The organism is Streptosporangium carneum (genome assembly GCF_027922005.1).
Lineage (GTDB): Bacteria > Actinomycetota > Actinomycetes > Streptosporangiales > Streptosporangiaceae > Streptosporangium > Streptosporangium carneum.
In genome coordinates this window covers 55,519-108,320 of the sequence record NZ_BSEV01000031.1, presented here as the reverse complement: position 1 = coordinate 108,320, position 52,802 = coordinate 55,519, and the positions used below count along the sequence as shown (strand labels likewise).

The window sequence follows — 52,802 nt, the reverse complement described above, 5'->3', positions numbered from 1 at the left end:
GGCGTTCGGGCGGCGGGCCGTGCGGCGGCGCGCCGCGCTGCCGCGCTTGATACTCATAAGAACAATTCGGCAGTGTCCGTGCTACGTGATCGTGATCGCGTCACGCTCGGTGCTCAGAGCTTGGTGAGCAGGGCTGTCACGTCGGCGAAGCTGCTGGTCAGGGAGTCGAGGACGGCCTTGCCCTTTTTCGGCAGTGGCCAGGGACGGACGACCGATGACCCCGGTCTCGGTGTAGGCCCGCATGCCCTCGGTCAGCAGGTGACGACGGTCGTCGGCGACGTGGTCGGCGGTCTCGTAGCCGGGGCGGATCACCTCGGGGCAGGCGTGCAGCAGGATCGAGGTCTCGATCTCTCCGGCGTGCATGTCCTCGTGCATGGAGCCGGCCAGCTCGGCGGCGGCCCGGGCCTGCTGCCAGTCTTCACGGGTGGGGAACAGGGCCATCGCGCGGCCTTCGGTGTTGGCCTCCTGGACGACGTTGCTGAGCACGTAGTTGCCGCCGTGGGCGTTGACCACCACCAGGGCGCGGGGGCCCGGCGCGGGTGACCGAGTCGTAGACGTCGGTGATGACGGCGTGCAGGGTGCGGGCGGAGATGCTGACGGTGCCGGGCCAGGCGCTGTGCTCGTGGGAGCAGGAGATCGTGATCGGGGGCAGCAGCAGCACGGGGTAGGCGTCGGCGATCTTTCGGCAGATGAGGGTGGCGATGATCGTGTCGGTGCTGAGCGGCAGGTGGTCGCCGTGCTGTTCGAAGCTGCCGACGGGCAGGATCGCGATGGGGGCGTTGCGGTGGCGTTCCTCGGTGGTGGTCGCGGTGGGCAGCGCGTTGATCACCGTTCTCCTTCTGGTGGCCGGGGTGCTGGCAGAAAGAAGGACTCGGCGAGGAGGTCGAGTCTGGTGAGCAAGTCTGCCACGGGCCGGTCCGTCGACCACCGGGACAACTGGATGCAGAGTGTGGCGAGCTGGCCGGCCACCCGGCTGGAGCGCAACGCCTGGATCTGCGGGATGGCTTCCTCGGTCACGGTGCATGCCTGGTCGCGCTCGCCTGCCATGGCGTAGGCGGTGGCCATGCGGGTCAGGAACAGGGCGTGGTCGCGGGCCTGCCTGGAGGGCGTCCACTGGGAGCGGCTGGCTTCGAAGATCGGGATCGCGGTGGCGGCCTGGCCAAGCAGGAGACGGGTGGCTCCGGTTTCCATGGCGACGTAGGCGGGCGTGCAGTACGGCGCGCGGTCGGGCTCGGTCTGGATCATTCCGGCGGTGGCCTCGATGAGGGCGGTTTCTGAGTCCCGGGCGGAGTCCGCGGCTTCCCCGAGGTAGGCGTTGGCGATGGCTCGGGTGCGCAGGATGACGGCCCGCAGGCGGGAGGTGAGAGCCGCGGGGTTGGACAGGGCGGCGTTGGCCAGGCCGAGGCCGTGGCCGTGGTCGCCGGACTCGATGGCGATGGCGCTTTTGCGCATGAGGACGTAGGAGGTGACGCGCTGGTCGCCCAGCTCCATCCGTAGTCCAGGGCTTTGTTGGTCCACATTGTGGCCTGGGTGAAGTCACCGAGGTCCTGGTGGAGCCAGCCGCAGAACTCCAGCAGTTCGCTGGCGAAGCTGAGCGCCTCGGCGCGGTCGGCGCCTCGTGTCACCCGGCAGACCTGACCGATCAGCGGCACCTGGCTTGTGACCGCGTTGATCAGCAGGGGCGGCCCCATGATGGCCTCGGCCTGAATGTGGCCGGTGAGGACGTGACGCAGACCGGAGATGACGGAACGGCTGGACGCGCCGCCGGTCAGGCCGATGAGGTGCTTGTTCGGCAGTTCTGTTTCCGGCAGTGCGGCCTGGCCGGCTGGTGTGTGTTCCGGCTCGACTCGGGGTTTGGGGAGGGGGTGTCGGGGGGCCAGGCCGAGGGTCATGCGGGCAGGGTCGGGCATGTTCAGGCCGTCGGCGATGCGTTCGATGACTTCGAACGAGGTGACCTGAACGGTCCCTTTCATGATCTCGCTGATCTTTCCCTGGCTGAGGTTCACCGCGACGCCGATGCGGGTCTGGCTGGCTCCGGTGTGCTGGCGGATGAGCCGGAAGAGTTGCCCGATGTTCCGACTTCGGAGGCTTTCCAGGATTTCAGGGCGTTGCCATAGTTCCGGCAGGATAACGACTGGTTCAGTCGCATCTGCGGGCATATGGAATATCTCCTCGAAAGCTCGACATTCGGGTATTCAACGGTTGCCGTTGGGCGGTTATCCCGTCAAGGGATACCGGTCATTCTGCCCAAGGATTCTGTGCCGAGATGGGAGACATCGGCGCAGGTGAAGACCCTTGACTCATGATTACCGAAGGGGAACCGACGAGCCAGGAGTGTCCGACCTGCCACGGGCGCGGCTGGCGATGGATTCGCCGTAATCGTGCCGAGGCGGCGCTCCATCTCGATGGGCAGGCCGTGAAGCTGGTCCGGATCGAGTGCCTGGACTGCTCGGTAGCGGATGAGGCGGCCTGATGAACATGGAAGAGCTTCCGCCCGTCCAGCCGAACCATGTCGGGCCGGACGTGGTGATCAACGCGGTGGAGGCGGCCGAGCGGTTGCAGCGGGAGCTGGCCGGGCTGGGGATCGCCTCCGATGTGCATCACGGGCACTGCTTGGCGTTGGTGTCGGTCTGGTCGGGGCTGGTGGTGTGGACCGACGAGCGGGTGTTCCGGTGGAAGTCCGGCCGGGACGCCTTGAGGCGGGAGGCACGGGACAGGCTGGGGTGGGACGCCTACGGCCCGGTGGATGATCCGGCGGGTACGGCGCAGCGAGTGGCGGCCCGGTATGCGGAGTTGCGCCGGATGGCTCCGCCGCTCGTGACGCCGACCGGCTGGGCGCCGCAGTGATCGCGACGCAGAGGTGCCTGCGCCCGCATGTGGCCAACCCGGTGCCGGATCACATGAAGCTGGTGTGGCGGGTGCCGTGCCCGGCCGAGCGGGTGCGGGTGATCGAGTGGAGCTGTGAGTGCCGTTCCACGGTGTATGAGCTGTGCCTTGCCGGAGAACAGGCGTTCCTTCGCCGCCCGCACCACTTCAACGGTGCCCGGCAGGTGCATGAGACCTATCGCTGGCCGATCCGTCAGGGTGATGACGTCTGGAGGGCGTTGCTCTGCGGGCAGGCCCGGTAGGGCGGTGCGGCGGGATGGGGTCCCTCGGGTCTGGAGGGAACCGGGGAGCGTCACCTCCGTCCCGCCGCGCTGCGTCATCTCATTGAGCCATGTGTCCCTAGGTTTTCAGGGAAGTTGTTCTTCGTCTATGGCTGCCCTATGGCACCTTGGCCCGCCGAAGCATCTGCCGTGACGGGACAGGGGGACCGTGCCGGGTCCTCAGCAGCAGCTTGCACTTGTCGTCGCGGTGGCCGGCGGGCCTCCACTCGGAGGCCGTGGTAGACCTGCCGCCCATGGTCATCGCCCGGCCTGGTCCGGTCAGGATGGCGGGGCGGCTAGGACGGCCTTGGCAGCCAGCCGGAGATTCTTGATCATTGGATTCGGGTCGCCCTTGCGGCTGACCAGGACGACCTGGCTGGGGGGAGCGCCCTCGATCGGGACGGTGACGAGGTCGGGACGCAGTGAGCTGCGCCGATCGCCGACCGGTAGGACGGCGATCGCCCTGCCACTCGCGACGAGTTCGAGCTTGTCCTCGTAGCTCTCGATCGGCGGCACGCTGGCCCCGAGGATCCGGTAGGACGTCCAGTCCGCGGTCTCGAACGCGCACGGCGCCGCCTCTTCGTCGGCCAGTTCTTCCGCGGTCACCGACGCGCGGTCGGCCAAAGGATGGCCGCGGGGGACCACGAGCATCCGGGGCTCCTCGTACAACGGGGTGGTGAATACGTCGTCGGCGGCGAGCGGCAACGGGGTCCGCGCGATCAGGGCGTCGACGCGCCTGTCGGACAGTGCGCCGACGTCGCGGCAGCTCAGATGCCGGGTGGCGATCTCGGCGTCCGGGTGACGGTGGCGCAGTTCCCGTACGGCGGTAGTGATCACCAGGTCTTCGACGTAACCGATGGTGATTCGTTCGGTCTGGGCTTGTTCACGCACGGCCAGTTCGGCCTGGCGGGCGGCCTGCAGCAGGGCTTGGGCCCGGGGGAGGAATGTCTGTCCGGCCGGAGTGAGCCGGGTGCCTTGGGAGGTGCGGTCCAGCAGTCGTGTGCCGAGATATTTCTCGAGCCGCTGGATCTGGCGGCTCAGCGCCGGCTGGGCTACGTGCAGGTCGGCGGCGGCCCGGCCGAAGTGCTGGTGCGCCGCCACCACGGTGAAGTAGCGCACCAGCCGCAGTTCCAGGTCCTGTCCGAGATCGTTCACCGTTGCAGGGTACGCGTCATGCTGTTTCGGAATGACCGGTTGCCGAAGGGGTCTTGGACGGCCATGCCGTCCAGGGCCTTGACTGAAGGAGCAACGTTTCCCTGAGAAAGCGATAGGCGCGATGAAGGCGATCCAGTTCCACGAGGCGGGCGGGCCGGAAGTTCTGCGGTACGACGAGGTGCCGGTTCCCGAGATCGGCCCGGGCGAGGTGCTCGTCCGGGTGCACGCGGCGGGCATCAACCCGCCGGACTGGTACCTGCGCGAGGGGATGAAGGTCATGCCGGCCGAAATGAGGCCGGTGCTGGAGTTCCCCCTCATCCCCGGAACGGACATGTCGGGCGTGGTTCAGGCGGTCGCTCCGGACGTGTCCAGGTTCGCCGTCGGTGACGAGGTCTTCGGCATGCTGCGGTTCCCGGGATTCGACGGCCGGACGTACGCCGAGTACGTGGCCGCTCCGGCTTCCGACCTGGCTCACAAACCGGCCGGTATCGACTACGTTGAGGCGGCCGGTGCGCCGATGGCCCTGCTGACGGCCTGGCAGTACCTGGTCGATCTCGGCCACGACGTGCCGTCTCCCTTCACCGGCCAGGTGCACCAGCCGGTGCCGATCACGCCAGGGATGACCGTGCTGGTCAACGGGGCCGCTGGTGGAGTGGGTCATTTCGCGGTGCAGCTGGCGAAGTGGAAGGGGGCACACGTCATCGCGGTGGCCTCGGGGCGGCACGAGCAGTTCCTGCGCAAGCTCGGCGCCGATGAGTTCATCGACTACACCACGACGCAGGTCGCGCACGTGGTCAGTGGCGTCGACTTGGTGATCGACACCGTCGGTGGCCCGGACAGTTCACGTTTCCTGACCGTGCTCAAGCGCGGCGGCACCATGCTTCCGGTGTTCTTCGCCCAGTACGATCCGGAAGAGACGGCGCGTCTTGGCATCACCGTCTCGAACATTCAGGTGCGTTCCAACGGCCCCCAGCTCGCCGAGATCGGGCGCCTGTTCGACGAGGGCAAGCTCCAGGTCGGGGTGGACAGCACCTACCCGCTTTCCGAAGCGGGCAGCGCACACACACGAGCCGCGCAGGGCCACATCCAGGGCAAGATCGTGCTGACGGTGTTCTCGTGATCGCCGACCTCCAGCAGGCGGTGGCGCACTACGCCCATGCCCTGGACGAGCTGAATGTGGCCGAGCTGGAAGCGGTCCTGACCGAGGACACCACCTGGACCTTCACGATGCCCGGACAGGGGGTGCTCGGCCCGGTCGCCGGACGCGCGGCGGTGCTCGACTTCATCCGTGACGGGCACACGGCCCAGACCGGAAGGGTGCGGCACCACCTGGGTAACGTCGTGGTCACGACGACGGACGCCGCCACCGCCGAGGTGCGGGCCTATCTGCTGCAGACGAGGAACACCGGCGAGAGCATCCAGATGATCTCGACCGGGGTCTACACGTTCAGCCTGCGACGGTCCGACGGTAGGTGGCGGATCGCCGAGCTCACCCTGACGCTGGACAACGCCTTATAGGGCGAGGCCAGGCAGTGCGCCCGGCGATCCGCCACCTGTGCCGCGGCCTGCGAGTGGAACCGCAGAAGAGGTTTGCTCCCCACCTGCACATGGCGATCCGCAGGACCCTGCCTCGCGCGGAGATCAAGGCCATCGCGGCGGCCACCTATCACCAGGTGTGGTGGCCCGCCCTCGATCAGGTGCGCTTCAAGGGCGACCACCTGCCGGTCTGGGTGGAACGAGAGGAGCAGGCCGAGCCGTACCCGGACGGACAGGCTGGCGACTACCTCGACCCCGCCACGGGCGAACTACTGCCCACCTGGGAGGAAGCGCTCGACCGGCTCGACACCGACGACGAGGCTGAGCCTCTGCACGTGGTGCGCTTCGGCGCTCAGGTCGACGTTCAGGGCCTCCTGGCCGGATCGCCGGACGCGCACAAGCGCATCGGCTACCTGACCAAGTACCTCACCAAGAGCCTGGGAGAGACCCTCGACCTCGACCCCGACGAAGACGAGCAGGGCGACGAGACTCCGGCCGCGTCGACTGCCCGCGCCGCGATCAACCAAGCCCGCTGGGACCACGCCGCCCGCCTGGTCGAGGCGCTGCGCTACGAACCCTGCTCGCCTACCTGCGCCAACTGGCTGCGCTACGGCATTCAGCCCAAGGGAGCCAAGGCGGGCATGACCCCGGGCCGGTGCAAGGGCAAGGCGCACAAGGCCGAACACCTCGGCTACGCGGGCCGTCGCGTCCTGGTCTCCCGCAAGTGGTCGAACAAGACCTTGCACGACCACAAGGCCGACCGCCGCGCCTGGGTCCTCGACATGCTCGGCCTGCCCGCCGACGCCGAGACCGACCCGCACCGCTACGTCTGGCGGCCGGTCTCCACCAAGGACCCCACCCGCACCCCGTTGCCGGTGCGGCTGCTGCGCGGCGTGGCCAACCGGCACCGAACACGCGCCCGGCTCGACGAACTACGGGCCAGAGCCGATGGCAGACCCACTCCAGATCTTCCGGCAAACACGCCATTGAGGGAGGCGGCGTGAAGAAGAACCGTGACGAGCTCATGACCGTGCCGGAGATCCTCGACGAACTCGGCGGGGTGTCCCGGCGTACTTTCTACCGCTGGCGGGAGATCGGCCACGCTCCCCAGGGCCTCAAGCTCCCCAACGGGGAGATCCGCGTCTGGCGCAGCGAGTTCACGACCTGGCTGGAATCCCTCCGGGAGGCCGCGTGATCACCTCCTATGACGTGAAGTTCTGGGAGATCCGCCGGAACGAGACGAGCAAGACACCCTCGTACGTGGTCCGGTGGAAGGTCGGCGGTCGCCAGAAGTCGAAGACCCTGCGGACCAAGGCACTGGCCGAGAGTTTCCTGTCGGACCTGCGCCAGGCGGCCAAGCGGGGCGAGGCCTTCGACGTGGAGACCGGGCTCCCGCTCTCCATGCTTCATGCCAAGAGCGCCCGGACGGTCTTCGAGTTCGCTCGGGCCTACATCGACATGAAGTGGCCCCACGCTGCGGCCAAGAGCCGGGACAGCATGTCCGACGCGCTCTCGACGATCCTCCCCGCGCTGACCAAGGACCGGTCGGGGCGTCCTGACGCCGAGACCCTCCGGGCAGCGCTCCGTAAGTACGCGCTCCTTCCCACCGGGAGGAGGCCGGAGACACCGAGCGAGATGGCTCGGGCGATCCGGTGGCTTGAGGGGGCGTCGTTGGACCTGGCCGACCTCGGAGAGACCAAGGGCGTACGGCTGGCGCTGGACGCGCTCGCCCTCCGACTCGACGGCAAGGCCGCGGCCCCGAACACGATCACCTGCAAGCGAGCCGTTCTCCATGCCGTTCTCGAATACGCGGTTGAGTTGGAGGAACTGGCCGCCAATCCGCTGCACAAGGTGAGGTGGAAGCCGCCCAAGACCACCGAGACTGTCGATCCGCGCGTGGTCGTCAATCCCCGGCAGGCTCAGGAGCTTCTGACCATGGTCACCTATGTGGGTGGTCGCGGGCGGGGCCGACGGCTCATGGCGCTGTTCGCCTGTATGTACTACGCGGCCCTGCGTCCGGCCGAGGCGGTGGGCCTGCGGCTTCAGGACTGCCATCTGCCCGCCGAGGGCTGGGGACGGCTGACGATCGACGTTTCCCGGCCTGAGGTGAACACGCAGTGGACCGACAGCGGGGACGCGCACGAGGAACGGGGCCTCAAGCATCGGGGCCGGGCCGACGTGCGGCCGGTACCGATCCCTCCCGAGCTCGTGACGATCCTCCGGCGGCACATCGAGGAGTACGGCACCGGTGAGGACGGCCGTGTCTTCCGAAGCGAGCGCGGCGGAGTGATCGCCTCGACGGCCTACACCGAGGTCTGGCAGGACGCACGGATTCTCGCTCTCACTCCCACCCAGGTCGCCTCTCCCCTGGCACGCAGGCCGTACGACCTGCGGCACGCGGCGGTGTCCCTGTGGCTCAATGTGGGTGTTCCGGCTCCCGACGTGGCCGAGCGGGCGGGGCATGGTGTGGATGTCCTGCTGCGGGTCTACGCCAAGTGCCTCGACGGGCACAAGGAGATCGCCAACAGGCGGATCAGCGAAGCGCTGACCATGTGAAAGGCATGCTGTACGACCAGGGGCCCGGGCACTTGCGGGACCCTTTGATGTTCTTGTCGTTTATCGGCGCTCGTGGCAGTTGATACACGAGCTGGCACTACTGATCTTTAATTCGTGGAGTTACGAGGACTTGAGAACCAGACCGGTCCCGGCCAGGCAGCCGTCGATCAGAGGCGGCGTCCCGAACAGGGGTGAGGGAACTGACTAAATGAAGCGCGTGGTCGACTAACATGACCTGGCTTACCGTGTCTGCGGTCCGCGATCCACTTCATATCGTCACGTATTGAAGTGGCAATTCGATGACTAAGTACGCCAGTGCCGCGAGGGCCAGGGCCGTCAGCAGGGTCGGCGTCCGCTCTCCTTGCCGACGTGCCATCAGCAGCGGCGCAAGGACGAAGACGGCCAGGCAGGCCCATGCCTGCGGGGTGTAATGCAGGACGAAGGCATACATGATGCCCTCCATCCCGAAGACGCCTCCCAGTGCGGCGAGGCCAATGACACGGTGACGTACGGTACGTCCGTTCCGCCACCACAGCCCGGCCACGCCGAACAATGGGCCGCTGATGACCGCCATCGCGAGCCAGACCAGCGGATAGGTGAGGCTGCCCATGCCGTCACGGCCGAACTCCGCGTACCCGTAATACCCAATGACCAGACCGATCGAGGCACATAGGCCGGCGGTGGCAGCCGACCGCGCTGACGCCCATCCGGCAAGCAGGGCGCCGACGACGAACGCCGGGACACACCAGACAGCACCGGAGTTGGCGACCTGGTTCCAGGTGCCCGGAAGCCAGCCCTGGGCCAGATTGGTGACAACACCGAGTCCCAGACCCGCCAGTAGCGCGGATGTCCACGAACCGCTGAGCTTTGCTACCGGGCCGAAGCGGCTGCCCATCAGGAAGATCCCCCTGTCTTCCCTCACGGGATACCGACGAATCGCAACTGTACAGGCCAGTTCAGTGCCGCTCGGCCGCGATCTCGCCGATGACCTCCTCGCCGACTTGTGGCATTCGTTTGAGCCGGTTCTCGATGGCCGCCTGAAGGTGGTCGATGCCGTGGACAGCGAGGTTGCCCAGGGCGGCAACATCGCCTGCCCTCACGTCCCTACAGCACTCAGCTCTACGTCAACCCCCGAAGGATTTCCGGAGCCAACCACTAAGGCTGGTGATCAGAGCTTGCTCACCGCCCAACCGATCGTTCCCGGACGAGGTACGAAGCGGCACGCGCCGATCCGCCGATGTGAACGGGCGAAGAGATCTCAACGCTTCGGTGGGACCGCAGCCAGCAGTGGTTGCACGCTCTCGCTCAGCATGGCCCGCTCCTCTGCTGACAGCTCCGGCCTCGCACACGTGGACGGTTCCGCTTCTCGACAGACAATGCTCATAGCTGTGCCAGCGGCCGCCACACCACGCTCGAACCGGGCGCCGATCACTGGGTCGGCCTGCTGACAGGCTCGCAAGATCTCTTTTTGCGGGGAGTCGACGAGCTGTTCGTAGCTGAACTTGATCGTCGCAGTGTGATAGGCGGAATTTCCCGTCCGCTCTATTAGGTTCCTGATCGCATTCCAGTTGGCGAGCAGGCCCACGGCCAACCTCAAATAGGCAGCCTTGCAGGGGGCCTTCCAGTGCTCGGGGGGCCTGTACGCGGCAGGATCAAAGCCAGAGGGATACAGGCTTTCACTGGTGAGGGGAGTCGTCGACACACCATTGGAAGTGGGCGTCGCGGCGGATTCGACCTCACTTCTCCTCGGCTCGGGGGTTGCGGGCGCCGTGCCACAAGCAGTCAGACCGAGCCCCGCCGCGACGATGACGATCAAAGACTTGGGCGTTCCCATCCCATAAGCATGATCTGGCAGTGAATGACGAGACGCACAGATGCGTCATACGATCATGATTCGTTACGTAGCGGATTCATCGGTTATCCAGCCTCCCGAGCCCCTCGCCGTAGCCGTTGGCATGGGGTGGTTCCAGAGGTGGCTCTCGCTTGCAGGCTCCCTGAAAGTTCGGCGCGACCTGAGGAAACGTCGTCAAGATCATTGCGCGTATATTGCGCGACCACCGACGCGCGACCGCTCAGGGCGGCATACGGCTGCATGACCCCGAAACGCAAAAGAGGCCCCGGAGGGCCTCTAAGCTGCCAGTTTGGCTGGTGGCAGGTGCAGGACTTGAACCTGCGTAGGCTGAGCCGACGGTTTTACAGACCGCTCCCTTTGACCACTCGGGCAACCTGCCGCGTCTTCCGCTCGAAGCGGCGACAGGAAGAAGAATAGCGGACTTCCGGGTGTGACGTGACATCGGCGGAGACCGTCCGCCGATGGCCTGCCGTACTGGGATCTTTCATGGTCTTCAGGCCGGCGGCGGGCGGACAGGGGGAGCGGGAGGGTGGTGGGGTGCGGGTTCTTGTGGGGGTGTGGCTCGATGCGCGTCCTCAACGCGTCGGGGGTGTGGCTCGACGAGCGTCCTCAACGGTTTTCTCGTCCGTCTTCGACACCATCGTCTGGGTGTTGACGGTGACGTTCATCCTTAGCCGACAGGTGAAGCGCTAGGGTCGACAAGAGAGTTAGAGAGGATAGTCGACGCATGGCCGACAGCAGTTTTGACATCGTCAGCAAGATCGACCACCAGGAGGCCGACAACGCGCTGAACCAGACGGTCAAGGAGGTCGGGCACCGATTCGACTTCAAGGGCACCGGCGCGAGCATCGCCTGGTCGGGTGGGCAGAAGGCAGTCGAGATCAGGGCCAACAGCGAGGAGCGCGCCAACGCCGTCCTTGACGTGTTCAAGGACAAGCTGATCAAGCGCGGGCTCTCGCTCAAGGTCCTGGACGCCGATGAGCCGAAGCTGTCAGGCAAGGAGTACCGGCTCATGGTCACCCTCAAGGAGGGCATCGACCAGGAGAACGCCAAGAAGATCTCGAAGATCATTCGGGATGAGGGGCCCAAGGGAGTCAAGGCCCAGATCCAGGGTGAGGAGCTGCGGGTGAGCTCCAAGAAGAGGGACGAGCTCCAGGAGGTCATCGCCCTGCTCAAGGGCAAAGACCTGGAGATCGCGCTCCAGTTCACGAACTACCGCTAGCGGACGCGCGACCAGGCCCCGATCCGCGATTTCAGGGGCCGAGTCTGCCGCAGAGGGCACATCCAGGGCACATGGCCGAAGGCGCCCGTCTTCGCCTGTGCCCTGGCCGCTCCCGTGCGGCTCACCGGCGACGGACGCCGAGGGACACGAAGAACAGGGCTCATGCTCGCGCGGGTTCCCGACTGCTCCGCGTCGCCGGCCAGCCCCTGAACCGGCGACCGCCCGGCAACCCGTACGGCTTCGCGCCCCGCGCACCCGACGAGCATCGACGACGTGGCCGTACATGCGTCCATGGCGGTGGACGGCCCGTGAGTGTGGCCGATTCGTGACACAACCTTTCGCCTCGGGCCCGCATCTATCCGGGTGACGAAAGGAACAGCGATGACACCCAAACGCGGGCTCGCCGTACTCACTCTCGCCGCCGCCGCAGCGGCCACCATGACGATGACCGTCACCCCTGCGGAGGCGAAGACGGGAGCCGCCTCCGCCGACTCGGTCCGGTACGCATGGCTCGACAGCTGCCCCAAGAAGGACTACACGATCCCCTGCGGCAAGTGGACGCTGACGCTGCGCAGCGGCAAGACGGTCAAGCTGGCCGACGCGCGGGTCAACCCCCGCCAGGCCAACGGCAAGATTGACAAGGAGGCCGGCACCCCGTTCGCCGTCAGCGGTGACGGCCGGTTCGTGAACTACTTCAAGGGCGACAAGCTCGTCGTCCGCGACGTGAACAGCGGAAAGGTCCGCCCGCTGCCCGGCGGGGCCGCCGTGCTGCCCAGGGGGATCGGTCAGACGGACGTGGACACCACGCTCTCCTTCGACGGCTCGCTCGTCGTGGTCGACTACTTCGACAGCGCGGAGAAGCTGCCGACCCTGATCGTCAATCTCAAGAACGGGAAAACGATCAAGCTGCCGCCGGCGAACAACGTGCTGAGCTTCAGCCCTGACGGGCAGCACCTGCTCACGGGGCGGACCACCGACGACAACGTCACCGAGTTCGCGGTCTTCGACGCCGACGGCAGGGAGACCGCGAGTCAGGTCGTGCCGCAGATCGTGTCCAACAACTCGCCGGTCGCGCTGGCGAACGACGGATCCACGGTCGCGCTGGTCATCACCGGCGCGTCGAACACGTCCCGGTTGCGCACCTACGACCTGGCGTCCGACACCGTCTCGGACGCGCTCCCGCTCGGCATCCCCAAGGACGAGAGCGCGCAGCGCATCTACTGGGATCCGGCGGGGACGCTGACGCTCTGGACGGGGCGCAACAGCAAGGACGGCGAGATCAGCTCGGCTGTGAAGCGGACGGTGAACGCCGAGACCGGTTCCACCAGAAAACTGGACTCCTTCACGACCAAGAACTCCCCGTGGACCTGGTGGCTGCCCGGCGAGTGACCACCATCTATCGTCCCCTTCATGGGGAAAATTCATGAAAGGCTCGACGACCGGCTGCGCGAGTTCATCGGAGCGCAGCCGGTCTACTTCGTCGCAACCGCTCCCGAACAGGGCGGTCACGTCAACGTCTCCCCCAAGGGATACCCCGACACCTTCACCGTCCTCGACGACACCACGGTGGCCTACCTCGACCTGGACGGCAGCGGCGTCGAGACCATCTCCCACCTCCGCCAGAACGGACGCATCACGGTCATGTTCTGCGCCTTCTCCGGTTCCCCCAACATTCTTCGCCTGTACGGCACCGGCCGGGTCGTCGTCCCCGAGGACCCCGACTTCCCCCAGTTGATCACGAAGTTCGGCCCGCATCCGGGTGTGCGGTCGATCATCGTCGTCGACTGCGACCGCATCTCCGACTCCTGCGGCTTCGCTGTCCCGTTCATGTCCTTCGACAAGGACCGGCCACTTCTGGACGAGTGGGCGGAGCGCAAGGACGTCCAGCAGCGGCGCGTCTACCGCGCCAAGAACAACAGGGAGAGCATCGACGGCATCCCCGGTCTGTCGCCGGAGGAGACGGCCCCGGCCACCCAGCGCTCCTGAGCTTCCTGTCCCGAGGTCCCCGAACCCCAGGCGTTCCCGAACCGGGTGTCCCGCCACCGTCCAGCACACCCTGCCCGTTCTCACCCCTGCGTTTCTCGGCTCCGCCTGCTCGGCGGGGATCTGTACGCCACGGCCCGCCCGCCCGTTTCCCGTACGGATCGGGCGGGCGGTGTCCGTGCCGGGACGGCGGAGGGCGCTCCGGAGCGGTGTGCCCCGGCGTAAGCCGTACCGCCGTAATTCATATAGATGACTAATCACGTTCAGTGGCGTGGACAACCCTTGGCGTCATGGCAAAGCGTTACACCCTCATCCATCTCACCGATGTCCACGCCGTCGCCGAGGGACTGCTCCACGGCTCCGTCGACTCAACGGCGGCTTTCAGGACCGCGCTGGACACCGTGGTCGCCTCCGGTCAGCCCGTGGACGCGCTGATCGTGTCCGGCGACATCGCCGACCAGGGGGACGAGCCCTCCTACCGTCTGGTGGCGCAGGCGCTTCAGTCCGCCGCCGACAAACTCGCCGCGACCGTGGTGGTCGCGATGGGCAACCACGACGAACGCCGCGCCTTCCGCTCCACGCTCGTCGGCGCCGTTCCGGGCGACGGGGCGGGCACCGGGCCAGGCAGCGGGTCAGGCGGCGGAGCGGACGACGATCCTGGTCGCCAGGCGGGTGACGAGCCGTACGACGTCGTGGTCCGGATCGGCGGCCTGCGCGTCGTGGTCCTCGACAGCACCGTGCCCGGCGCGCACCACGGCGAGCTGTCCGACGACCAGTTGGAGTGGCTGGCCTCGGCTCTGGCCACGCCCGCGCCCGACGGAAGCGTGCTGGTGCTCCACCATCCGCCCGTTCCCAGCGTGCTGCCGCTGATGGACGGGATCGGCCTGCGCGCCCCGGAGAAGCTGGCCGGGGTGCTGGCCGGCTCCGATGTACGGCTGGTGCTCACCGGGCACACCCACAGCGCCTCGGCGGGCATGTTCGCCGGGATCCCCGTCTGGGTCGGTCCGGGTTCCGCCTACGGCGCCGACACGATGGCCCCGGCGGGCAGGACCAGGGGGATGCCGTTCCAGGCCTTCAGCAGGGTGGACGTCACCGAGGACGGCGTGATCACCACGGTGGTCCCCCTGTCGTCCGCGCCTCCGGTGTACGAACTGGACACTCAACTGCTTCTCGACCACCTGGCTAGTCATAGCGGGTGACGAAGGAGATGAGGTCTCCTCGGCAGCGCCGCTCGACGTGACACAGTGGCTCGTCACCGTGCACGACGAGCCCCTCGCGCACGAGCACGGCGGCGCCCACGTCGACCGAGAGCGTGGCCTGGTCGACGGGGTCGGCCAGGTCCGCGGAGACCGCGTGCCAGGTGTAGCGGTAGGAGGCCCCCGCAGCCTCCAGCGAGCCGAGCACGCCGAGCCTCGGGTCGTGAGCGAGGTCTGCCCGCTCCGGCCTGAGCCGGTAGCGACTCAGCACGCACGGCGCGCCACCCGACCTGAGCAGGGTGGTGATCTCGTAGACCTCCGCGCCCGGAACGCCGAGGTGGCGCGCGCCCACCGGATGCTCGACGAGGCCCCGGTCGAGGATCTCCTCCCCCTCGGTGAAGATCTCGGCCAGTCCCTCCAGGTCCGCCTTCCTGTGCCTGCGGGTGACGGGGTCTACGGACACCTCCATCCGGCGCGGAGCGCGCCGGACGAAACTGCCCAGGCCGTGTCGCGTCTCGACCAGTCCGGCCCTGCGCAACTCGACCATCGCCTGCCGGGCGGTGAGGCGGTGGACGCCGAACCGCTCGGCGAGCGCGTCCTCGGTGGGCAGCCGCTCACCCGGCGGCAGCTCACCGGACTCGATGCGCCGCCCGAGCTCACGGGCGATCGCGCGGTAGCGGGCTTCTCTGGGCATCTGGTCACTGTACGGCTCCCGCGCGGCGGGCCTCGCCGACGTTCCACAGGGACGGGAACGTTGCTCACGCGTTCACCGGTCGTCCACTTTTCGGCCGCGTTCCCGCAGGTGAGGCAGTCATATATATGACTCATGCCGCTCCTGAACCTCCGTGACGTCGCCGACGGCACCGGAACCCTCCTCCGTCCCGGGACGCTGTTGCGCTCGGCACAACCCCACGCGCTGTCCCCCGCCGACGTCGACCTGCTCGCCGGCCTTCTCGGCGGCCTGCCGGAAGGGCTGCGACTCGTCGCGGACCTGCGTGGCGAGACCGAACGAACCGATGACGACTGGACCCTCCTGGCCGAGCGCGGCGTCAGGATCGCCAGACTCGGCACCTCCGGCTCCCCCGCCGACCTGTCCGCGCTGCCGCCGGGAATCGACCTCGGCGACCTCTACGTGCTGATGCTCGACCACCGGACCGCCTGGTTCGCCTCCGTCGTGGCCGAGATCGCCGACGGGCTGCCCGCCCTGGTCCACTGCGCGGCGGGCAAGGACCGCACCGGACTGGTCGTGGCACTGGTCCTCGACCTGGCGGGGGTGGACCACGACACGATCGTCCGCGACTACGCGGCCACCGGGGAACATCTTCCCCAGATCATGACGATGCTCGGCCTGGGCTCACGCGTGCCCGCCTCCGCCGAGGGCGGCGGCTCCAGCGAGGGCGACGGCTCTGACAAGGGCGGCTCCAGCAAGGGCGGTAGCTCCGGCAAGGGCAGCTTCGGAAAAAGCGGCTTCGGAAAGGGCGGCTTCGGAAAGGGCGGCGGCTCCGGCACACGGGCCGCGCCGGCTCACCTTGCTGAGGCCACCGGCTCGGTCTCCGGGCTGCTCGACGCCCCCGAGGCCGCGATGCGCACCTTCCTGACCGCCCTCGACGCCCGAGGGGGCGCCGAACGGCTGCTCACGGCCCACGGTCTGACCGCGGGCCACGTCCGGCGTCTTCGCACCGCCCTCGTCGGCTGATCGGAGAGACGACCATGTCCCTCACCCTGCCCCAGGAAACCGCCGTGCCCCGGCCCGCGCCCCGGCGCGGACTGGTCGCCGCCATCGGCCTCGCCGAACTCTTCTACGCCGCCGCCGGAGCCCTGCCGCTCATCCTCGGCCTCAGCCTCAAGATCCAGGAGATGGCGCCGCAGAGCAAGGAGACCGCGCTCGGGCTCGTCACGGCGCTCGGCGGGGTGGCCACCGTGATCGCCAACCCGTTGAGCGGCCATCTGTCCGACCGCACCACCAGCCGGTACGGCATGCGCAGGCCGTGGATCCTGGGCGGCTCGCTGGTGGGCCTCGCCGGGCTGCTCGTCCTCGCGCTTGCAGGCTCCATCGCCATGGTGGCGATCGGCTGGATGGTCGCGGTCACCGGCTACCAGGCGATGGTGGCCGGACTGACCGCCACGGTCGTCGACCAGTTCCCCGCCGAGCGTCGCGTCCGCGTCGCGGGTGTGTTCTCGATGTGCAACATGCTGGGCGTGGTCCCGGCGATGGTGCTGTCCCAGGCATTCAAGGGGGAGTTGCTGACGCAGTTCACGATCTGCGGCGGGCTCGCGGTGACGGCGGCGGGCGTGCTCTGCGCGCTGCTGCCCGACCGTCGCCTCGACCCGGCGGAACGGCGCACGGTGAGCGTCGGCGGTCTCGCCTCGGCGCTGCTCGTGCTGCCCCGGCACGCCAGTGACTACCGGCTGCTGTGGATCCAGCGGCTGCTCGTCAGCATCGGCTTCGCGCTGATCGCGTCATACTCGCTCTACTACCTGCAGAGCCGCGTCGGCGTGCCCACCGCGGACGCCGTCGCCCTGGTGGGGCTGACCACCATCGCCAGCACCCTGTTGTCCGGTCTCTTCGCCTACCTCGGCGGACGCTGGTCGGCCAGAGTCGGCCGGGGACGTCCCTTCGTGCTGTGGGCGACGACGATCCTGGCCGCGATGCTGCTGCTGAAGGCGGTGACCGCCAGCGTCGGGGTGGTGGTGGTCGTCGCGGTCGTCAGCGGGGCGGCCACCGGCGTCTACTACGCCGTGGACCTCGGCCTGGTCACCCAGGTGCTCCCCGACGAGCGTGACGCGGGCCGCTATCTCGGGGCTTTCGCGATGGCCAAACACCTGCCCGGCGCGGTGGCCCCCGCGGTCGCGCCGATCCTGCTCGCCGTCGGCTCCGACCCCTTCGCCGAGGGGCCGAACTACTTCCTGCTCTTCCTGGTCTGCGGCCTGCTGACCCTCGTCGCCGCACCGCTGGTCGGCCTGCTGCGCGACGTACGGTAGCCGCTCGACCCGCTCCAGGATGCGCGGGGGAACTCGACCCGCTGCGCGACGGACGGTAGCCGCTCGGCCCACTCCACGACGTGCAGGGGGAACTCGACCCGCTGCGCGACGTGGAGGGGCCGCACGGCCGCCTCGTTCCCGGCTGCCGCGACGCCTCCCCGGCCCGGCTGCCGCGACGCCTCCCCGGCCCGGCTGCCGCGACGCCTCCCCGGCCTGGTTGCCGTCGCGGTGCTCCCGGCCTCCCGGACCGGGTCAGCGGCGGTAGCCCGCCATCCGCTCCAGGCGGGCGACGCGATCCGCGGTGGGCGGGTGGGTGGAGAACAACCGGCCAAGTCCCGCTCCCCGGAAAGGGTTCGCGATCATGAGGTGCGAGGCGGAGGCGAGGCGGGCGTTCTCGGGGAAGGGCAGCTGCCGGGCCCCCATCTCTATCTTCCGCAGCGCGGAGGCGAGAGCCAGCGGGTCGCCGGTCAGCCGCGCCCCGGACTCGTCCGCCTGGTACTCCCGGGAACGGGACACAGCCATCTGGATCATTCCCGCGGCGACCGGGCCGAGCACCATCATGAGCAGCGCGCCGATGAAACCCGGACCCTCGTCGTCGTCTCCCCCGCCGAAGAACAGGCCGACGTAACCGAGATAGGTGATCATCGTGGCGAGCGCTCCGGCCACGGACGAGATCAGGATGTCGCGGTTGTAGACATGGGACAGCTCGTGTCCTATGACACCGCGCAACTCGGACTCGTCGAGGAGCTGGGTGATGCCGTAGGTCACGCAGACCGCGGCGTTGCGTGGGTTGCGCCCCGTGGCGAAGGCGTTGGGCTGCATGGTCGGCGAGACGTACAGCCTGGGCATGGGCTGGCGGGCCTCGGTGGACAGCTCCCGCACGATCCGGTACAGAACGGGCTGCTCGACCTCGCTCACAGGGCGGGCGCGCATGGCGGACAGGGCGATCCGGTCGGAGAAGAAGTAGGCGACGCCGTTGGCCGCCAGGGCGACCAGAACCGCGATCTGCACGCCGACGCCACCGCCGAGCCACGCCCCCACCGCGATGATCACCGCGGACAGCGCGCCCAGAAGGACAGCAGTACGCAGACCGTTGTGGTGCACTACACCCCCCTTGTCGGTTGATGCTGATTTACCGGCCCCAACGTTTCACCGATTCCAACGTCTCCGGCCTGGCCGAACGTTCCCGGAAGCGCCCGGCCGGAGGCGACGAGAGTTTCCTGGGGCGCTCAGCCGGAGGCGACGAGAGCCTCCGGGAGAAGGTCGAGGACCACCTGCGGGGCGAGCGAGAACACCAGTGCGACACCCCCGGCCAGGGCGATCGCGATCCCCACAGGCACCCACCCGGTACGGCCGCCGCCCGCCTCGGCGCCGCTCCCCTCGCCGACCGGGACCGGAGTGAGGATCCGCACAGCCCAGGCGACGTAGTAGTAGAGGCCGATGACCGTGTTGACGGCCATCACCGCGGCCAGCCAGGCCCCACCGCCTCCGACGAGCTCCCGGAACACCACGATCTTGGCGAACATCCCCGCCAGCCCCGGCGGCAGGCCCGCCAGACAGACCAGGAAGAACACCAGCGCCACGCCCGCGACCGGGTTGCGGAACGCCAGCCCCCGGTAGTCGTCCAGCTCGTTGCGAGGCCGGCTCCGCGACACCAGCATCACCACGGCGAACGCCCCGAGGTTCATCGCCGCGTAGAACACCAGGTAGGCGATCGACGCGCTTGTCGCCTCGTCGTCGTGAACGCCGAGGGGGGCGAGGATGTAACCCGACTGGGCGACCGAGGACCAGGCGAGCAGGCGCACGGCGTGGCGCTGACGCAGGGCGAGGAGGTTGCCGACCGTCATGGTCAGCGCGGCGATGATCGCGACCAGCGGGACCCAGGTGCCCGCCTGGCCTCCCAGAGCTCCGGCGAGGATGAGGATCACCCCGGCGAACCCGGCCGCCTTGGAGATCACCGAGAGCAGCGCCGCGACCGGCACCGGCGCTCCTTGGTAGACGTCGCCCGCCCACGCGTGGAACGGCACCGCCGCGATCTTGAAGGCGAACCCGGCCAGCACCAGGACGACGGCCACGGTGAGCACGGGCGGCGGGTCGTAGGCGATGTGGAGCGAGGAGACATAGGCTCCTGAGCCGTCGGCCCCGGCGAGGGTCTCGGAGAGACGGCCTCCGGTGAGAGCCTCATGACCAGAGGGTCCGGTGAAGGCCTCGTGGCCTTGGGGTGCGGTGAACGCTCCGGTGCCGGGGGGCTGGGCCGCCCCGGGCGCGGTGGTTCCGGTGAGCGGCGTTCCGGTGAGCGGCTCGCGCAGGATTTGGGCCAGCCGCTCGAGGTACACCGTCCCCGTCACGCCGTACAGCAGGGAGACCCCGAAGAGCATGACCGCGGTGGAGACCACCGAGACCAGGAAGAGCTTGACCGCCGCCTCCGAGCTTCGGCCGTCGTAACGTCTGAGCGCGGTGAGCGCGAAGACCGGCAGCGAGACCAGCTCAAGCGCGACGACCAGCATGATCAGGTCTCGGGAGGCGGGCAGGGCGACCGCGCCGGTCAGCGTGCAGAGCAGCAGGAAGTACCACTCGCCGACGGGGATCTCGCCGGAGGCGAGCTGAGCCATGGACAGCAGCACCACGATGACGCCCGCGGCCAGGGCGAGCCCTGCGAAGATCAGGGTGAAGTCGTCGACCACGAACGAGCACGGCACCGTCGCCGGCGGCGCCTGCGGAGATGCTCCCCAGAGCGCTCCCGATGCCGCCCCCAGTTGTGCTCCTGACGGCGCGGCCGAGGCCACGAGGTCCGGCGAACCGGGAGCCGCCCCGGCGACGCCGGCCAGCCCGTCGGGCACGCAGAAGGTCCGCATGGCTTCTCCCGCGCGGAAGGCCTGTGAGACCACGACGCCCAGAGCCGCGAGCACCCCCGCCAGGGTGACCGCGCCGAGTGCGGGACGGGCGTACGGCCCGCGCGGCAGGAAGGCGTCCAGCAACAGCACGAGGCCGCCGGTGAGCGCGAGGACCAGAAGCGGCGCGACCGCGTAGTAGTCGATCGACTGGATCACGGCACCCCCAGCAGACTCTGAACCACCGGGTCCGTGGCGGACAGGAGCACCTTCGGCCAGAGGCCGAGCAGCAGGATCAGGGCGACCAGCGGCACCCAGGCGGCCAGCTCGTAACCGGTGACGTCTCGCATGCGCCCGGCTCGGGCGTGTGCGGGGACAGCCGGACCGTCGTCTTCCCCGCCCACCGTGACGCCTCCCATGACGCCTCCCGCCGTGACGTCCTCCGCCGTGACGCTTCCCGTGACGTCCTCCGCCGTCACGCCCCCTGCCGTGACGCCTCCTGCCGTGACGCCTCCTGCCGTGATGTCCTCCGCCGTGACGCTTCCCGTGACGTCCCCTGCCGTGACGTCCCCCGCCGTGACGTCCCCCGCCGTGACGTCCCCCGCCGCCTGTCCCGCGCCGCCCGCCGAGGCGAGCAGCGGAGCATGGACGATCTCGATCGAGCGGCCGTGAGTGACTCGGGACAGCATGACCAGGAAGTAGGCCGCGGTGAGGACCGCGCCGAGACCTCCGATGGCCATGAAGGTCAGGTAGAGCGAGCGGGGAAGGCCGGGGGCGGGCTCGAAGGCGCCGAGCAGGGCGAGCATCTCGCCCCAGAACCCCGCCAGACCGGGAAGGCCGAGGGAGGCGACACAGGCGAAGGTGAGCAGGGAGGCGAGGCGCGGCAGACGCCCCAGCATGCCGCCGCCGAGCGCCGAGATGTCCGCGGTGCCGTAGCGCTCCTTGATCGCCCCGACCACGAAGAAGAGCAGCCCGGTGATCAGGCCGTGGGCGACGTTGCCGAACAGCGCGGCGTTGACGCCGACCGGGGTGAGCGTGGCGAAGCCCAGGAGCACGAACCCCATGTGGCCGATCGACGAGTAGGCGATCATCCGCTTGAGGTCGCGCTGGGCGAGACAGGCGAGAGAGCCGTAGATGATGCCGATCACCGCGAAGGCTCCGAGCCAGGGGGCGACGGCCGCGGCGCCCTCGGGCAGGATCGGGATGGCGATGCGGGCGAAGCCGTACGTGCCCATCTTGAGCAGGACTCCCGCCAGGAGCACCGAGCCGACGGTGGGCGCCTCGGTGTGGGCGGCGGGCAACCATGTGTGCAGAGGCCACATCGGGGTTTTGACCGCGAGCCCGATGCCGACGGCCACGAAGGCGAGGACCTGCGCCGAGCGGGACATGCCCGCCCCGTGCGCCCTGGCGAGAGCGACCATGTCCAGGGTGCCGGTCTGCGCCCAGACGAACAGCAGGCCGAGGAGGAGGACGACGGAACCGAGCAGCGTGTAAAGGATGAACTTGATCGCCGCCGCCCGCCGGGCGCGGCCGCCCCAGATGGCGATCACGAAGTACATCGGGATGAGGACGATCTCGAAGAACACGAAGAACAGCAGCAGGTCGAGCGCGAGGAACGTGCCGATCATGCCCACTTCGAGGACGAGCAGCGTGAACACCAGGGCGCGGGGACGCCCTCCGCCGGGTTTCGGCTGCAGCAGTTGCCCCGGCCCGTCGGCTCGCCCCCAGCACAGGTAGACGAAACAGAGGAACGTCAGCAGCGTGGTCAGCACGACCAGCGGCAGGGAGACGCCGTCCACGCCGATGTGGAACCTGAGGTCGAGTCCGGGCACCCAGGCCAGATCGGTCGAGAACCGGGCACCCGCCGCATCGCCGCCGAACGCGGCGACCAGAATCAGGGAGAGCCCGAACGTGACCCCGGACACCACCAGGGCATGCGTCCTGAGCAGCCGCCCTCCGGCGTCGCCCCCGGCCCCGGTGCTGGTCCTGGTCCCGGTGTTAGTTCCGGTCCCGCCCCCAGGCCCAGCCCCGGTCCCAGTGCCGGCACCAGCACCGGTGCCGGTTCCGACCCCGCCCCCGGTCTCGGCCCCGGTGCTGGTCCCGGTCTCGGTCCCGGCGTTGGTCTCGGTCCCGGCCTTGGTCCTGGTCCCGGACGGCGCAGGCCTCGAGGGCACGAGCAGCACGGCCGCCCCGGCCAGCGGCACCCCGAGCAGCGCGATCAGCACCCAGCTCATGGACCGATCACCTCACCCGGTGTCGAGATCACGCCCCGGCCGTTCTTCCAGAATGCCGAGGTCATGGCGCGCAGGAAGCGGCGAGAGTCTGGGGAGACGCTCATGCGAGCATCACCGCCCCCACCGCGAGAATGAGGACGCCCGCGAGAAGACCGGTGACGTAGAGCTGCGCGTTGCCGTTCTGTGCCAGGCGGGTCAGGCCCGCCAGGCCCAGGGTCGCCCTGCCCGAGCCGCGCACCGCGCCGTCCACCACGCGATCGTCGGTGCGGGCGACCAGACGGGCGAGATGCAGCACCGGCAGGACGAACAGCGCACGGTAGGCGGAGTCGACGTAGAAGGCCTGCTCGAACGGGGTGCGGAAGGGACCGAGCACTCGGGCCGGGTCGCTCAGGGGATCGCTGCGCCACACGGCGTAGACCACTCCCGCGCCGAGCAGCGCCAGCACGACGCCGAGGGCTGCGGTTCCCCAGTGAACGTCCGCGACGCCCGCGAATCCCAGGAGCAGTGCGGGCACCGCGAGGATCACGATCGGCCAGCGCATGGTCGCGGGGGTCTCATGGACGTCGACGGCGTGGACCACGCCGGGCTGAGGCACGACGGCGTGAGGCGGGCCGAGGTCGCGGGGTACGGCCTCGTGAGACGTGCCGAGGTCGCGGGGTACGGCGGCGCGGGCCGTGCCGGACTCAGGAGACACGACGGTGTGGGCCGCGCCGGGCGTATGGGGCATGCCGCGACGTTCTCCGAAGAAGGTGCGCAGCCATGCCCGGGTGGCGTAGGCGCCGGTCACCGCGACGGTGGCCAGCGCGCAGCCGTACAGCAGCAGGGCCGCCGCGTCGGTGAGCGGCCCCTCGGCCAGAGCTCGCTCCATGGCCACCAGCACTTCGTCCTTGCTGAAGAAACCACTGGCTGGAGGAAGGCCCATCAGGGCGGCGAAGCCGATCGTCATCGCGGCGAAGGTGACCGGCAGTTGCCTGCGCAGCCCGCCCATCGCGCTCATGAGGTTGGAGCCGACCGCGTGGATCACGGCTCCGGCGCAGAGGAAGAGCAGTGCCTTGAAGGCACCGTGGGTGATCAGGTGGAAGATCGCGGCACTCTCCGACCCCGCCGCCAGGGCGCCCGCCATGTAGGCGAGCTGACTGATCGTGGAGTAGGCGAGGACCCGTTTGAGGTCGTTCTGGGCCAGGGCTGCCAGGGCCGCGCCGAGCATGCCGAGTGCGGCGAGGACCGCGAGCACGTCCAGGGTCGGGCCCGCCTGGATGAACACCGGATAGAGGCGGGCGACGAGGAAGATCCCGGCCGCGACCATGGTCGCGGCGTGGATGAGCGCGCTGATCGGGGTGGGACCGGCCATCGCGTCGGGGAGCCAGGTGTGCAGCGGAACCTGGGCGCTCTTTCCCGCGACCCCGGCGAGCAGCAACATGGTCGCGGTGATGACCGTGCCGGAGGACATCTCCGGGACCTTCGCGATGACGTCGGCGATCCGGAAGCTTCCGGCCGCCGCGCCCAGGACGAAGATCCCGAACAGGAAGCCGACGTCGCCGAGCCGGGTCACCAGGAACGACTTGACCGCCGCCCGGGAGTTGGCGCGGTCTTCCCACCAGTGGCCGATCAGCAGGTAGGAGCACAGCCCCATGACCTCCCAGCCCACATAGAGGAGGAGAAGGTCCGCCGCGTAGACGACCAAGAGCATGGCGCTGGTGAACAGGCTGATGAACGAGCTGTACGAGGGATAACGCCGGTCGGCGGCCATGTAACCGATCGAGTAGACCTGCACCGCCAGCGCGACCACGGTCACCAGCACCGCCGTCGACGCGGCGAGCGCGTCGACGAGCAGGCCGACCGAGATCGGCAGCGATCCCGTGGGGATGACGTCGAGCGTGCCGGTGACGCCGTCGACCGTCGGTGGGCCCGCGGATCCACCGGCTCCGGGGAACGGCTCCCCTCGCCCTTCTCCCGCGCCGGTCCAGTCGGCGTAGACCAGCCAGATCGCGAGCACCGTGGAGATCGCGGTGGGGACGACCGCGATCCAGGCGGCCCTGCGGTTCGCGGCCAGGTCGGCGGGACCGCCTCGGGCTCCGCCGGGGAACCGGGAGCCCAGAAGCCCGACGGCCGCGGAGACGAACGGCAACAGGATGACGACGGCAGCGACGGTGATCATGGCATGTCACCTGTCCCGTTGACGGGTCCGGGCACGATTCGGGCGGGATCTGGACCGGTGACTGTTCCGGTGTCGGGGTCGGTGTCGGTGTCGGTGACTGTCCCGGTGTCGGTGTCGGTGTCGGTGTCGGTGCCGATGTTGGTGCCGGTGCCGGTGCCGATGTTGGTGCCGGTGTCGGTGCCGGAGGCGGTGCCGGTGCCGGAGGCGGTGCCGGGGTTGGTGCCGGGGTTGGTGCCGGGGTTGGTGCCGGGGTTGGGGTCGAGTGGTGTGGCGGGACTTCGGCCTCGGACTTGATCCTCACCGCGGCCCCGATCTCGGTCTCCCTCTCCGTCTCTGCCGGCGTCTCCGGCGGTGACGGTGGCCGCGTCGGTCCGTCGTGCGTCCGTGGACTCGGCCAGGGTCCGGAGGCGGTCGAGATCCACGGTCTGGCGGTTGCGGTAGAGGGCGAGGATGATCGCCAGGCCGAGGCCGACCTCGGCCGCGGCGATCACGATGACGAACAGTGTGAGGACCTGCCCGCTGTGCAACCGGTCACGCAGCCACACGTCGAACACGACGAGGTTGAGGTTGACCGCGTTGAGCATGAGCTCCACGGACATCAGGACGAGGATCGTGTTACGGCGCGCGAGCACGCCGTACACGCCGATGGAGAACAGCAGCGCGGAGACGATCGCCGGATAGACGACGTGCACGTCACTCCCTCCCGCGGATGTCGGTGCGGGACAGAACGATGGCGCCGATGAGGGCTGCCAGCAGGAGGACCGAGAGCACCTCGAAGGGGAGCACCCAGTTTCTGAAGACGCTGGAGCCGATCTCCTTGGCGGATCCCGCGCCCGGTCGCAGAGGGATGTAGGCCGCGCGGAAGCCGTCGACGACCACGGTGACCAGCACGACCGCGGTGGCGATCGCCACGACCGCGGCGGCGGGCCGGTTTCCGCTGTCGAGGTCGGCGGCCCTGCCGATCGGGGCGCGGGTGAGCATGATGCCGAACAGCAGCAGGACCACGATCGCGCCGACGTAGATCAGAACCTGGACCCACGCGACGAACTCGGCCGTCAGGACGAGGTAGCTCCCGGCCAGGGCCCCGAAGCAGACCACCAGCCACAGGGCGGCGTGAACGAGCTGTTTGGTGGTCACCACGAGCAGCGCCGCCCCGACGGCCACCACACCCAGAAGCAGGAGAACGATCTCCTGCCCGGTCGGTGACAGATAGGACGGCACCTCGGTCACTTCTCCTCCTCGGGCTCTCCGTTCGCATCCGTGGCAGAAGTCTGCTCCGGAGTGCCCGCCGCCGGGGGGACGCCACCCCCATCTGTGGATAACTTCCCCGCGGATGGCTCACCTGTGGACGACCCGCCCGCGGGCGGGTCGTCCTTCTTGGGAAGGGCTCCCGGCGGCCGGATCGCCCGGACGCTCGCGTGCCCGGTCGAGGCGCGCCTCACCGGTCTTTCCGCTCTATCAGGTCTCCCAGGCCTTCGCCCGACCGAGGGCGCGGACCCGCCCGCTTCCGCCTCAGAGACCCCAGAGGACCTGGAGGCCTCGGAGGACCTGGAGGCCTCGGAAGTCCCGGAGGTTCCGGAGCCCTCGGTGTCCGAGGGGGCGGCCTGGGCGGCGGGAGACGTGCGATCAGACGTGGTGCGGCCAGGGGTGGCGGAAGGGGCAGGAGCCGTGCTTTCCGAACCGGGCGCGGCGGCTCTCCCAGGACCGGACGCGCCGACGTCTCCGACATCCGGGGCACCGGGAACGCCCAAGGTCGTGCCAAGAGAGCGGGTTTCCGCGTCGGGCGAGCCCTGAGGCGCGCCCGAACCGGACTCTGTCGTGTCGGGTCCGCCGACGGTGTCGTCCGCAGGCCCACCCGCCGCGCGATCCGCCGCGTCGGCCCCGCCGACCCCGCCGACCGTGGCGTGAGGTCCGCCCCTCGCGAGGCCCGACGCGCCGGACTCGCCGGACTCACGGCTCGCCCCTTCTGTCGTACGGCCCGCCGTGCCCGTGCCCGTGCCGGAGGTGGGAGCGTCCGCCTGGGAGGGAGCGCGCGTGGCCTCTGCGGGGGCCTGGGGGCCGGTGGCTCCCGTCTCTCCCGGAAGAGCCGCAGGTCCCGCCTTCCTCGCAAGGTCCGAGGACCCCACAGGGTTCATGGGGCCTGCAGAGTCCGTGGGGCCTGAGGGGTCCGTGGGGCCCGAGGAGCTCGGGGAGGGGGCCGTTTCTCCGGGCACCGGGCGAGACTCGCCGCCGACGCCCGGCCGGGTCGCCTCAGGACGGGCAGGAGCCTCAGAGCGGGCGGAGGCCTCAGGACCGCCAGGAACAACTTCAGAACGGGCGGAGGTCTCGGGACGACCGGCGGCCTCGGGACGGTCAGGAGCCTCAGAGCGAGCCGAAGCCCCAGAACGACCCACAGCCTCAGAACGGCCAGGAACCTCAGAACGGGCGGAGGCCTCGGGACGACCGGCGGCCTCGGGACGGTCAGGAGCCTCAGAGCGAGCCGAAGCCCCGGAACGACCCACAGCCTCAGGACCGCCAGGAACCTCGGAACGGGCGGAGGCCTCGGGACGGGCGGGACGGGTCGGGGTGGGGCGGGACGGGCGCGAGGCGGCGGCCAGTTCCTTGGGCGGGTCGGCGTTCGGCTCGTGGGCGGGCGGCGGGGGGACGGTCCTGGCCCACGCGGCCAGCTGGTCCTTCTCGTGAAGGAGGTTACGGATGTCGCCCTCGGCGTACTCGAACTCCGGAGACCAGAACAGGGCGTCGAACGGGCAGGCCTCGATGCAGATCCCGCAGTACATGCACAGGGAGAAGTCGATCGCGAAGCGGTCGAGCACGTTGCGGGCGCGGGGACGGCCTCCCTCGGGGGCGGGCAGGGTCTCCTTGTGGGAGTCGATGTAGATGCACCAGTCGGGACACTCACGGGCACAGAGCATGCACACCGTGCAGTTCTCCTCGACCAGGCCGATCACCCCCCTGCTCCGGGGAGGAAGGTCGGGCTTCACCTCGGGGTACTGCTGGGTCACCGACCTGCTCAGCATGTGGCGAAGGGTGATGGAGAGCCCTTTCGCCAGCCCCACTCCTCGTATCCGTGCCACAACTCAACATCATGACGCATGGACCCGCGCCCGGGAATGCGGTGGTGCCCGGTAACACTCCCGGAGAAGGGGTCGGGACGGGACCGCCTCCCACGACACCCCAAGTTATCCACAACAGTTATCCACAGTCTGTGTGTTCGAGTATCGCGCGCCTCCGCAGAATCACTCTCGAAGAGGAGTACAAGCCACCCCAGAAGTACGTATTGTTCGCCACATGTCCCACCAGTACGGTGCCGCTTGGCACAATCAGTCGCCGCCCCCGCGATCCAACACGGGGCTGAGCGTGGTGTGGGCACTGGTCCCCCTGTTCACCTGTGGCATGGGGACGCCTCTGATCATGGCGTACGCCGCCCACAAGCTGCGGAGCTCGCTGCTGGTCATGTCGGCCATCCTCTACGGCCTGGGCATCGGGGTGTTCGTCGTCGCGATCTCGCTCTACGAGGACACCGACCTGATCCCGGGCTGGCTGGACGCCGTCATGACGGTCGGGCTTTTCGGCAGCTGGATCGGCGGGCTGGGACACGCGCTGATCATCAGGGGAGCCGTGTTCCGGCAGGACGTGCCGAGGCTGCCGGGACCGGGGCTCCTGCTTCCGCATCCCGCGCCTCCGGCCGTGCCGTACCCGACCGCGCCGACCCTGCCCTCGAACCTGCACACGCCCGGCGTCCCCTCGAACCCGCACGCGCCCGTGCACCGGCCCCAGCCTCACCCCGTCCACACCCAGCACCCCCAGATCCACACCCAGCACTCCCATTCGCAGCCGTACCACCCCCAGACGTCCCAGCCGTCCCCCTCGCCCCAGGGCTGGCTGGGGCCGTACCGGCTGATCGGGAACCTGGGCAAGGGCGGCCAGGGAACAGTCCACCTCGCCCTCACGCCGCAGGGGCAGAAGGTGGCGATCAAGGTCCTGCACCAGCACCTCACCGGCAACCAGATGATCAGGGAGCGGTTCCTGCGGGAGGTCGAGGCGACGCGCAAGGTCGCGACCTTCTCGACGGCCAGGGTGCTCGACGTGAACATCACCGACGACCAGGCGTACATCGTCAGCGAGTACGTGGACGGCGTCTCACTGGAGCAGCTCGTCCGCGATCAGGGTCCCCGCAACGAGGACGGCCTGACCCGGCTGGCCCTGGCCACCGCGGGCGCGCTCGCCGCGATCCACAAGGCGGGCGTCGTGCACCGGGACTTCAAGCCCGCCAACGTGCTGATCGGCGCCGACGGGCCGCGTGTGATCGACTTCGGCATCGCCAGAGCCCTCGACCAGGTCACCGCGACGTCGGGCAACATCATGGGCACCCCCGCCTACATGTCGCCCGAGCAGCTCGCCGGAGGGGTGATCGGCCCCGAGTCCGACGTGTTCAGCTGGGCGGCCACCATGATCTTCTCCGCCTCGGGGCGGGCGGCCTTCGGCGAGGACACCATCCCCGCGATCCTCAACCGGGTGATCAACCACCATCCGGACCTGTCCGCCCTGCCCCAGTCGCTGCGCCCGCTGGCCGCCGACTGCCTGGACAAGCAGCCGGGCAACCGGCCGACCGCCGCCGACATCATGCTGCGGATCGTGCACTGAGGGGTCTCGGAACGCGCCGAGGGGCGTCCCGAAGGCCGTCCGGGCCCGGCGAGGGCCGGTGGGGCCCGGAGGCGTGGCAGCGCCGGAACGCCGACGCCGGGGCGTCAGGGCACCGCGTCCCGCACCCGGGCCGTCAGGTCGAGGTACTCCTGACGGCTCAGCGCCCTGGTCTCCAGTTCGAAGCCGTTCCGTACGGCGAAGCGCTCCGTCTCCCCCGGGTCCCAGCGTCCCGGCAGGTGGAGCAGCCCGTCCCCCACGACCAGACCGGTGACCCCGGACTCCGCCGAGTACAGCAGCAGTCTTGAGGCGTCGATCTCACGGGTCCTGCGCGTGGTCTCCAGCAGCAACCTGCCGTGGACGACGACCAGGCGGCAGCGGGGTTCGCCGTGCCGCCTGAGCACGCGCCCGTCCGCGGTCCTGTGCCGGGCCCGCCGCCTGCCGATCCAGACGATGACGACCGCGCCGACCGCGGTCAGCGCCGCCAGGACCAGGGCCGCGATCCCGAGCGGGCCCATGCCCCTGCTGAGGTCCCCTGCCGGGCGCGTCATGTTGGCCACCACCAGCGCCACGAAGACGGCGCCGTAGGCCAGCACCAGCCACATGAGCCCGTAGAGCAGTTGCTCACGCCACCAGACCCTCGGCGAGCCCTTGGGAGGCCGCAGACTCCTCTCACCGGGAACCCGCAGCCGCGGCACGGGTGAGGGCGGCCTGCGCCACGTCACCGCCTGCCAGCGCGGGGACCTGCGGGCGAGCGCCGTGCGTGCCTCCTCGCCCGTGGCGAAGCCCCTGACCTCGAACCCCAGCCCGCTGCCCTCCGCGAACGCCTCTATCTCACGGCGCGAGCGGGAACCGGGCGCCTCCAGCATCACCAGGCCGGACTCGTCGAGCACCGCCAGGCCGTACCTCGTCCTCCCCCTGCCCGGGTAGCCGAACAACAGCAGCGCGCTCGCCCTGTCCTGGCCGGTGAGCGGCAGCCGCGCCGGAGGATGCTCCGGCACCTCGACGACCAGGTCGTCGTTCTCCACGGCGAGCGCGAGGGTCATGTGGTTCCGTCCTTGGCCTGTGGTCTCACAGAGAGGTATTCCTCCTTGCCGGGCGCGCACGCTTCGAACGCCCCGGCGCCGTGTTTCGGAAATCGGAACCGGACCGGGCGCCGCCCGCCGGGAACGGCGAGACGGTCTCCGCCGGAGATCGGAAGCCGCCGGGGATCGGTGACCGTCGAAGATCAGAAGCCGCCGGAGGTCAGAACACGTCAGGCAGAAGCAGCAGCGTCGGGTTGACCGACAGGCCGCGCAGATCGTGGAAGGTGCGCGAGCCCTCCTTGAGGAGCGAGACGAGCTCCCTGCGGGCCTTCCTCACGGCCGCCAGGTGCAGGCCCTTGTCGTCCCTCGTGATGCTCGCGAGGGAGTTCAGCGCCTCCAGCTCCTCCACCAGCGCCGTCATCCTCGCGTGCCACGCGCGCGGGTCGCGTGCGTCCACGACGTCCCGCAGCCTCCGCAGATCGGCGTCGACGCTCCGGGCCGCGTCCCGCTCGAGGCGTGCCTTCGCCTCCACGGGGACCGCCTCCCACTCCCCGGTCAGCGCCTCGACCTTCAGAGCGAGGACGTCCGCCGCCGGGACGACCTCGGCCCACAGCTCCAGCAGGGCGCGCAGCGCGTCGAGGGCCTGGGCCTCGATCCCGTCGGGAGGAGGCCCGCCTCCGCCAGCCGGGCCTCCAGCAGGACGGACCGTTCCGTGTCGGCGAAGATCGCGTCAACCAGGGGCCACATGCGGGTGACCGCGTCCCTGGCCGGGGCGAGCGCGACGACCGTCTCCGCCTCACGCCGCGCCGCGACGCGCGCCTCCTCGTCCCGGTGCCCGGCAAGCTGCAGGAACTCCTCCATGCGGGCCCTGTCTGCCGCGAGTTGGGCCTGAAGGCTCTCCTCGCGCGCGATGAGCGCCTCCCGCTGCTCCTTGAGGTACTCCTCGGCCCACCTGAACACCAGGAGCACGACGGGGACCGCGAACAGGAAGCCGGTGAGCGCGCTGAGCAGGTTGGTGCTGAAGGGCAGGTCGCTCCAGCTGCCGTTCAGGTCGCCGAGCACGCCGAAGACGGTCAGGACGATCCCGATCAGCCACATGGCGGCCGCGACCACCCTGGCCTCGACCGGGGTCGTCCGGATGGAGCTCCAGAAGGTCTTCCTCGGCTTCTCGTCCATCCCGGCGTCCCTCCAAGCCACCTTGAAGATCCATCCAGCCCACCTCGAAGATAGAGGGAACGCCGACGGCCGACCAGAGGGCGTCGGCGACACGACGCGCCGCCCCGGATCGCCGGGCCGTCACCCGGTGAGGACTCTGACGACTCCCGTCAGCGCGAGCTGGAGCAGCGCCAGCGGCACCAGGCCGACCCAGGCGAGCTTCTGGAGCTGGTCCTCGCGGAGCCTGGGGTAGCTCACCCGGACCCAGATCACCACGAACACCAGGAGGGCGACCTTGAGGAGCGTCCACACGGGTCCCGGCAGCACGGGGCCGTGCCAGCCGCCGAGGAACAGCACGCTGGTGAGCGCGGAGACGACGATGATCCCGGCGTACTCGGCCAGCATGAACAGGGCGAACCTGATCCCGGTGTACTCCGTCATCGGCCCCATGATGATCTCGGAGTCCGCGATCGGCATGTCGAAGGGCGGGCGGCGCAGCTCGGCGAGCCCCGCCGTGAAGAAGACCACGCCGCCGATCGCCTGCCAGGGCAGCCACCACCACTGCCAGGCGTCCACGATGCCCGGCAGGGAGAGCGTGCCCGCCGCCATCGCGACGCTGGAGGCGGCCAGGACCAGCGGCAGCTCGTAGGCCATGAGCTGGGCCGCCGAGCGCATCCCGCCCAGGACGGAGTACTTGTTGCCCGACGACCACCCGGCCATGATCGAGCCGAGCACGCCGACGCCCATCACGGCCAGCACGAAGAACAGGCCGACGTCCAGGTCGACCCCGACCAGGCCGGGACCGACGGGGATGACGACCATCACCACGAGGTAGGGGATCAACGCCACCGCGGGCGCGATGGCGAAGACCCTGCGGTCGGCGGCGGCCGGGATCACGTCCTCCTTCTGGACGAACTTGACGCCGTCGGCGATCAGCTGCGCCCAGCCGTGGAAGCCCCCGGCGTACATCGGGCCGAGGCGGGCCTGCATGTGCGCCATGGCCTTGTGTTCGGCCTGTCCCGCCACCAGTGGCAGCACCAGGAAGGCCCCGACGATCGCGACGAGCCTGACAGCGGCGTCGATCAGCTCAGCCATGGCGTCCCCGATCAGCGGTTCCCTCAGCCATCGCGCCTCCAGCCGGTGGACTCCTCGGTCATCACATTCCCCGCCGTCGAACGGCTCAGCCGTCGCCTTCCCGTTCTTCGGCCCGTTCTTCGGCCCGTTCTTCGGCCCGTTCTTCGGCCCGTTCGGCGGTCGCCGTCCCGGTCCGCCCGGCCGTCGCGTCCGCGGTCCTCGGCCCGTTCAGCCGTCGCGCCCCCAGTCCGCGGGCACGCCCGGCGGGAGCGTCTTGCGGCGGCTCGGCGAGCCGTGGTCGGACTCGCCCGGCTCCTTCGCGCCCGGCCAGGCCTTGGCGACCCGGGCGGCCAGCACGAAGTCCTTGCGCAGCGGGAAGCCCTCGAAGCCCTCGGGAAGCAGCAGCGGGACCAGGTTCGGGTGCCCCTCGAAGATCACGCCGAACATCTCGAAGGTCTCGCGTTCGTGCCAGTCGGCGCCCCTGAAGACGCCGACGGCGCTGGGCAGCCGGGGGTCGGCGCGGGGCACGCGGGTGCGCAGCAGCAGGCGCTTCCGCGAGACGGGGTCGAAGACGTGGGCGACGACCAGGAAGCCGTCGGGCGGGTCGTCGACCGCGGTGAGCCAGTCGAAGAACTCGTAGCCCTCCGTGCGGACGAACTCCAGCAGATCAATCCAGTCGTCCGGCCGGACGTCCGCGGTGATCTCACCCGACGCCCCGGGCGACCTGGGCGCCCCGGACACCTGGACGCGGTCGCCGTAGCGGCCCGCGAGTGCGGAGGGAGCGCGGGAGGAGCCCGTCGGATCAGACATACCGATCCTCCAGGTTCTCCGCGGCGATCTTCTCCTGGAGCTTCATGATGCCGTGGAGCAGCGCCTCGGGGCGGGGCGGGCATCCGGGGACGTAGACGTCGACCGGGATGATCTGGTCGACCCCCTTGGTCACGCAGTAGGAGTCCCAGTAGGGGCCGCCCGAGTTGGAACAGGCGCCGAACGAGATCACGTACTTCGGGTCGGGCATCTGCTCGTAGAGCCGCTTGACCGCGGGGGCCATCTTGTCGGTGACCGTACCGGAGACGATCATCAGGTCGGCCTGCCTGGGGCCGTTGGCGAACGGGATGACCCCGAACCTGATGAAGTCGTGGCGGCTCATCGAGGTCGCGATGAACTCGATCGCGCAACAGGCCAGCCCGAAGTTGAACGCCCACAGGGAGTATCGGCGCCCCCAGTTGAGGATGAAGCGCATGGGCTTGGGGGCCAGCCGGGAGACCGGCCCGACGGTGGGCATCGGAAGATCCGCCATACCGTTCATTCTCCTCCAGTACCGGTCAGAAAGCTCCTGCGGCGGCCTTCCCGGTTCGAGCGGCTCGCGCCCCAGGGGCCGGTCTTTCGTCCGCGACGCCGCGTCAGGCCCAGACGAGCACGCGTTTGCGCCAGGCGTACAGGATGCCGAGGGCGATGAAGCCCAGGAAGACGAACATCTCGACCAGCGTGGTCATCCCGAAGCCGGGGGCGGCGAACACCGTCGCCCAGGGGAAGAGGAAGACGGCGTCGACCGCGAACACCACATAGAGGTAGGTGAAGACGTAGTAGCGGACCTGCGACTGGGCCCAGCCCTCGCCGACCGGGTCGACGCCGCACTCGTAGGTCAGCAGCTTCTCGGGGGTCGGGCGGGCGGGGCGCAGCAGCCGGTTGAGCGTCAGCGCGCCGGTCACGATCACCGCTCCGATCGCGAACAGCGCGAGGACCACCGTGTAGGAGCCGAAGTATCCGTCCACGGATCTCCATCCTTTCCCGACGGGCCTCGCGGCGGCTCTCCGGCTCCCGCGGGCTCGGCGACGGCTGCCCGGGACTCCGGGGTTCCGTCCCGCCCCGGCGTTCCGGGCGGGCCCCTCATGGATCAGCTATAGCAGGATCCACCGCCTTCGTCACGCAGTGAAGCGGCCAAACCCGGTGCAGCCAAAGCCTGCGTACCATTACCCCCAAAGCAGGTTAAAACTCTATTTCGCACATTTAATGTGACTTTTATGCCCAAAACGGGACTCGTTGGAGGGATCGCGCTCCTCGTCGCAGCCGTCACCGGATGCGGCGCCGTCGCCGCGTCCCCCGACGTCGGAGACCCCCTGCCGTCCGAGCCCACGATGATCGACTACGTGGACCCCTCCCAGGTCTACGGGCTGAACGTGCGCACCGTGGCCGCGGGCGACGCCGCCGATCCGCACGTCTACGCCTCCTACCCCTCCATCGACGACCCCTCCGGCCTCAACGACGCCCCCGGCCTCAACGACAGGCTCCAGCGGACGGTCAAGGAGCAGCTCGCCCGGTTCTGGCGCGACGCCTCGCGGGACTCCGAACTCCCGCACCGCGAGTTCAACATCGACTGGCAGTTCACCGCCGCCTCCGACGAGGTGATCGGCGTACGGCTGCGCATCGGCGAGTCCGTCGGCACCGCCTGGTCGGAGTCCCGCACCACCCTCTGGTACGACCGGAGGGACAGACGTGTCCTGGACTCCAGCGGCCTGCTCAAGGACCGCGCCGCGCTGGAGGAGCTGGCCTCACTCGTCAGGGAGCGCCTGACCGGCCTGAGGCCCCGGGTGAACCCGCGCGCGATCAAGGCGGACCCCCGCTTCTTCGACTCCCTGGGCTTCAACCCGCGCGGCGACCTCGTCGTGGAGTTCGACGACCACCAGGTCGGGGCGGCGTCCCTGGGCCGGGTCGCGGTGGCCGTGCCGGCCTCCGACGTCGAGCATCTGCTGTCGGCGGCGGGGGCGCGGGCGCGGCGGGCCGCCGTGGGAGAGGCGGCGGGAGCGACGGGCACGCGCAACCCCGAGCTGTGGAAGGAGTTCATCGCGGAGGCGGGAGTGCCGAAGCCTCCGGCGGCGAGCTCCCAGACCGGCAGCGTGGACTGCGCCAAGGCCAAGTGCGTCGCGCTCACCTACGACGACGGGCCGGGACCCGACACCGGCAGGCTGCTGGACATCCTCGGCCGCTCTCACGCCAGGGCCACCTTCTTCAGCCTCGGCACCAGCGCCTCCGCCCGGCCCGAGCTGCTCAAGCGGATGATGCGGGAGGGGCACCTGGTCGGCAACCACACCTGGTCCCACCGGGACCTGACCGCCCTGCCGGACATCAAGGTCACCGACCAGATCAACCGCGCGCAGTACGCGCTCACCCACACGGTCGGGCAGGTTCCCGGCCTGATCCGCCCGCCGTACGGCGCGGCGGACGACAGGATCGCCTCCATCGCGGGCGAGCTGGGCCTGGCGGTGGTCCGCTGGAGCACCGACACCGGGGACATCCGCGGCACCGACCCGAAGGCCATCGCGGACAAGGCCGTCGCGGGCGCGAGGCCGGGGGCGATCATCCTGATGCACGACGTCCACGCCCCGACCGTCGACGCGACCCCCGAGATCCTGCGGCGGCTGCGGGAGAAGGGATACACCTTCGTGACCGTCCCCGAGCTGTACGGCTCACGCGGGATGACGTCCGGCAGGACCTACACCTCAGGCGACTCTGAGAACCCTGGCAGCTCAGAGGACCGGGGCGGCGGTTCGGTGACCCTGCAGAGACCGCCCACGCCATAGCCGGAGGCTATGAGCACATAGCCAGAGGCGATGAGGCCGCTTCGTCCACGGCACATATAGTTAGGCATCGTGACCCCAACCGTCCTCTTCGGCCGCCTGCACGTCGACCTGTGCCGGCTCGCCGCTGGGCTGTGTCGGGCCAACCGTTCGCGATCGTGACCCCCACGCGGGCCGTGTTCATCCGGCCGCAACGCGCAACGCCCGAGCCAACCTCCAACTCAGCGGCCGCCGAGGATCTGCGACTTCTGTCACACTCCTCCGCCGAGTGGAACGCGAAAGACCACGCGTTACTCCGAGGGATCTAGCATGGAACTGAGAACGTGCCACCACCAACGGCGCCCTTCCGCGTCGAGGAGGACTGAGCTGTGACCAAGCAGGTTCAGCAACTCGACCGCGTCATCATCCGGTTCGCCGGTGACTCCGGCGACGGCATGCAGCTGACCGGTGACCGCTTCACGTCGGGAACGGCCGAGTTCGGCAACGACCTTTCGACCCTTCCCAACTTCCCCGCCGAGATCCGCGCCCCCGCAGGAACCCTGCCGGGTGTGTCGAGCTTCCAGCTCCACTTCGCCGACCACGACATCCTCACCCCGGGCGACGCTCCCAACGTCCTGGTCGCGATGAACCCCGCCGCGCTGAAGGCCAACCTCGGCGACCTGCCGCGCGGGGCCGACATCATCGCGAACACCGACGAGTTCACCAAGCGCAACCTGCAGAAGGTCGGCTACGCCGTCAGCCCGCTCGAGGACGACTCGCTCAGCGAGTGGCGGGTCCACCCGGTGCCGCTGACCTCGCTGACGGTCAGGGCGCTCGAGGGCTTCGACCTGTCGAAGAAGGACGCCGAGCGCTCGAAGAACATGTTCGCCCTCGGCCTGCTGAGCTGGCTCTACCACCGGCCGACCGAGACGACGATCAAGTTCCTCGAGAACAAGTTCGCCAAGCGGCCCGACATCGCCAAGGCCAACATCGCGGCCTTCCAGGCGGGCTGGAACTACGGCGAGACCACCGAGTCCTTCTCGGTGTCCTACGAGGTCAAGCCCGCCAAGCTGCCGCCGGGCGTCTACCGCAACATCTCCGGCAACCAGGCGCTCGCCTTCGGCCTGATCGCCGCCTCCGTGCAGTCGAGGCTGCCGCTGTTCCTCGGGTCCTACCCGATCACCCCGGCCAGCGACATCCTGCACGAGCTGTCCAAGCACAAGCGCTTCGGCATCCGCACCTTCCAGGCGGAGGACGAGATCGCGGGCGTCGGCGCGGCGCTCGGGGCCGCCTTCGGCGGGGCGCTCGGCGTCACCACGACCTCGGGGCCCGGTGTGGCGCTGAAGGCCGAGACCGTCGGTCTCGCGGTGACCACCGAGCTGCCGCTGATCGTGGTCGACGTGCAGCGGGCCGGGCCGAGCACCGGCATGCCGACCAAGACCGAGCAGACCGACCTGCTCATGGCCATGTACGGCCGCAACGGCGAGTCGCCGCTGCCCATCGTGGCGCCGTCGACCCCGTCCGACTGCTTCGACGCGGCCGTCGAGGCGGCCCGCCTCGCGGTGAAGTACCGCACGCCGGTCATGCTGCTGTCCGACGGTTACCTCGCCAACGGCTCCGAGCCGTGGAAGGTGCCGAGCGCGGCCGAGCTGCCGGACATCTCCACCGAGTTCGCCACCGCGCCGAACGGCGAGGACGGCTCGACCTTCCTGCCGTTCAAGCGCGACACGGAGACCCTCGCCCGCCCCTGGGCCATCCCGGGCACCGCGGGCCTGGAGCACCGGATCGGCGGCATCGAGAAGGCCGACGGCACCGGCAACATCTCCTACGACCCGGGCAACCACGACAAGATGGTCCGGCTGCGCCAGGCCAAGATCGACGGGATCGCCCAGGACATCCCGCCGCTGGAGGTCGACGACCCTGACGGCGACGCCCGCGTGCTGGTCATCGGCTGGGGCTCGACCTACGGCCCGATCGCGGCGGCCGTACGGCGGATCAGGAAGTCCGGCGGCAAGGTCGCCCAGGCCCACCTGAGGCACCTCAACCCGCTGCCCGCCAACACCGGCGAGGTCCTGCGCGCCTACGACAAGGTGCTGCTCCCGGAGATCAACCTCGGCCAGCTCGCGCTGCTGCTCCGCGCCCGCTTCCTGGTCGACATCATCAGCTACAACCGCGTGCGCGGGCTTCCGTTCAAGGCCGAGGAGCTGGCCGGCGTGATCCAGGACGTGATCGACAGTGAGTGAGATCCAGAACGGCAGGGGCCTGTCCCTCGTGCCGAAGTCCGACGTCAAGCTGGGCATGAAGGACTTCAAGTCCGACCAGGAGGTCCGCTGGTGCCCGGGGTGCGGTGACTACGCCATCCTGGCCGCCGTCCAGTCGTTCGTCCCCGAGCTCGGCCTCAAGCGCGAGAACATGGTGTTCGTCTCGGGCATCGGCTGCTCGTCCCGGTTCCCGTACTACATGAACACCTACGGGTTCCACTCGATCCACGGCCGCGCCCCGGCGATCGCGACCGGCCTGGCCTCCTCGAGGCCCGACCTGTCGGTCTGGGTGATCACCGGTGACGGCGACGCGCTGTCCATCGGCGGCAACCACCTGATCCACGCGCTGCGCCGCAACGTCAACCTGAACATCCTGCTGTTCAACAACAGGATCTACGGTCTGACCAAGGGCCAGTACTCCCCGACCTCCGAGGTCGGCAAGATCACGAAGTCCACCCCGATGGGCTCGCTGGACAAGCCGTTCAACCCGATCTCGCTGGCGATCGGCGCCGAGGCCTCCTTCGTGGCCAGGACCATCGACTCCGACCGCAAGCACCTGCAGTCGGTGCTGCGCGAGGCCGCCGAGCACCGGGGCACCTCACTGGTGGAGATCTACCAGAACTGCAACATCTTCAACGACGGCGCCTTCGACCAGCTGAAGGACCCGGAGCAGCGTGACGACATCACGCTGCGTCTCGAGCACGGCCAGCCGATCGTGTCCGCCACGAAGGCGGTGCGGCGCTCCGCCGACGGCGGCATCGAGGTGGTCTCCCGCGCGGAGATCGCCGAGAGCGAGATCCTGGTGCACGACGCGCACCGGCCCGACCCGTCGCTGGCCTTCGCGCTCTCCCGGCTGGACGAGCCCGCCTTCGAGCACGTCCCGATCGGGGTCTTCCGCAGCGTCGACCGCCCGTCGTACGACGAGCTGATGTCGGCCCAGCTCGAGGAGGCCGCCGCCCAGCGCGGTCCCGGCGACCTGGACGACCTGCTGCTGGCCGGGGACACCTGGCGCATCGGCTGACGAGGCGGCGAAGAACACGCCTTCCCTACGGCGCCGGTCACCACGACCGGCGCCGTTCGGCGTTCCGGGGGCCGGGCACGAGGAGCGCCGGACCCGTCCCGCCGAGGTCCTGTTCCGCGTGCTGCGCCGGTCCCCGCCGCGAGGAGCGCCGGGGACCGGCGGCTCACAGGGCGCGGAGCTTGTCGTAGAAGGCGAGGCAGTCGGCGTAGTCCGGCAGGAGCCCCGCGGCCCGCGCCTCGGCCAGCGAGGGGGCCGCCGCGTCCTTCGGCGACAGGACGGGCTCGATCCCCTCGGGCCAGGCGATGCCCAGTTCGGGGTCGAGAGGGTTCACCTCGTGCTCCCTGCCCGGCGCGTAGGGGGTCGAGCAGAGGTAGACCACGGTGGCCTCCTCGCTCAGGGCCATGAAACCGTGTCCCAGGCCCTCGGAGACGTAGACGCCCCTGCGTGAGCGGTCATCGAGCTCGATCGTCTCCCACCGGCCGAACGTGGGAGAGCCGACCCGGATGTCGACGACGACATCCAGGACGGAACCGCTGACGCAGGTGACGTACTTCGCCTGGCCGACCGGGACGTCGGCGAAGTGGATCCCGCGCAGCACACCGCGCCGGGAGATCGAGCAGTTCGCCTGGGCGAGGTCCAGACGGTGCCCGATCGCCCCGGTGAGCCGGTCAGCCCGGAACCACTCCAGGAAGCTGCCGCGGTCATCGGTGTGTACGACGGGTGTGTGAACATAGGCGTCTTTGATCCCTGTCTGCTGCACGAGGGCAAGCGTGTCACGTGCCGCCCTCGGAGACCACGGGATCGGTCAGGGGATCGCGACCGACTTGCCGGTCTCCTCCCAGACGTTCCCGGAGAACTCGTTGCCCTTGCCTCTCTCGTCCCAGGTCGCCAGCCATCCCCAGTAACCGCCCTTGGGGAAGTAGCGCCTGCTGATCACGTTGTTGATGAACTTGATGTTGTACGGCGTGCCGTACTTGCCCTTGCCGCCGTACATCACGTATCCGCCGCCGGCCATGAGGTTGTTCTCGACCAGCACGTCGTGGTTGAGGCCGAAGTCCTGGTAGACCGACACACAGGAGTTCTGCTCCAGCGGGTTCAGCAGGGTGTTGTTCCTGATGGTCAGCGGCAGGCCGATCGGCGAGCCCTCGTTCGAGGCGATCAGCGTCACGTGCGACCCGGGGAACTCGTGGGGGTCGTGGATGTAGTTCTTCTCGATCAGCCCGTGGCTGGTCTGCACCGCCGACATCATGCTGTGGATGTTGTTGCCCCTGACGGTGATGTCGCCGCCGTAGTTCAGGATCGCGAACTCCAGCGGCTCGCCTCCGCCGCCGTAGATCTCACTGTTCTCGACCTTCAGGCCGCGGGCCTCCTTGCGCTGGAGGATCGCCCACCAGCCGCCGCCCTGGATCCGGCTGTTGCGGATCGTCACGTTGTCGGCGATCACCACGATGTCGCCCTTGATGTCCTTGCCGTCGATGACGGTGCCGTCCTTGGTGATCTTCAAGGCCGGGCTGGACTCGAGCGAGACGCCCGCGGGCACGCCGGTGGTCGACCTGCCGGGGAAGCCGCCGGTGCCGGGCGGCGGAGAGGTGCGGGTCGGCGAGGCGGACGGCGTGGGTTCCCGGTCCGTCGGCGTGGGTCTCGGCGTCGCGGTGCGGGTCGGCGAGGCGGTGGGCCTCGGCGTCCAGGTGCGGGTCGGGACGGCGGTGGGTTCCTGGTCGGTCGGCGTCGGCCACGGCGTCCAGGTCGGCTCCGCGGTGGGCAGCCAGGTGGGCTCGCCCGACGGAGGCGGGGTCGGAATGCTCGTCGGCTTCCCTGTCGGCCGATACGTCGGCTGATGCGTCGGGCGGTGCGTCGGGCGGTGCGTCGGCTTCCAGGTAGGCCAGTGCGTGGGCTTGTGGGTGGGCTTCCAGGTCGGCCAGTGCGTGGGCTGCTGAGTCGGCTTGGCCGTGCCTCTCGGCCAGCGCGGGCGCGGATGGGTCTCGCCTCCGCGCCGCCGCCAGTCTCCCGGCTTGCCGGACTGACCGACGGGTTTGCCGTAGCCTGTGCGGGTGGGCTTGGCCACCGGTTTGGCCACCGGCTTCGCCCCGGGGTTGGCCTGCGGCTTGCCTGTCGGCTTGGCTGTCGGCTTGGCCTTCTTCGCGGCGGAGCCCGCCGCGGAGTGTCCAGACGTGGGGTTGACTTTCTGCTCGCTGCCGAGCAGGACGCTGTCGCCCATGCCGGAGGGCGCGCAGCCGGTGAGGAGCAGCCCGGCCACCACGGCTCCGGCGAGCACAGCCCGCGTCCGGGTTCTTCCTAAACCGTCGTCCTGCTGGTTCTCGCTTCGCGTATGCACACCGATTCCCTTCGAATGAGTCGGCACAAGCAAGAGTCACAAGGGTCACTCGACAGCGCACTATAACGATGCACTAACGACACCTCTCCTCTTATGCGAAAAAACTCCCAAAGTTCATCGGAAGCGAGAGTCACTTCACTCCCACCCGTGTCCGGGATCGGAAAGCGGTAGAGCGTTCCAGCGAACATTCTGGGATAGTTGGCTCCGCTGTCCGCTGAATTATCCGGCTCCGGGAGTGGATGATAGATGAGTCGTTTGACCGCCTTACGCAGTCGGTTCGTGGACGCGCCCGACTCCCTGGGCGCCAAAGCCCGAGCGCGCCGCTGGAGCTGGGTGACGCAGGTCTTCCCCGGCCTCGCCGACATGACGGTCATCGACCTCGGCGGCACCGCGAGCGCCTGGCTCCGCGCGCCGGTCCAGCCCGCGCACGTGCACGTCGTCAACCTCGACGTCTCGGAGACCGAGCTGCCCCCGTGGCTGAGCGTGGCGGTCGGCGACGCCTGCGACCTGCGGAGCGCCACCCACGGCACCCGCTACGACCTGGTCTTCTCGAACGCGGTGATCGAGCACGTCGGCGGCCACATCCGGCGGGAGCAGTTCGCGGAGGCGGTCTACGACCTGGCCGACCGGCACTGGGTGCAGACGCCCTACCGCTACTTCCCGGTCGAGCCGCACTTCGTCTTCCCCGGCTTCCAGTTCATGCCGATGGCGGTGCGGGCGGCGGCCGTGCGGCGCTGGCCCCTGGTGCACACCCGCCCCTCCGACCGGGAGAGCGCGGTGCGCGCGGTGGCCGAGATCGAGCTGCTCAGCAAGACCGAGATGCGGCACTACTTCCCGCGTTCCGAGATCCACTACGAGCGGCTCGGCGGCATGGTGAAGGCGCTGATCGCGATCAAGCGCTGAGGGTCACGAGGGAAGGGGCACCGGTTCGCCGGTGTCCTCCCACTTGTTTCCCGAGAACGTGTTCCCCTTCCCCCTGGCGTCCCAGGTCGCCAGCCATCCCCACGAGCCGCCCTTGGGGAAGTACCGCCTGCTGATCACGTTGTTGATGAACTTGATGTTGTACGGCGTGCCGTACTTGCCCTTGCCGCCGAACATCACGTATCCGCCGCCGGCCATGAGGTTGTCCTCGACCAGCACGTCGTGGTTGAGGCCGAAGTCCTGGTAGACCGACACACAGGAGTTCTGCTCCAGCGGGTTCAGCAACGTGTTGCCCCTGATGGTCAGCGGCAGGCCGATCGGCGAGCCCTCGTTCGAGGCGATCAGCGTCACGTGCGACCCGGGGAACTCCTTGGGGTCGTGGATGTAGTTCTTCTCGATCAGCCCGTGCCGGGTCTGCACCGCCGACATCATGCCGTGGATGTCGTTGCCCCTGACGGTGATGTCGCCGCCGTAGTTCAGGATCGCGAACTCCAGCGGTTTGACGCCGTTGCCCACGATCTCCGAGTTCTCGATCGTCAGGCCCGAGGCCTCCTTGCGCTGGATGATCCCCCACCAGCCCCCGGCGGTGATCCGGCTGTTGCGGATCGTCACGTTGTTCGCCAGGACCACGATGTCGCCCTTGACGTCCTGGGCCTCGATGACGGCGCCCTCTTCGGTGATCTTGATGGGTTCGCTCTCCACCAGTCTCACGTTCTGCGGGACCCCGGCGGTGGCCGCGTTCGGCCATTTTCCGGTGCTGGGGTCGCCGCTGCGGGCCGGCTTCTGCCCGGGGGCGGGCGCGGCGGCGGAGGAGTCGGCGGAGGGCGCGGCGCTCCGCGCCGCCCTGTCGCCCTCGGCGGTCGTCCTTCCGTAGACGATGGTCACCACCCCGACGACGCACAGCACGACGCCCACGACGAGGGTCGTGATGCCGACCTTGAACAACGGCCGGTCAGCCATGGGAGGCACCAGTCTTCCTGCGTGTGATGATGTTCTGCCGACGGCGGCGCAGCGCCCAGATCGGCCAGCGTTCGAAGAACAGGGCGGCGCTCATCACGCACAGGACCGTGAGGACGGCCACCGCCCCGATGGCGCGGGAACGCCTGGCGAACACCGGGATGGGCTGGTCGGTGTTGTCGACCAGCTGCATGGTCGCGATGGCCGACTCCTTCGACCCGATGTCCACCTGGAGTCTGCGCAGCTCCGCCTCGAACGTCTTCAGGACGACCGCGAGCGTGTGGTCGGCGTCCTCCGCCGTGTTCGAGATCGCCGACAGGCGGATGTACGGCTTCTCGTGCAGCGGGATCTCCTGGGTGCCCTCGTTGACCAGCTCCACCTGGTATTCGGCGGTGCCGCCGCGCCGTACCACCTGCTCACGGCCCTGCTCGCCGGAGATCCACTGACATAGAACGTTCCCAAGGACGATCAGCCGCTCGCTGAAGGTCTCGTAGCGGTTGCTGGAGGGGATGCCCGGGGAGATCAGCACGAGCGAGGCGGCCACCCGGTAGACCGGCGGCTGACGCTGAATATACAAAACACCCAGAAGGTTCAGCAATAGGACAAAAGCGACGACAAAGGGATGACGGCGCAGCAAGGCCGCAATCTCCAAGATCGTCATATTCTCCCCCTCGCGTTCCCCACCACTTCGCGAAATGCTCCCATATAGAACACTGCCCTCAACAGGATTCAAGTCCTATTATTCGTTTGCCACAGCACTGTTCAGCCATGGGCTCTGTCACGCCCACCGAAAGGACGCGATGGACCTCCTCGGCTCCCTCCGTGCCATCCGCAGATGGTGGTGGATAGCCGCCCCCCTCGCCCTGCTGACGATGGTCGGCGCAGTCGTCGCCGCGGCGATCCTGCCGTGGGACTACGAATCGAGGGCGACGCTGCTGCTGCTCTCCTCGCCGCAGGTCGCCAAGGAAGCAGGTGGAAACCCCTACCTCTACTTCAGCAACTCGCTGAACGTGACCGCCCAGGTCGTCGGGGTCGCCGTGATGAACGACCGCACGGTGACCAGCGTCAAAGCCCGTGGCCTGTCCCCGACCTACTCGGTGGGCCTGCAGCCGAACACCGGCGGCCCGATCCTGGAGGTCGTGGCCGAGGCCGACCGGCCCGAGCTGGCGCAGACCACCATGGAACAGCTCATCGTCGAGGTGAACAAGCGCCTGCAGACCCTCCAGTCCGGGATCGCCGTCGACGGCAGGGTCCGGGTGGTCACGGTGACCACCACGGAGAAGGCCATCGTGCGGCCGACCGCGAAGATCAGGACGGTCACGGTCATCGGAGGCGGCGGCCTGCTGGTCACCCTGCTCGTCCCGGTGGTCATCGAGGCGATCAGCGAGCGCCGCCGCCAGCAGCGGCAGGGCGCGAAGGGCCGTGAGCGACAGAATTGGAGCGGTCCCGAGGGCGCTGCCAGGCACGCCGCGCCGGTCAGGTCGCCCGACGACGAGATCAGCACCACCACGTTCTCCGTCTACGTGGACCCGAAGCCGTCCGACAAGTCAGGGCAGCCGAGTCCCGACGGCGTGGCGGGCGACAGGCCTTGACGTACCGGTCCAGTTTCCGGCGTCGGCGGAAACCACCGCCGATCAACCCGGCTCCCGCCCCGGCGACCACCCTGAGCAGCGTCTACTGCTTCCTGCTCCTGCTGCTTCCCTCGCAGTACGTCATCGGGCCGCTCGGCGGCGCGGGGACGCCCGCGGGGGTCTTCGCGGTGGTGATCCTGCTCGCCTACCTGCTGGCCTGGCTCGCGCCGCGCTCGACCGCCATCAGGCAGCCGCAGCCGCTGCGCATCGCGATGGTGCTCTTCGGCGCGGCGGTGCTGGCCAGCTACGCCTCGGGCATGACCCGGCAACTGACCGTGTTGGAGATCAACGGCCTCGACCGGGGGCTCATCATCGCCGCCGGGTGGATCGGCTCGGCTCTGATCATCTGTGACGGGGTCGACCGGATGGACCTGCTGGAGAAGCTGCGCCGCCGCGTCGTGGCCTTCGGCACGGCCATCGCCGCGCTGGGGGTCCTGCAGTTCTTCACCGCGCTCGACCTGGCCCAGTACATCCAGATCCCCGGCCTGAGCCTGTCCGTCCCCTACTCGTCGGTGCACGGCCGCGACGAGTTCAACCGGATCGCCGCGACCGCCGCCCACCCGATCGAGTTCGGCGTCGTGCTCGGCCTGCTGCTCCCGCTGGCGCTGCACGGAGCCCGGCACGCGCCGCCGGAACTGCGCAGGCGGCGCTGGGCCCAGGTGATGCTGATCGCCGCCGCGCTGCCGATGACCATCTCCAGGACCGCCATGCTCGGCGCCGTCCTGGTGGCCGTGGTGGTCGTGCCCACCTGGACCCGCAAGGAGCGCAGGCGCGCCTACGTGCTCTTCGGCGCCTTCGGCGTGGTGATGCGCCTGGCCATCCCCGGCCTGCTCGGCACGATCTTCGCCCTGTTCGAGAACATCGGCAACGACAGCAGCACCCAGTTCCGGCTGCATGACTACTCGGCCGCGACCGACTACTTCAGCGAGCATCCCTGGTTCGGCAGGGGCTTCGGCACGTTCCTGCCGAACCTCTACCGGATCCTCGACAACCAGTATCTCGTCACCCTGATCGAGATGGGGGTGATCGGGAGCATCAGCGTCGTGGTGTGCTTCGGCACCGGCTGGGTGCTCGCCCGCAGGGCCAGACGGCTCAGCGACGACCCCGAGCTGCGCCACCTGGCCCAGTGCGTCGCCGCCTCGGTCCTGGTCGGGGCGGTCTCGCTGGCCACCTACGACTCCCTCGCCTTCCCCATGTGCGCGGGGCTCATGTTCGTCGTCATGGGATTCGCCGGAGCGGTGTACAACATCGCCAATCGGGCCGTCCCTCAGGAAACTCCGATTTCCACGTCCTCCGAACCGGTACTCCAAACGTCCTAGGCGGGACGTGTCATGTGAAAGGTGAGGAAAGGCTTTCATGTCAGAGCCATTACGGCGACGCACTGTACGGACCGTACGCGCGGTGGGAGCGGCCATCACGACTCCGCCCTGGATGCCCCCGGGGCACTTCTACTCGCCGCTCACCGCCGCGGCCGACGTGGAACGCGCCCTCGCCTGGAAGGCGATCCCGGGCAGGGACCGCGTTCCGGGCGTCGACCTCCGCGAGACCGAGCAGATCGCCCTGGCCCTCAGCCTGGCCGAGGAGCTGGACAAGCCGTTCGAGGGGCCGAGGTACACCCCGTCGAACCCCATGTTCAACGCCGCCGACGCGGCGGTCTACCGGTCGATGCTGCGCCACCACCGCCCCGGGCGGGTGATGGAGATCGGCTCCGGCTTCTCGACCGCGCTGGCGCTGGACACCATCGACCACCCCGCGGAGTTGACCTGCGTCGAGCCCTACCCCGACCGGCTGCTCGCCCTGCTGCGCCCCGGCGACGAGGAGCGGCTGACCCTGCTGCGCTCCCCGGTCCAGGACGTGCCGCTGTCCGCCTACGAGAAGCTGGAGTCGGGCGACCTGCTGTTCATCGACTCCACCCACGTCGTCAAGGCGGGCTCGGACGTCCTGTGGCTGTTCCTCCAGGTGCTGCCCAGGCTGGCGCCGGGCGTCCTGGTCCACGTCCACGACGTCTTCTGGCCGTTCGACTACCCGGACGGCTGGCTGCGCGAGGGCCGTGACTGGACGGAGAACTACCTCCTGCACGCCTTCCTCGTCGGCAACGCCGGCTACGAGATCCTGCTGTTCTCCTCCTGGCTCTGGCAGGAGCACGGCGAGCTCGTCCCCGACGGCATCTCCGCGGAGAGCCCCGGCTCCATCTGGTTACGCAGGACCGGCTGATGCCGATCAACATCTGCTTCCACGGCGTGGGCGAGCCGCCCGCGGTCCACGACCTCGAGGAGGGCGCGGAGGACTACTTCGTCTCCGTGGACCTGTTCCGGCGGGTGCTGGACGAGGTCGCCCAGCGTGACGACGTACGGCTCAGCTTCGACGACGGATTCGCCTCCGACGTGTCGATCGCGCTGCCCGAGCTCCTGTCCAGGGGCCTGACCGCGGAGTTCTTCCCCATCGCCGGCAGACTCGGCACCCCGGTGAGCGTGAGCGCCGACGAGGTCAGGGCCCTGGCCGACGCGGGCATGGCCGTCGGCTCGCACGGCATGCACCACCGTGACTGGCGGGAGCGCGACCCCCGCGAACGCCAGGGCGAGCTGGTCGAGGCCCGCACGATCATCGCGGAGGCCGCGGGACGCCCCGTCTCCAGCGCCGCCTGCCCGTTCGGCTCCTACGACAAGGCGAGCCTGGCCGCGCTCCGCGCCCACGGCTACACCCGGGTCTACACCAGCGACCGGCGCAGGGCGGCGTCCGGCTCCTGGCTGCAGGCGCGCTACAGCGTCACCCGCGCCGACACCCTGGACAGCGTCCGGCGGGAGATCCTCGCGGATCCCTCTCCCCCGGCACGGCTCCGCGCGGCGGTCATGGCCCGATACAAGCGGTGGCGGTGACGGATGCGGGTGCTCATCGGCTTCGCCGACGCGCTGGCCGCCCCCGAGGCCGCCTGGTCCCTGCACGACGACGGGTTCGAGGTCCACGTGTTCGCGCGGGCCGGGTCCCGCCCGGCCGTCGCCCGCAGCGGGAAGGTGACCTGCCACCAGGTCACCGCCCCCGAGCGGGACGCGCAGGCGTGCGCGGACGACGTCGCCCGGCTGGTGGACGAGCTGGCCCCCGCCGCGGTGCTGCCGCTGGACGACCACGCCGTCTGGGTCTGCGACCGGGTCCCCGGCGCACCGGTCGCCGGGCCGACCGGTGACCACGCCCGTCTCGCCCTCGACAAGCAGCGGCAGCTCGCCCTGGCCGAGCGAGCGGGGTTCGCGGTGCCCCAGACGGGGGCCAGGGGACCGTGGATGGTCAAGCCCGCGCTGGCCGTCGCCCTCAAGGACGGCGTGCTGACCCGTCCGACGGGGCGGATCACCTCCGACGTCTCCCGCGTGGCCGAGCCCAGGCTCGTGCAGTCGGTGCTCGGCGGCGTCGGCGAGGGCGTCTTCGGGCTGGCCACCGACTCCGGGGTCCACGCGCTGAGCGCCCACCGCCGGGTCCGGATGATGAACCCGCGCGGCTCGGGCTCCAGCGCCTGCAGGTCGATCCCGCTGGCCGTGGAACTGCGCGCGCCGGTCGAGGCGTTCGTCAAGGAGAGCGGCTGGCGCGGCATCTTCATGATCGAGCTTCTCCGGGACTCAGCCGGGGTGCCCTGGTTCATGGAGTTGAACGGCCGCGCCTGGGGCAGCATGGCCCTGGCCGTCGCCCGCGGCTACCACTACCCCGCCTGGGCCGTACGGTCCCGGCTCGACCCCGGCTTCGAACCTCCCGAGCCGGTCGACCCCCCGCACCTCACCGCCCGCCACCTCGGCCGCGACCTGGTCCACCTGGCCGCCGTGCTGGCCAAGGGGGGCGCGCCCCGGCTGGGCACGGTCCTGGCCGTGCTGACCCCCCGGCGCGGACAGCGCCTCTACAACCGCAGACGGGGCGAGTTCGGCGTCTTCGCGGCCGACACCCTCGCCACCCTGCGGACCCAGCTCGTCAGGAGCGGTCGATGAAGGTCAGCGCCGTCGCGCACGTGCACTCCGAGTGGTCGGACGACGGCTCGTGGCCGCTGGCCCGCCTGGCGAGACTGTTCCGCCGCCAGGGCGTCGGCGTGGTGCTCACCAGCGAGCACAGCCGGGGTTTCTCCGCCGCCAAGTGGGAGGAGTACCGGCAGGCCTGCGCCGAGGCCAGCGCCCCGGGCCTGCTGTTCGTCCCCGGCATCGAGTACGGCGACGCGGAGAACCTGATCCACGTCCCGGTCTGGGGCGAGGGCCTGCCGTTCCTCGGCGACGGACTGCACACCGGTCACCTGCTGAAGGAGGTCGCCGAGGCGGGGGGAACGGCGGTGCTCGCCCACCCGCACCGGCGCGACGCCTGGAGCAGGTTCGACCCCGACTGGGTCCCGCTGCTCACCGCGGTCGAGGTGTGGAACCGCAAGTACGACGGCATCGTGGCCAACCCCGAGTCCCTGCGGCTGGCCCGCGAGGCCGGGCTGCCGGGCTTCGCCACCCTCGACTTCCACAACCGCCGCCAGATCTTCCCCCTGACCATGCGGCTCTCCCTCGGCTCCCCGCCCACCACCTCCGCCGTCTACGCCGCCCTCGCGGCCCGCAGGTTCGAGGCCAGGGCGTTCGGCGTCCCGGTGCGCCACCTGGCCGGCGGCCCCGGCGGCCAGGTCATGCGCGGGCTGGAGACGGCCCGGCGGAGGGTCGCCCCTCTTCTCCGGAGGCTCTTTCCGTGACGACTCCCCCGGCGCCCCTCGCGGCGCCTCTCCTCGCGGTGTCCACGGGCCCGCGGGGCGTCTCGCCCCTTTCCGACGGCACGCCCCCGTTCCCCGGGGCGGTCAGGCGCCCGCTGCCCGGCGGCGCGGGCGAGGTCTGGTCGGCCACGCCCGGCCCGCTGTACTCACTGGTCGAGGGGGCGCACGACCACGACTACCGGCCGATGTCCGAGGCCGAGCTGACCGGCAGGATCCGGGAGGGGCGGGAGCTGGGCGACCTGGCCGCGCCGTTCGCCGCCGTGCTCGCCGAGGAGGACGGCGCCCTGCTGGCCGCGGTCGACCAGCTCGGCATGCGGCACCTGTACCTCGCGGAGGGACCCGGCTGGGCGGCGCTGTCCACCTCGCCGACGTCGCTGGCCCGGTTGACCGGCGGCGGCCTGGACCTGGACGTGCTCGGCGCCTACCGGCTCATCGGCCACCACCTGGGGACGGACACGCCGTACGCGGGGGTGCGGAAGATCCCCGCGGGACACGTGGTGCGCCTGTCGGAGGGCAGGGCCACGCTGACGCCGTACAAGAGTCCCGGGCATCCGCCGACGACCGACCTGGCCGAGGCCGTACGGCGCGCCGCGCGGATCCTGCGCGACAACATGGAGCGGCTGCTCGACGAGCACCCGGACGCGGTGCTGCAGCTGTCCGGCGGCCTTGACTCGCGGATCCTGCTGGCCGCGGTCCCCGAGGGGCGTCGCCGGCAGGTGCGCGCGCTCACCCTGGCCTCCGTCGAGTCCCGCGACCAGGAGCTGGCCACCAGGATCGCCACGGCCTACCGGCTGGAGCGCCAGGTCATCGACATGGACCGGATGGCCGGGCTCACTCCGGCGCGGGCGCACGAGCTGGTGACGGCCGCGGCGCTGTCGACCGGGGGGATCAACAACCCGGTCCAGCTGGCCGTGCAGGAGTGGGCCGAGGCGCAGGCTCCCAGGGAGCCGAGGATCAACGGGTTCGGCGGGGAGTTCTCCCGGGCGTTCTACTACCTGGGGCAGCGCCAGCACCCGGGGCCGACCCCGCAGCTGGTCGACAGGCTGGCCGAGTGGCGCATCTTCAGCGTCGAGTACGCCGACCCGGAGATGTTCACCGGGGACTTCGCCGCGGAGACCAAGGCCTCGACGATGCGCAGGCTCAGGGAGATGTTCGCGGGCTACCGCACCGACTGGCTCTCCTCGACCGACGAGTTCTACTTCCACGAGCGCACCCAGCGGATGGTCGGCGCGACGCTGAGCACGGCCTGCACGCGCTACACCACGCTCAGCCCGATGCTGCACCCCGCCTTCGTGGAGCAGGCCAGGGCCATGGACCCCGCGGTGAAGCTCTACTCCCGCTACAACGCGATGCTGCTGGACCGCCTGGCTCCCGACCTGGCCAGGATCCCACTGGACACCGGTCTGCGCCCGGTGACGCTGTTCGCCCCGAAGCCGGTGCGGGCCGCGCGGCTCGGCCTGGACCTGGGGCTGCGCGCGGCGCGCAAGGCCAGGCAGCGGATCAGGCGCTCGGGCAACCCCGGCGTCGGCGAGCCGACCATGGTGGCGCTGCTGGTCGCGCACTGGCGGGCCGAGCCGTCACTGCTGGAGCCCGCGCTCGGCACCGGCCTGGTGCGTCAGGAGTGGCTGGCGCGGATGCTGTCCGGGGAGTACGACCCGACCCCGGGGACCGCCGCGTTCCTGGCGATCCTCTGCGCGGCCTCGACGGCGCTCGCCTGACCGTCGAGTCCGGCGGCGCCCGCCCCGCGGGGTGAAGGACGGCGGGCTCCGGAGAACGCGCCGCCCCGCACCCCGGCGCGGCGAAGGGCGGCGGGGTTCGGGGGCGGCGTCACCGCGCGCCCGGCGCGTTCCGCGTCGGGCGCGGCGTTCAGTTGGCCCGCAGGAACCTGGCGGGCGTGCCCGCCCACACCTCGCCCGGGGGGACGTCCTTCACCACGCCCGCCCCCATGCCGACCAGCGACCGGGCCCCGACGGTCAGCCCCTCCCTGATCAGCGCTCCCGCGCCGACGTAGGCGCAGGCGCCGATCCGCACCGCGCCCGCGACCCGGACCCCGGCGGCGAAGGTCACGAAGTCCTCGACCACGTCGTCGTGGGTGAGCACCACGTGCGGGCTGATCGCGACGTGGGCGCCGACGGTGACCGACGCGGTGAGCACCGTCAGCGCGCCGACCACGGTGCCGGGGCCGAGCGTCGAGCTGCGCGAGACGACGGCCGTCGGGTGGACCAGCGTGGCGTACCGCTCCGGCGGCAGTCCGAGCCGTCCGGTCACCCGCTCGCGGGCCGTGTTGTCCCTCGGGCTGCCGATGCCGACCACCACCTGGGCCGCGGGGTGGTCGTGGACGGCCTCGGCCGGGCCGAGCACCGGCAAGCCCTGGACCGGCGTGCCCCGCTTGGCGGGGTCGTCGTCCAGGAAGCCGAGCAGCCGCCACGCGGGCCCGGCGTCGTTGATCGCGCGGACCAGCTCGGCGGTCTCCCGCGAGAACCCTCCGCTGCCGACGATCAGCAGGTCCCTCATCCCGTCCCCCGCAATCCGGCCAGCACCGGCCGCATCCTCAGCATCAACACCCCGACCACGCCCAGGGCGACGACGCTCGCGACCACCAGGATCAGGAACCGGTCGGTCATCACGCTCTGCACGGCCAGCGCCGTCCCTCCGACCGCCA

General features: G+C 69.8%; 53 protein-coding genes, 1 tRNA gene and 2 pseudogenes (1 of these 56 running past the window's edge). 26 read left to right on the top strand and 30 right to left on the bottom strand.

Annotated features, from left to right (window positions below):
• Nucleotides 1-81 precede the first annotated feature (81 nt).
• The 4 genes and pseudogenes from PKF00_RS38320 to PKF00_RS38305 all read right to left on the bottom strand — a co-directional run.
• Nucleotides 82-516 (bottom strand): creatininase family protein, encoded by a 435-nt coding sequence (locus PKF00_RS38320; protein WP_271222644.1) that lies wholly within the window; start codon nt 514-516, stop codon nt 82-84.
• Nucleotides 419-829 carry a creatininase family protein gene (locus PKF00_RS38315; RefSeq protein WP_271222643.1) on the bottom strand — a complete coding sequence of 137 codons (411 nt, stop codon included), beginning with the start codon at nt 827-829 and terminating at the stop codon, nt 419-421. The genes PKF00_RS38320 and PKF00_RS38315 overlap by 98 nt, the downstream gene beginning before the upstream one ends.
• Entirely contained in the window at nt 826-1,491 is a 666-nt protein-coding gene (locus PKF00_RS38310; RefSeq protein WP_271222647.1) for an NsdA family TPR-like regulatory protein, read from the bottom strand. Before PKF00_RS38310 ends, PKF00_RS38315 begins: the two co-directional genes overlap by 4 nt.
• A 461-nt stretch (nt 1,492-1,952) precedes the next feature.
• Nucleotides 1,953-2,159: pseudogene (locus tag PKF00_RS38305) on the bottom strand (XRE family transcriptional regulator); the annotation flags it as partial.
• Nucleotides 2,160-2,472: 313 nt separating this feature from the next.
• Between PKF00_RS38305 and PKF00_RS38300 the strand changes: the two are divergent.
• Nucleotides 2,473-2,847: a hypothetical protein gene (locus PKF00_RS38300; RefSeq protein ID WP_271222642.1), complete on the top strand. Its 375-nt coding sequence runs from the start codon at nt 2,473-2,475 to the stop codon at nt 2,845-2,847.
• Nucleotides 2,848-2,876: 29 nt separating this feature from the next.
• On the top strand, nt 2,877-3,128 hold the full coding sequence (locus PKF00_RS38295; RefSeq protein ID WP_271222641.1) for a hypothetical protein: 252 nt from the start codon (nt 2,877-2,879) through the stop codon (nt 3,126-3,128).
• A gap of 297 nt (nt 3,129-3,425) precedes the next feature.
• Here PKF00_RS38295 and PKF00_RS38290 read toward each other — a convergent pair whose 3' ends face one another.
• Entirely contained in the window at nt 3,426-4,301 is an 876-nt protein-coding gene (locus PKF00_RS38290) for a LysR family transcriptional regulator (RefSeq protein WP_271222640.1), read from the bottom strand.
• Nucleotides 4,302-4,422: 121 nt separating this feature from the next.
• Here PKF00_RS38290 and PKF00_RS38285 point away from each other — a divergent pair, with 121 nt between their 5' ends.
• Genes PKF00_RS38285 through PKF00_RS38265 form a run of 5 tightly spaced genes read left to right on the top strand, consistent with a single transcriptional unit; the run spans nt 4,423 to nt 8,393 of the window.
• A complete protein-coding gene (locus PKF00_RS38285) occupies nt 4,423-5,421 on the top strand; it encodes an NADP-dependent oxidoreductase (protein WP_271222639.1) in 999 nt (332 codons plus the stop codon).
• Nucleotides 5,418-5,819 (top strand): nuclear transport factor 2 family protein, encoded by a 402-nt coding sequence (locus tag PKF00_RS38280; RefSeq protein WP_271222638.1) that lies wholly within the window; start codon nt 5,418-5,420, stop codon nt 5,817-5,819. Before PKF00_RS38285 ends, PKF00_RS38280 begins: the two co-directional genes overlap by 4 nt.
• A complete protein-coding gene (locus tag PKF00_RS38275) occupies nt 5,774-6,841 on the top strand; it encodes a replication initiator (protein WP_344928578.1) in 1,068 nt (355 codons plus the stop codon). The genes PKF00_RS38280 and PKF00_RS38275 overlap by 46 nt, the downstream gene beginning before the upstream one ends.
• A complete protein-coding gene (locus tag PKF00_RS38270) occupies nt 6,838-7,032 on the top strand; it encodes a helix-turn-helix transcriptional regulator (protein ID WP_271222637.1) in 195 nt (64 codons plus the stop codon). The genes PKF00_RS38275 and PKF00_RS38270 overlap by 4 nt, the downstream gene beginning before the upstream one ends.
• Nucleotides 7,029-8,393 (top strand): tyrosine-type recombinase/integrase, encoded by a 1,365-nt coding sequence (locus PKF00_RS38265; protein ID WP_271222636.1) that lies wholly within the window; start codon nt 7,029-7,031, stop codon nt 8,391-8,393. Before PKF00_RS38270 ends, PKF00_RS38265 begins: the two co-directional genes overlap by 4 nt.
• Nucleotides 8,394-8,661: 268 nt before the next feature.
• On the opposite strand, the gene PKF00_RS38260 is transcribed toward PKF00_RS38265, so the two are convergent.
• The 4 genes from PKF00_RS38260 to PKF00_RS38245 all read right to left on the bottom strand — a co-directional run bounded on the left by PKF00_RS38260 (nt 8,662) and on the right by PKF00_RS38245 (nt 10,624).
• Nucleotides 8,662-9,288, bottom strand: coding sequence for a DUF6518 family protein (locus PKF00_RS38260; RefSeq protein WP_271222635.1), 627 nt, complete (start codon nt 9,286-9,288; stop codon nt 8,662-8,664).
• A 61-nt stretch (nt 9,289-9,349) separates the two neighbouring features.
• Nucleotides 9,350-9,493 carry a hypothetical protein gene (locus PKF00_RS38255; RefSeq protein WP_271222634.1) on the bottom strand — a complete coding sequence of 48 codons (144 nt, stop codon included), beginning with the start codon at nt 9,491-9,493 and terminating at the stop codon, nt 9,350-9,352.
• Between the two features lie 158 nt (nt 9,494-9,651).
• Entirely contained in the window at nt 9,652-10,227 is a 576-nt protein-coding gene (locus tag PKF00_RS38250) for a hypothetical protein (protein WP_271222633.1), read from the bottom strand.
• Between the two features lie 312 nt (nt 10,228-10,539).
• Nucleotides 10,540-10,624: transfer RNA gene (locus PKF00_RS38245), tRNA-Tyr, on the bottom strand.
• A 348-nt stretch (nt 10,625-10,972) separates the two neighbouring features.
• Here PKF00_RS38245 and PKF00_RS38240 point away from each other — a divergent pair.
• From PKF00_RS38240 to PKF00_RS38225, 4 genes are all read left to right on the top strand, one after another.
• Nucleotides 10,973-11,467, top strand: a complete 495-nt coding sequence (locus PKF00_RS38240; protein ID WP_271222632.1) for a YajQ family cyclic di-GMP-binding protein — start codon at nt 10,973-10,975, stop codon at nt 11,465-11,467.
• Nucleotides 11,468-11,848: 381 nt separating this feature from the next.
• Nucleotides 11,849-12,856, top strand: coding sequence for a hypothetical protein (locus tag PKF00_RS38235; RefSeq protein ID WP_271222631.1), 1,008 nt, complete (start codon nt 11,849-11,851; stop codon nt 12,854-12,856).
• A 21-nt stretch (nt 12,857-12,877) separates the two neighbouring features.
• Complete coding sequence (locus PKF00_RS38230) at nt 12,878-13,453, top strand: pyridoxamine 5'-phosphate oxidase family protein (RefSeq protein WP_271222630.1); 576 nt, start codon at nt 12,878-12,880, stop codon at nt 13,451-13,453.
• Nucleotides 13,454-13,740: 287 nt separating this feature from the next.
• Nucleotides 13,741-14,649, top strand: a complete 909-nt coding sequence (locus tag PKF00_RS38225; protein WP_271222629.1) for a metallophosphoesterase — start codon at nt 13,741-13,743, stop codon at nt 14,647-14,649.
• Here the strand turns inward: PKF00_RS38225 and PKF00_RS38220 are convergent.
• Nucleotides 14,633-15,340: a GntR family transcriptional regulator gene (locus tag PKF00_RS38220; RefSeq protein ID WP_271222628.1), complete on the bottom strand. Its 708-nt coding sequence runs from the start codon at nt 15,338-15,340 to the stop codon at nt 14,633-14,635. The two genes, PKF00_RS38225 and PKF00_RS38220, sit on opposite strands and share 17 nt — an antisense overlap.
• A gap of 132 nt (nt 15,341-15,472) precedes the next feature.
• On the opposite strand from PKF00_RS38220, the gene PKF00_RS38215 reads away from it, so the two are divergent.
• A complete protein-coding gene (locus tag PKF00_RS38215) occupies nt 15,473-16,342 on the top strand; it encodes a tyrosine-protein phosphatase (protein ID WP_271222627.1) in 870 nt (289 codons plus the stop codon).
• 14 nt (nt 16,343-16,356) lie between these two features.
• The gene (locus tag PKF00_RS38210; RefSeq protein WP_271222626.1) at nt 16,357-17,628 is read left to right on the top strand and encodes an MFS transporter; all 1,272 of its coding nucleotides are present in this window, start codon (nt 16,357-16,359) and stop codon (nt 17,626-17,628) included.
• A 252-nt stretch (nt 17,629-17,880) separates the two neighbouring features.
• Here PKF00_RS38210 and htpX read toward each other — a convergent pair whose 3' ends face one another.
• The 7 genes and pseudogenes from htpX to PKF00_RS38175 all read right to left on the bottom strand — a co-directional run bounded on the left by htpX (nt 17,881) and on the right by PKF00_RS38175 (nt 27,763).
• Nucleotides 17,881-18,732, bottom strand: coding sequence for a zinc metalloprotease HtpX (gene htpX / locus PKF00_RS38205; RefSeq protein WP_271222625.1), 852 nt, complete (start codon nt 18,730-18,732; stop codon nt 17,881-17,883).
• Between the two features lie 125 nt (nt 18,733-18,857).
• A complete protein-coding gene (locus PKF00_RS38200; RefSeq protein WP_271222624.1) occupies nt 18,858-20,678 on the bottom strand; it encodes an NADH-quinone oxidoreductase subunit N in 1,821 nt (606 codons plus the stop codon).
• Entirely contained in the window at nt 20,675-22,693 is a 2,019-nt protein-coding gene (locus PKF00_RS38195; protein ID WP_271222623.1) for an NADH-quinone oxidoreductase subunit M, read from the bottom strand. Before PKF00_RS38195 ends, PKF00_RS38200 begins: the two co-directional genes overlap by 4 nt.
• Before the next feature lie 100 nt (nt 22,694-22,793).
• Nucleotides 22,794-24,851 (bottom strand): NADH-quinone oxidoreductase subunit 5 family protein, encoded by a 2,058-nt coding sequence (locus PKF00_RS38190; RefSeq protein WP_271222622.1) that lies wholly within the window; start codon nt 24,849-24,851, stop codon nt 22,794-22,796.
• 389 nt (nt 24,852-25,240) lie between these two features.
• Nucleotides 25,241-25,543, bottom strand: a pseudogene (nuoK, locus tag PKF00_RS38185) (NADH-quinone oxidoreductase subunit NuoK); the annotation flags it as partial.
• A gap of 1 nt (nt 25,544) precedes the next feature.
• On the bottom strand, nt 25,545-26,081 hold the full coding sequence (locus tag PKF00_RS38180; protein ID WP_271222621.1) for an NADH-quinone oxidoreductase subunit J family protein: 537 nt from the start codon (nt 26,079-26,081) through the stop codon (nt 25,545-25,547).
• Nucleotides 26,078-27,763, bottom strand: coding sequence for a 4Fe-4S binding protein (locus PKF00_RS38175; protein WP_271222646.1), 1,686 nt, complete (start codon nt 27,761-27,763; stop codon nt 26,078-26,080). The genes PKF00_RS38180 and PKF00_RS38175 overlap by 4 nt, the downstream gene beginning before the upstream one ends.
• 376 nt (nt 27,764-28,139) lie before the next feature.
• On the opposite strand from PKF00_RS38175, the gene PKF00_RS38170 reads away from it, so the two are divergent.
• Nucleotides 28,140-29,495: a serine/threonine-protein kinase gene (locus PKF00_RS38170; RefSeq protein WP_271222620.1), complete on the top strand. Its 1,356-nt coding sequence runs from the start codon at nt 28,140-28,142 to the stop codon at nt 29,493-29,495.
• A gap of 104 nt (nt 29,496-29,599) precedes the next feature.
• On the opposite strand, the gene PKF00_RS38165 is transcribed toward PKF00_RS38170, so the two are convergent.
• The 7 genes from PKF00_RS38165 to PKF00_RS38135 form a co-directional block, all read right to left on the bottom strand.
• Nucleotides 29,600-30,538: a hypothetical protein gene (locus PKF00_RS38165; RefSeq protein ID WP_271222619.1), complete on the bottom strand. Its 939-nt coding sequence runs from the start codon at nt 30,536-30,538 to the stop codon at nt 29,600-29,602.
• Nucleotides 30,539-30,737: 199 nt separating this feature from the next.
• A complete protein-coding gene (locus PKF00_RS38160) occupies nt 30,738-31,049 on the bottom strand; it encodes a hypothetical protein (protein ID WP_271222618.1) in 312 nt (103 codons plus the stop codon).
• 38 nt (nt 31,050-31,087) lie between these two features.
• Nucleotides 31,088-31,693, bottom strand: a complete 606-nt coding sequence (locus PKF00_RS38155) for a hypothetical protein (RefSeq protein WP_271222617.1) — start codon at nt 31,691-31,693, stop codon at nt 31,088-31,090.
• Between the two features lie 120 nt (nt 31,694-31,813).
• On the bottom strand, nt 31,814-32,767 hold the full coding sequence (gene nuoH / locus PKF00_RS38150) for an NADH-quinone oxidoreductase subunit NuoH (RefSeq protein ID WP_271222616.1): 954 nt from the start codon (nt 32,765-32,767) through the stop codon (nt 31,814-31,816).
• Nucleotides 32,768-32,974: 207 nt separating this feature from the next.
• The gene (locus tag PKF00_RS38145) at nt 32,975-33,556 is read right to left on the bottom strand and encodes an NADH-quinone oxidoreductase subunit C (protein WP_271222615.1); all 582 of its coding nucleotides are present in this window, start codon (nt 33,554-33,556) and stop codon (nt 32,975-32,977) included.
• Nucleotides 33,549-34,046 (bottom strand): NADH-quinone oxidoreductase subunit B, encoded by a 498-nt coding sequence (locus PKF00_RS38140; protein WP_425582223.1) that lies wholly within the window; start codon nt 34,044-34,046, stop codon nt 33,549-33,551. The genes PKF00_RS38145 and PKF00_RS38140 overlap by 8 nt, the downstream gene beginning before the upstream one ends.
• 103 nt (nt 34,047-34,149) lie before the next feature.
• Complete coding sequence (locus tag PKF00_RS38135; protein ID WP_271222614.1) at nt 34,150-34,521, bottom strand: NADH-quinone oxidoreductase subunit A; 372 nt, start codon at nt 34,519-34,521, stop codon at nt 34,150-34,152.
• A 249-nt stretch (nt 34,522-34,770) separates the two neighbouring features.
• Between PKF00_RS38135 and PKF00_RS38130 the strand changes: the two genes are divergently transcribed.
• From PKF00_RS38130 to PKF00_RS38120, 4 genes are all read left to right on the top strand, one after another.
• Nucleotides 34,771-36,327: a polysaccharide deacetylase family protein gene (locus tag PKF00_RS38130; protein WP_271222613.1), complete on the top strand. Its 1,557-nt coding sequence runs from the start codon at nt 34,771-34,773 to the stop codon at nt 36,325-36,327.
• Between the two features lie 69 nt (nt 36,328-36,396).
• On the top strand, nt 36,397-36,486 hold the full coding sequence (locus PKF00_RS44785) for a putative leader peptide (protein WP_369011196.1): 90 nt from the start codon (nt 36,397-36,399) through the stop codon (nt 36,484-36,486).
• Between the two features lie 206 nt (nt 36,487-36,692).
• Nucleotides 36,693-38,546 carry a 2-oxoacid:acceptor oxidoreductase subunit alpha gene (locus PKF00_RS38125; RefSeq protein WP_271222612.1) on the top strand — a complete coding sequence of 618 codons (1,854 nt, stop codon included), beginning with the start codon at nt 36,693-36,695 and terminating at the stop codon, nt 38,544-38,546.
• Nucleotides 38,539-39,585 carry a 2-oxoacid:ferredoxin oxidoreductase subunit beta gene (locus tag PKF00_RS38120; RefSeq protein ID WP_271222611.1) on the top strand — a complete coding sequence of 349 codons (1,047 nt, stop codon included), beginning with the start codon at nt 38,539-38,541 and terminating at the stop codon, nt 39,583-39,585. The genes PKF00_RS38125 and PKF00_RS38120 overlap by 8 nt, the downstream gene beginning before the upstream one ends.
• A 163-nt stretch (nt 39,586-39,748) precedes the next feature.
• On the opposite strand, the gene rfbC is transcribed toward PKF00_RS38120, so the two are convergent.
• Both rfbC and PKF00_RS38110 read right to left on the bottom strand, forming a co-directional pair.
• Nucleotides 39,749-40,345, bottom strand: coding sequence for a dTDP-4-dehydrorhamnose 3,5-epimerase (gene rfbC / locus PKF00_RS38115; RefSeq protein WP_271222610.1), 597 nt, complete (start codon nt 40,343-40,345; stop codon nt 39,749-39,751).
• Nucleotides 40,346-40,390: 45 nt separating this feature from the next.
• Nucleotides 40,391-41,920, bottom strand: a complete 1,530-nt coding sequence (locus PKF00_RS38110; RefSeq protein ID WP_271222609.1) for a right-handed parallel beta-helix repeat-containing protein — start codon at nt 41,918-41,920, stop codon at nt 40,391-40,393.
• Nucleotides 41,921-42,166: 246 nt separating this feature from the next.
• Here PKF00_RS38110 and PKF00_RS38105 point away from each other — a divergent pair, with 246 nt between their 5' ends.
• Nucleotides 42,167-42,823 (top strand): class I SAM-dependent methyltransferase, encoded by a 657-nt coding sequence (locus PKF00_RS38105; protein WP_271222608.1) that lies wholly within the window; start codon nt 42,167-42,169, stop codon nt 42,821-42,823.
• A 3-nt stretch (nt 42,824-42,826) separates the two neighbouring features.
• Here PKF00_RS38105 and PKF00_RS38100 read toward each other — a convergent pair whose 3' ends face one another.
• Together PKF00_RS38100 and PKF00_RS38095 are read right to left on the bottom strand one after the other, a co-directional pair.
• A complete protein-coding gene (locus PKF00_RS38100; RefSeq protein WP_271222607.1) occupies nt 42,827-43,801 on the bottom strand; it encodes a right-handed parallel beta-helix repeat-containing protein in 975 nt (324 codons plus the stop codon).
• Nucleotides 43,794-44,375 carry a hypothetical protein gene (locus PKF00_RS38095; protein ID WP_271222606.1) on the bottom strand — a complete coding sequence of 194 codons (582 nt, stop codon included), beginning with the start codon at nt 44,373-44,375 and terminating at the stop codon, nt 43,794-43,796. Before PKF00_RS38095 ends, PKF00_RS38100 begins: the two co-directional genes overlap by 8 nt.
• Before the next feature lie 223 nt (nt 44,376-44,598).
• On the opposite strand from PKF00_RS38095, the gene PKF00_RS38090 reads away from it, so the two are divergent.
• From PKF00_RS38090 to PKF00_RS38060, 7 genes are all read left to right on the top strand, one after another.
• A complete protein-coding gene (locus PKF00_RS38090; protein ID WP_271222605.1) occupies nt 44,599-45,390 on the top strand; it encodes a YveK family protein in 792 nt (263 codons plus the stop codon).
• Nucleotides 45,387-46,748 (top strand): O-antigen ligase family protein, encoded by a 1,362-nt coding sequence (locus PKF00_RS38085; RefSeq protein WP_271222604.1) that lies wholly within the window; start codon nt 45,387-45,389, stop codon nt 46,746-46,748. Before PKF00_RS38090 ends, PKF00_RS38085 begins: the two co-directional genes overlap by 4 nt.
• Before the next feature lie 82 nt (nt 46,749-46,830).
• The gene (locus PKF00_RS38080) at nt 46,831-47,643 is read left to right on the top strand and encodes a class I SAM-dependent methyltransferase (protein WP_271222603.1); all 813 of its coding nucleotides are present in this window, start codon (nt 46,831-46,833) and stop codon (nt 47,641-47,643) included.
• Nucleotides 47,643-48,305, top strand: coding sequence for a polysaccharide deacetylase family protein (locus tag PKF00_RS38075; RefSeq protein ID WP_271222602.1), 663 nt, complete (start codon nt 47,643-47,645; stop codon nt 48,303-48,305). Before PKF00_RS38080 ends, PKF00_RS38075 begins: the two co-directional genes overlap by 1 nt.
• A gap of 3 nt (nt 48,306-48,308) precedes the next feature.
• Complete coding sequence (locus tag PKF00_RS38070) at nt 48,309-49,394, top strand: ATP-grasp domain-containing protein (protein ID WP_271222601.1); 1,086 nt, start codon at nt 48,309-48,311, stop codon at nt 49,392-49,394.
• Nucleotides 49,391-50,122: a PHP domain-containing protein gene (locus PKF00_RS38065; RefSeq protein ID WP_271222600.1), complete on the top strand. Its 732-nt coding sequence runs from the start codon at nt 49,391-49,393 to the stop codon at nt 50,120-50,122. Before PKF00_RS38070 ends, PKF00_RS38065 begins: the two co-directional genes overlap by 4 nt.
• Nucleotides 50,119-51,858 carry an asparagine synthetase B family protein gene (locus PKF00_RS38060; RefSeq protein ID WP_271222599.1) on the top strand — a complete coding sequence of 580 codons (1,740 nt, stop codon included), beginning with the start codon at nt 50,119-50,121 and terminating at the stop codon, nt 51,856-51,858. The genes PKF00_RS38065 and PKF00_RS38060 overlap by 4 nt, the downstream gene beginning before the upstream one ends.
• Nucleotides 51,859-52,006: 148 nt before the next feature.
• On the opposite strand, the gene PKF00_RS38055 is transcribed toward PKF00_RS38060, so the two are convergent.
• Entirely contained in the window at nt 52,007-52,654 is a 648-nt protein-coding gene (locus PKF00_RS38055) for an acetyltransferase (protein ID WP_271222598.1), read from the bottom strand.
• Nucleotides 52,651-52,802, bottom strand: the final stretch of a protein-coding gene (locus PKF00_RS38050) for a lipopolysaccharide biosynthesis protein (protein WP_271222597.1). The gene runs 1,273 nt beyond the window's last position; only the last 152 of its 1,425 coding nucleotides appear in the window; the start codon falls outside the window, past its right edge; it ends in the stop codon at nt 52,651-52,653. Before PKF00_RS38050 ends, PKF00_RS38055 begins: the two co-directional genes overlap by 4 nt.

Bases quoted from the DNA above. Each gene is read 5' to 3' on its own strand.
- PKF00_RS38170 (WP_271222620.1), top strand. From the start codon at position 28,140: ATGTCCCACCAGTACGGTGCCGCTTGGCACAATCAGTCGCCGCCCCCG.
- PKF00_RS38070 (WP_271222601.1), top strand. From the start codon at position 48,309: ATGCGGGTGCTCATCGGCTTCGCCGACGCGCTGGCCGCCCCCGAGGCC.
- PKF00_RS38075 (WP_271222602.1), top strand. From the start codon at position 47,643: ATGCCGATCAACATCTGCTTCCACGGCGTGGGCGAGCCGCCCGCGGTC.
- PKF00_RS38190 (WP_271222622.1), bottom strand. From the start codon at position 24,851: ATGATCACCGTCGCTGCCGTCGTCATCCTGTTGCCGTTCGTCTCCGCG.
- PKF00_RS38260 (WP_271222635.1), bottom strand. From the start codon at position 9,288: ATGGGCAGCCGCTTCGGCCCGGTAGCAAAGCTCAGCGGTTCGTGGACA.
- PKF00_RS38210 (WP_271222626.1), top strand. From the start codon at position 16,357: ATGTCCCTCACCCTGCCCCAGGAAACCGCCGTGCCCCGGCCCGCGCCC.
- PKF00_RS38240 (WP_271222632.1), top strand. From the start codon at position 10,973: ATGGCCGACAGCAGTTTTGACATCGTCAGCAAGATCGACCACCAGGAG.
- PKF00_RS38065 (WP_271222600.1), top strand. From the start codon at position 49,391: ATGAAGGTCAGCGCCGTCGCGCACGTGCACTCCGAGTGGTCGGACGAC.
- PKF00_RS38215 (WP_271222627.1), top strand. From the start codon at position 15,473: ATGCCGCTCCTGAACCTCCGTGACGTCGCCGACGGCACCGGAACCCTC.
- PKF00_RS38100 (WP_271222607.1), bottom strand. From the start codon at position 43,801: ATGGCTGACCGGCCGTTGTTCAAGGTCGGCATCACGACCCTCGTCGTG.
- PKF00_RS38225 (WP_271222629.1), top strand. From the start codon at position 13,741: ATGGCAAAGCGTTACACCCTCATCCATCTCACCGATGTCCACGCCGTC.
- PKF00_RS38250 (WP_271222633.1), bottom strand. From the start codon at position 10,227: ATGGGAACGCCCAAGTCTTTGATCGTCATCGTCGCGGCGGGGCTCGGT.
- PKF00_RS38175 (WP_271222646.1), bottom strand. From the start codon at position 27,763: ATGCTCTGTGCCCGTGAGTGTCCCGACTGGTGCATCTACATCGACTCC.
- PKF00_RS38140 (WP_425582223.1), bottom strand. From the start codon at position 34,046: ATGGCGGATCTTCCGATGCCCACCGTCGGGCCGGTCTCCCGGCTGGCC.
- PKF00_RS38235 (WP_271222631.1), top strand. From the start codon at position 11,849: ATGACACCCAAACGCGGGCTCGCCGTACTCACTCTCGCCGCCGCCGCA.
- nuoH (WP_271222616.1), bottom strand. From the start codon at position 32,767: ATGGCTGAGCTGATCGACGCCGCTGTCAGGCTCGTCGCGATCGTCGGG.
- PKF00_RS38195 (WP_271222623.1), bottom strand. From the start codon at position 22,693: ATGAGCTGGGTGCTGATCGCGCTGCTCGGGGTGCCGCTGGCCGGGGCG.
- PKF00_RS38055 (WP_271222598.1), bottom strand. From the start codon at position 52,654: ATGAGGGACCTGCTGATCGTCGGCAGCGGAGGGTTCTCGCGGGAGACC.
- PKF00_RS38285 (WP_271222639.1), top strand. From the start codon at position 4,423: ATGAAGGCGATCCAGTTCCACGAGGCGGGCGGGCCGGAAGTTCTGCGG.
- PKF00_RS38155 (WP_271222617.1), bottom strand. From the start codon at position 31,693: ATGGACGAGAAGCCGAGGAAGACCTTCTGGAGCTCCATCCGGACGACC.
- PKF00_RS38230 (WP_271222630.1), top strand. From the start codon at position 12,878: ATGGGGAAAATTCATGAAAGGCTCGACGACCGGCTGCGCGAGTTCATC.
- PKF00_RS38145 (WP_271222615.1), bottom strand. From the start codon at position 33,556: ATGTCTGATCCGACGGGCTCCTCCCGCGCTCCCTCCGCACTCGCGGGC.
- PKF00_RS38105 (WP_271222608.1), top strand. From the start codon at position 42,167: ATGAGTCGTTTGACCGCCTTACGCAGTCGGTTCGTGGACGCGCCCGAC.
- PKF00_RS38165 (WP_271222619.1), bottom strand. From the start codon at position 30,538: ATGACCCTCGCGCTCGCCGTGGAGAACGACGACCTGGTCGTCGAGGTG.
- PKF00_RS38300 (WP_271222642.1), top strand. From the start codon at position 2,473: ATGAACATGGAAGAGCTTCCGCCCGTCCAGCCGAACCATGTCGGGCCG.
- PKF00_RS38220 (WP_271222628.1), bottom strand. From the start codon at position 15,340: ATGCCCAGAGAAGCCCGCTACCGCGCGATCGCCCGTGAGCTCGGGCGG.
- PKF00_RS38310 (WP_271222647.1), bottom strand. From the start codon at position 1,491: ATGGAGCTGGGCGACCAGCGCGTCACCTCCTACGTCCTCATGCGCAAA.
- PKF00_RS38130 (WP_271222613.1), top strand. From the start codon at position 34,771: ATGCCCAAAACGGGACTCGTTGGAGGGATCGCGCTCCTCGTCGCAGCC.
- PKF00_RS38090 (WP_271222605.1), top strand. From the start codon at position 44,599: ATGGACCTCCTCGGCTCCCTCCGTGCCATCCGCAGATGGTGGTGGATA.